The sequence below is a fragment of the Polyangiaceae bacterium genome, assembly GCA_020633235.1.
In the GTDB taxonomy this organism is placed as follows: Bacteria; Myxococcota_A; Polyangia; order Polyangiales; family Polyangiaceae; genus JACKEA01.
In genome coordinates this window covers 55,048-111,778 of sequence record JACKEA010000008.1, presented here as the reverse complement: position 1 = coordinate 111,778, position 56,731 = coordinate 55,048, and the positions used below count along the sequence as shown (strand labels likewise).

General features: G+C 67.9%; 54 protein-coding genes (2 of these 54 running past the window's edge). 31 read left to right on the top strand and 23 right to left on the bottom strand.

Going from position 1 to position 56,731, the window contains the following annotated elements; all coding sequences use genetic code 11:
* From H6717_36590 to H6717_36580, 3 genes are all read left to right on the top strand, one after another.
* Positions 1-100, top strand: partial view of a VWA domain-containing protein gene (locus H6717_36590; protein MCB9582614.1) — the 3' end only. It extends 1,058 nt beyond the left edge of the window; the window shows 100 of its 1,158 coding nt (coding positions 1,059-1,158); its start codon lies off the left edge, out of view; its stop codon occupies positions 98-100.
* A gap of 93 nt (positions 101-193) precedes the next feature.
* The gene (locus H6717_36585; protein ID MCB9582613.1) at positions 194-1,066 is read left to right on the top strand and encodes a patatin-like phospholipase family protein; all 873 of its coding nucleotides are present in this window, start codon (positions 194-196) and stop codon (positions 1,064-1,066) included.
* A gap of 354 nt (positions 1,067-1,420) precedes the next feature.
* A complete protein-coding gene (locus H6717_36580) occupies positions 1,421-1,924 on the top strand; it encodes a hypothetical protein (protein ID MCB9582612.1) in 504 nt (167 codons plus the stop codon).
* 3 nt (positions 1,925-1,927) lie between these two features.
* On the opposite strand, the gene H6717_36575 is transcribed toward H6717_36580, so the two are convergent.
* Positions 1,928-3,814, bottom strand: coding sequence for a DUF1565 domain-containing protein (locus H6717_36575; protein MCB9582611.1), 1,887 nt, complete (start codon positions 3,812-3,814; stop codon positions 1,928-1,930).
* 265 nt (positions 3,815-4,079) lie between these two features.
* Between H6717_36575 and H6717_36570 the strand changes: the two genes are divergently transcribed.
* Positions 4,080-4,442 carry a hypothetical protein gene (locus H6717_36570; protein ID MCB9582610.1) on the top strand — a complete coding sequence of 121 codons (363 nt, stop codon included), beginning with the start codon at positions 4,080-4,082 and terminating at the stop codon, positions 4,440-4,442.
* A gap of 4 nt (positions 4,443-4,446) precedes the next feature.
* Here H6717_36570 and H6717_36565 read toward each other — a convergent pair whose 3' ends face one another.
* Together H6717_36565 and H6717_36560 are read right to left on the bottom strand one after the other, a co-directional pair.
* The gene (locus H6717_36565) at positions 4,447-4,836 is read right to left on the bottom strand and encodes a VOC family protein (GenBank protein ID MCB9582609.1); all 390 of its coding nucleotides are present in this window, start codon (positions 4,834-4,836) and stop codon (positions 4,447-4,449) included.
* Positions 4,837-4,879: 43 nt separating this feature from the next.
* Positions 4,880-5,320 (bottom strand): helix-turn-helix domain-containing protein, encoded by a 441-nt coding sequence (locus tag H6717_36560; GenBank protein MCB9582608.1) that lies wholly within the window; start codon positions 5,318-5,320, stop codon positions 4,880-4,882.
* Positions 5,321-5,445: 125 nt separating this feature from the next.
* Between H6717_36560 and H6717_36555 the strand changes: the two genes are divergently transcribed.
* Positions 5,446-5,733, top strand: a complete 288-nt coding sequence (locus tag H6717_36555; protein ID MCB9582607.1) for a chorismate mutase — start codon at positions 5,446-5,448, stop codon at positions 5,731-5,733.
* Here the strand turns inward: H6717_36555 and H6717_36550 are convergent, their stop codons facing one another.
* The gene (locus H6717_36550) at positions 5,734-6,657 is read right to left on the bottom strand and encodes a hypothetical protein (protein MCB9582606.1); all 924 of its coding nucleotides are present in this window, start codon (positions 6,655-6,657) and stop codon (positions 5,734-5,736) included.
* A gap of 73 nt (positions 6,658-6,730) precedes the next feature.
* On the opposite strand from H6717_36550, the gene H6717_36545 reads away from it, so the two are divergent.
* Positions 6,731-8,020, top strand: coding sequence for a hypothetical protein (locus H6717_36545; protein MCB9582605.1), 1,290 nt, complete (start codon positions 6,731-6,733; stop codon positions 8,018-8,020).
* Between the two features lie 2 nt (positions 8,021-8,022).
* On the opposite strand, the gene H6717_36540 is transcribed toward H6717_36545, so the two are convergent.
* A complete protein-coding gene (locus H6717_36540; GenBank protein MCB9582604.1) occupies positions 8,023-8,862 on the bottom strand; it encodes a hypothetical protein in 840 nt (279 codons plus the stop codon).
* 128 nt (positions 8,863-8,990) lie between these two features.
* A complete protein-coding gene (locus H6717_36535) occupies positions 8,991-10,040 on the bottom strand; it encodes a hypothetical protein (protein MCB9582603.1) in 1,050 nt (349 codons plus the stop codon).
* A 24-nt stretch (positions 10,041-10,064) separates the two neighbouring features.
* Here H6717_36535 and H6717_36530 point away from each other — a divergent pair, with 24 nt between their 5' ends.
* Both H6717_36530 and H6717_36525 read left to right on the top strand, forming a co-directional pair.
* Positions 10,065-10,658 carry a hypothetical protein gene (locus tag H6717_36530; protein ID MCB9582602.1) on the top strand — a complete coding sequence of 198 codons (594 nt, stop codon included), beginning with the start codon at positions 10,065-10,067 and terminating at the stop codon, positions 10,656-10,658.
* A gap of 217 nt (positions 10,659-10,875) precedes the next feature.
* Positions 10,876-11,955 carry a hypothetical protein gene (locus H6717_36525; protein MCB9582601.1) on the top strand — a complete coding sequence of 360 codons (1,080 nt, stop codon included), beginning with the start codon at positions 10,876-10,878 and terminating at the stop codon, positions 11,953-11,955.
* On the opposite strand, the gene H6717_36520 is transcribed toward H6717_36525, so the two are convergent.
* Positions 11,897-12,955 carry a YdcF family protein gene (locus H6717_36520; protein MCB9582600.1) on the bottom strand — a complete coding sequence of 353 codons (1,059 nt, stop codon included), beginning with the start codon at positions 12,953-12,955 and terminating at the stop codon, positions 11,897-11,899. The two genes, H6717_36525 and H6717_36520, sit on opposite strands and share 59 nt — an antisense overlap.
* 92 nt (positions 12,956-13,047) lie before the next feature.
* Positions 13,048-13,500, bottom strand: coding sequence for a hypothetical protein (locus tag H6717_36515; GenBank protein MCB9582599.1), 453 nt, complete (start codon positions 13,498-13,500; stop codon positions 13,048-13,050).
* Between the two features lie 87 nt (positions 13,501-13,587).
* Between H6717_36515 and H6717_36510 the strand changes: the two genes are divergently transcribed.
* Genes H6717_36510 through H6717_36500 form a run of 3 tightly spaced genes read left to right on the top strand, consistent with a single transcriptional unit; the run spans position 13,588 to position 16,225 of the window.
* Positions 13,588-14,715, top strand: coding sequence for a methylated-DNA--[protein]-cysteine S-methyltransferase (locus tag H6717_36510; GenBank protein ID MCB9582598.1), 1,128 nt, complete (start codon positions 13,588-13,590; stop codon positions 14,713-14,715).
* A gap of 56 nt (positions 14,716-14,771) precedes the next feature.
* The gene (locus H6717_36505; GenBank protein MCB9582597.1) at positions 14,772-15,749 is read left to right on the top strand and encodes an LLM class flavin-dependent oxidoreductase; all 978 of its coding nucleotides are present in this window, start codon (positions 14,772-14,774) and stop codon (positions 15,747-15,749) included.
* Complete coding sequence (locus H6717_36500) at positions 15,746-16,225, top strand: GNAT family N-acetyltransferase (protein MCB9582596.1); 480 nt, start codon at positions 15,746-15,748, stop codon at positions 16,223-16,225. The genes H6717_36505 and H6717_36500 overlap by 4 nt, the downstream gene beginning before the upstream one ends.
* 27 nt (positions 16,226-16,252) lie before the next feature.
* Here the strand turns inward: H6717_36500 and H6717_36495 are convergent, their stop codons facing one another.
* The 9 genes from H6717_36495 to H6717_36455 all read right to left on the bottom strand — a co-directional run bounded on the left by H6717_36495 (position 16,253) and on the right by H6717_36455 (position 26,889).
* Positions 16,253-17,266 carry a hypothetical protein gene (locus H6717_36495; protein MCB9582595.1) on the bottom strand — a complete coding sequence of 338 codons (1,014 nt, stop codon included), beginning with the start codon at positions 17,264-17,266 and terminating at the stop codon, positions 16,253-16,255.
* A gap of 125 nt (positions 17,267-17,391) precedes the next feature.
* A complete protein-coding gene (locus tag H6717_36490) occupies positions 17,392-18,321 on the bottom strand; it encodes a hypothetical protein (protein MCB9582594.1) in 930 nt (309 codons plus the stop codon).
* A 113-nt stretch (positions 18,322-18,434) separates the two neighbouring features.
* On the bottom strand, positions 18,435-19,682 hold the full coding sequence (locus tag H6717_36485; protein MCB9582593.1) for a hypothetical protein: 1,248 nt from the start codon (positions 19,680-19,682) through the stop codon (positions 18,435-18,437).
* A gap of 86 nt (positions 19,683-19,768) precedes the next feature.
* Complete coding sequence (locus tag H6717_36480) at positions 19,769-20,452, bottom strand: hypothetical protein (GenBank protein ID MCB9582592.1); 684 nt, start codon at positions 20,450-20,452, stop codon at positions 19,769-19,771.
* Positions 20,449-21,504 carry an NAD-dependent epimerase/dehydratase family protein gene (locus H6717_36475; protein MCB9582591.1) on the bottom strand — a complete coding sequence of 352 codons (1,056 nt, stop codon included), beginning with the start codon at positions 21,502-21,504 and terminating at the stop codon, positions 20,449-20,451. Before H6717_36475 ends, H6717_36480 begins: the two co-directional genes overlap by 4 nt.
* Positions 21,505-21,625: 121 nt before the next feature.
* Entirely contained in the window at positions 21,626-24,025 is a 2,400-nt protein-coding gene (locus tag H6717_36470; protein ID MCB9582590.1) for a HEAT repeat domain-containing protein, read from the bottom strand.
* 34 nt (positions 24,026-24,059) lie between these two features.
* On the bottom strand, positions 24,060-24,962 hold the full coding sequence (locus H6717_36465) for a hypothetical protein (GenBank protein MCB9582589.1): 903 nt from the start codon (positions 24,960-24,962) through the stop codon (positions 24,060-24,062).
* A 174-nt stretch (positions 24,963-25,136) separates the two neighbouring features.
* A complete protein-coding gene (locus tag H6717_36460; protein ID MCB9582588.1) occupies positions 25,137-26,042 on the bottom strand; it encodes a hypothetical protein in 906 nt (301 codons plus the stop codon).
* Between the two features lie 31 nt (positions 26,043-26,073).
* Positions 26,074-26,889 (bottom strand): hypothetical protein, encoded by an 816-nt coding sequence (locus H6717_36455; protein ID MCB9582587.1) that lies wholly within the window; start codon positions 26,887-26,889, stop codon positions 26,074-26,076.
* Positions 26,890-26,996: 107 nt separating this feature from the next.
* Here H6717_36455 and H6717_36450 point away from each other — a divergent pair, with 107 nt between their 5' ends.
* Complete coding sequence (locus tag H6717_36450) at positions 26,997-28,217, top strand: DNA polymerase IV (GenBank protein ID MCB9582586.1); 1,221 nt, start codon at positions 26,997-26,999, stop codon at positions 28,215-28,217.
* A 140-nt stretch (positions 28,218-28,357) separates the two neighbouring features.
* Positions 28,358-29,389 carry a hypothetical protein gene (locus H6717_36445; GenBank protein MCB9582585.1) on the top strand — a complete coding sequence of 344 codons (1,032 nt, stop codon included), beginning with the start codon at positions 28,358-28,360 and terminating at the stop codon, positions 29,387-29,389.
* 113 nt (positions 29,390-29,502) lie between these two features.
* On the opposite strand, the gene H6717_36440 is transcribed toward H6717_36445, so the two are convergent.
* Positions 29,503-29,793: a hypothetical protein gene (locus tag H6717_36440; GenBank protein ID MCB9582584.1), complete on the bottom strand. Its 291-nt coding sequence runs from the start codon at positions 29,791-29,793 to the stop codon at positions 29,503-29,505.
* A gap of 77 nt (positions 29,794-29,870) precedes the next feature.
* A complete protein-coding gene (locus tag H6717_36435) occupies positions 29,871-30,221 on the bottom strand; it encodes a hypothetical protein (GenBank protein MCB9582583.1) in 351 nt (116 codons plus the stop codon).
* Positions 30,222-30,535: 314 nt separating this feature from the next.
* Between H6717_36435 and H6717_36430 the strand changes: the two genes are divergently transcribed.
* Entirely contained in the window at positions 30,536-34,348 is a 3,813-nt protein-coding gene (locus tag H6717_36430; GenBank protein MCB9582582.1) for a protein kinase, read from the top strand.
* Complete coding sequence (locus tag H6717_36425; GenBank protein ID MCB9582581.1) at positions 34,345-35,178, top strand: hypothetical protein; 834 nt, start codon at positions 34,345-34,347, stop codon at positions 35,176-35,178. The genes H6717_36430 and H6717_36425 overlap by 4 nt, the downstream gene beginning before the upstream one ends.
* A 77-nt stretch (positions 35,179-35,255) precedes the next feature.
* On the opposite strand, the gene H6717_36420 is transcribed toward H6717_36425, so the two are convergent.
* Positions 35,256-36,446: an acetyl-CoA C-acyltransferase gene (locus H6717_36420; protein MCB9582580.1), complete on the bottom strand. Its 1,191-nt coding sequence runs from the start codon at positions 36,444-36,446 to the stop codon at positions 35,256-35,258.
* Positions 36,447-36,592: 146 nt separating this feature from the next.
* Here H6717_36420 and H6717_36415 point away from each other — a divergent pair, with 146 nt between their 5' ends.
* Positions 36,593-37,201, top strand: coding sequence for a DUF2345 domain-containing protein (locus H6717_36415; protein MCB9582579.1), 609 nt, complete (start codon positions 36,593-36,595; stop codon positions 37,199-37,201).
* A 2-nt stretch (positions 37,202-37,203) separates the two neighbouring features.
* Positions 37,204-38,079 carry an SAM-dependent methyltransferase gene (locus H6717_36410; protein ID MCB9582578.1) on the top strand — a complete coding sequence of 292 codons (876 nt, stop codon included), beginning with the start codon at positions 37,204-37,206 and terminating at the stop codon, positions 38,077-38,079.
* On the opposite strand, the gene H6717_36405 is transcribed toward H6717_36410, so the two are convergent.
* The gene (locus tag H6717_36405) at positions 38,076-39,908 is read right to left on the bottom strand and encodes a beta-lactamase family protein (GenBank protein ID MCB9582577.1); all 1,833 of its coding nucleotides are present in this window, start codon (positions 39,906-39,908) and stop codon (positions 38,076-38,078) included. The two genes, H6717_36410 and H6717_36405, sit on opposite strands and share 4 nt — an antisense overlap.
* A gap of 306 nt (positions 39,909-40,214) precedes the next feature.
* Here H6717_36405 and H6717_36400 point away from each other — a divergent pair, with 306 nt between their 5' ends.
* From H6717_36400 to H6717_36375, 6 genes are all read left to right on the top strand, one after another.
* Positions 40,215-41,438 (top strand): VWA domain-containing protein, encoded by a 1,224-nt coding sequence (locus H6717_36400; GenBank protein ID MCB9582576.1) that lies wholly within the window; start codon positions 40,215-40,217, stop codon positions 41,436-41,438.
* Complete coding sequence (locus H6717_36395; GenBank protein ID MCB9582575.1) at positions 41,435-42,118, top strand: hypothetical protein; 684 nt, start codon at positions 41,435-41,437, stop codon at positions 42,116-42,118. The genes H6717_36400 and H6717_36395 overlap by 4 nt, the downstream gene beginning before the upstream one ends.
* Before the next feature lie 43 nt (positions 42,119-42,161).
* Entirely contained in the window at positions 42,162-43,049 is an 888-nt protein-coding gene (locus H6717_36390; protein ID MCB9582574.1) for a hypothetical protein, read from the top strand.
* A 124-nt stretch (positions 43,050-43,173) separates the two neighbouring features.
* Positions 43,174-44,442: a TolC family protein gene (locus H6717_36385; protein MCB9582573.1), complete on the top strand. Its 1,269-nt coding sequence runs from the start codon at positions 43,174-43,176 to the stop codon at positions 44,440-44,442.
* Positions 44,443-44,452: 10 nt separating this feature from the next.
* Entirely contained in the window at positions 44,453-45,622 is a 1,170-nt protein-coding gene (locus H6717_36380) for an efflux RND transporter periplasmic adaptor subunit (GenBank protein ID MCB9582572.1), read from the top strand.
* A gap of 4 nt (positions 45,623-45,626) precedes the next feature.
* The gene (locus H6717_36375; protein MCB9582571.1) at positions 45,627-48,749 is read left to right on the top strand and encodes an efflux RND transporter permease subunit; all 3,123 of its coding nucleotides are present in this window, start codon (positions 45,627-45,629) and stop codon (positions 48,747-48,749) included.
* Here H6717_36375 and H6717_36370 read toward each other — a convergent pair.
* The gene (locus H6717_36370; protein MCB9582570.1) at positions 48,746-49,714 is read right to left on the bottom strand and encodes a phosphoribosylaminoimidazolesuccinocarboxamide synthase; all 969 of its coding nucleotides are present in this window, start codon (positions 49,712-49,714) and stop codon (positions 48,746-48,748) included. The two genes, H6717_36375 and H6717_36370, sit on opposite strands and share 4 nt — an antisense overlap.
* A 357-nt stretch (positions 49,715-50,071) precedes the next feature.
* Here H6717_36370 and H6717_36365 point away from each other — a divergent pair, with 357 nt between their 5' ends.
* From H6717_36365 to H6717_36330, 8 genes are all read left to right on the top strand, one after another.
* Positions 50,072-51,106 carry a PAS domain-containing protein gene (locus tag H6717_36365; protein ID MCB9582569.1) on the top strand — a complete coding sequence of 345 codons (1,035 nt, stop codon included), beginning with the start codon at positions 50,072-50,074 and terminating at the stop codon, positions 51,104-51,106.
* 23 nt (positions 51,107-51,129) lie between these two features.
* Complete coding sequence (locus H6717_36360) at positions 51,130-51,495, top strand: roadblock/LC7 domain-containing protein (GenBank protein ID MCB9582568.1); 366 nt, start codon at positions 51,130-51,132, stop codon at positions 51,493-51,495.
* Between the two features lie 19 nt (positions 51,496-51,514).
* Positions 51,515-52,273 carry an FprA family A-type flavoprotein gene (locus tag H6717_36355; protein ID MCB9582567.1) on the top strand — a complete coding sequence of 253 codons (759 nt, stop codon included), beginning with the start codon at positions 51,515-51,517 and terminating at the stop codon, positions 52,271-52,273.
* Between the two features lie 5 nt (positions 52,274-52,278).
* Complete coding sequence (locus H6717_36350) at positions 52,279-53,286, top strand: response regulator (GenBank protein MCB9582566.1); 1,008 nt, start codon at positions 52,279-52,281, stop codon at positions 53,284-53,286.
* Between the two features lie 13 nt (positions 53,287-53,299).
* Entirely contained in the window at positions 53,300-54,115 is an 816-nt protein-coding gene (locus H6717_36345) for an AAA family ATPase (protein ID MCB9582565.1), read from the top strand.
* Positions 54,084-54,659 (top strand): hypothetical protein, encoded by a 576-nt coding sequence (locus H6717_36340; GenBank protein MCB9582564.1) that lies wholly within the window; start codon positions 54,084-54,086, stop codon positions 54,657-54,659. Before H6717_36345 ends, H6717_36340 begins: the two co-directional genes overlap by 32 nt.
* Before the next feature lie 59 nt (positions 54,660-54,718).
* On the top strand, positions 54,719-55,954 hold the full coding sequence (locus tag H6717_36335) for a hypothetical protein (GenBank protein MCB9582563.1): 1,236 nt from the start codon (positions 54,719-54,721) through the stop codon (positions 55,952-55,954).
* Positions 55,955-56,093: 139 nt separating this feature from the next.
* Positions 56,094-56,705 (top strand): hypothetical protein, encoded by a 612-nt coding sequence (locus tag H6717_36330; GenBank protein MCB9582562.1) that lies wholly within the window; start codon positions 56,094-56,096, stop codon positions 56,703-56,705.
* Positions 56,706-56,707: 2 nt separating this feature from the next.
* On the opposite strand, the gene H6717_36325 is transcribed toward H6717_36330, so the two are convergent.
* A protein-coding gene (locus H6717_36325; protein ID MCB9582561.1) for a hypothetical protein crosses the window boundary here: on the bottom strand, positions 56,708-56,731 show its final stretch. The gene runs 894 nt beyond the window's last position; 24 of the gene's 918 nt are visible here — the last part of the coding sequence; its start codon lies off the right edge, out of view; its stop codon occupies positions 56,708-56,710.

Here is a 56,731-nt window from a genome sequence, read left to right as displayed (position 1 = left end):
CACCACCATCGACATCGTCGGCCCCGCGTGTGACGAACTGAAGAGCGGCGACGTGGTTCAAGTGCAGGTCGCCGCCGGCTGCCCCACGGAGATCCGCTGAGGGGCGTTTCCGCGGCGAGGCAACACCCAAATCCAGAGGTTCCAGGGTTTGTTGGTCCGCCGCGGAAACACCGCGCCATGCTATGGAGGCGCGGTGAGCCGTGATCTCGGCATCGTCTTCGCGGGGGGCGGCAATCGCGCGTTCTACCAACTCGGGCTCATGAACCGCTGGGCGGAGCGGCTGCTGCCACGCACGGCGGTGATCGCGGCGTGCAGCGCGGGCGCGTGCGTCGCCGTCATCTTGCTGAGTGAGCGACAAGAAACGACGCATCGGTTCTGGCTCGCGCGGCGGCGCCACGTGACCAAGAACTTCGAGTGGCGGCGGTTGCTCCGGGGCGAGCGGCCCACCCCCCACGCACCGATCTATCGCGACACGGTGATCCACAGCATGCGGGAGGGCGGTCTGGAACGTCTGCGCGCGCAGCCGTTCCCGGTGCTCGTGATCACGAGTCGCTTTCCGCGTCTGTTGCCCGCCACCGGCGCCGTAGCCCTCGGCCTCGGTGCCTATTCTCTCGGCAAGCGGCTGTGGCCCGGCGAGATCCATCCACGGTTGCCGCGGCGTCTCGGCTTTTCACCGGCCATCTTCGACGCGCGCAAGTGCCAGACGCCCGAAGAGGTCGCCGATCTGATCATCGCGTCCAGCGCGACGCCGCCCTTCACGCCCATCGGCCGCTTCGCTTCCGAGGCGCTGCTCGACGGCGGCCTGGTGGACAGCGCGCCGGCGTTCGTCGCCGAATCCGAGCCCACCGTCCGGCGCAGCGTGGTGCTGCTCACCCGGCCGTACCCAGCGGAGGCGACGGGCGCGCAGGGCAAGCGCCTGTACGTCGCGCCCACCGAGCCCGTCCCCGTGGAGCGTTGGGACTACACCCGCCCGGAGCTCGTCCGAGCTACGATCGAAATGGGCGAGCGCGAGAGCGTGACGCACGAAGCGATGCTCGAGCAGTGGCTGTTGCACGACCGCGGTTGAGGTGGTAGACGCCGCGGCATCGTGATGATGAATCCAGCGCACCGTTTCCTGACGCTCGCTCACCGGCCAGCGTCCAGTTCCAGCTAACGGCGTGGCCTCACGGCCGCTTCGTGCGGCCATCACGTACTCCTGCGCGCTCGCAATCGCGGAGCTGGCGCAGGCCTCCGGCTGCGAGAGCGCAGCCCTGAGCTCTTTCTTGCCTCGCTCGGACGGGAACGTCGCCGCGAGGCTGCCCTCGCTGGATTCGAGGTCCTCATGCACACCTTCGGACGGCGTGCGAGGCCACGCGTTCGCCATGGACGCGTGCAACCGCAGAACAGAATCAGAGAAACCCCGAGCTACTGGAACACCCGCTTGCCGGACATCGTCATCGACGTGCTGCGTCCCGGGCGCGGACACCGGCACGTAGTGCGGAAACGGGACGTGGAAGCCTTCATCGAGCTGATCCCCGACTGGGCGGAGCTGTCCCGAGGACTCTCCGCCGTGATCCTGGACGAAGGCGGGGATTGCGATGGCTACTACGCGGCCGGGCGGGTCATCGCCATCTGCGCGTTCGAGCGGGATCTGGTGGTGGACCGCGACGCGGAGTACGTGCGTGCGCACGCCGGCATTTTCGAACGTCTCGGCGTGGAGACCGAGCCCCATGCAGAGGGCGCCCTCGTGCACTTCACGAGGGGCACGGCCCGCGCGTTCCTACTGCTGCACGTGTTCTTGCACGAGCTCGGTCACCACGTAGACCGCATGACGACCAGGTCCCGCCACGACTGCGCGCGCGGCGAGCCGTTCGCCGAAGCCTTCGCCTTTGAACTGGAAGAACGCGTGCGCGCCGCCTACTTCCGGAAGATCGGCTTGGACTGACGACTACGGCACTTCTACGGCGCCCATCTGGGGCGGGTCCAGCCGCCGGGCGCCGTTGAAGTCGTACTCGATCCCATCGATGTGCACACCTGGCAGCGCGACACCGGGCACGTAGAAACCGCTGAACGACGGGTCTTGGCTGAGGGCGTTGGATCCCTGTGCCGCCGAACCGTTGAACGCGTTGTGGTCGAAGCTCCAGCCGTTCGGGGTTTCCATGGACGACACGCCGTTGAAGATGCCGTTCACGAACTGGTTCCCGCTGATGGAAGTCCAGACCACGCTCTCGGAATAGTAGAAGCTGTCGACGTTATCGAAGGTGCAGTTCTCGATGCGATTGTCCGAGAGCGTCGGGGTGTTTTCCGTTCCACTCGAGCCGTAGCGGAAGGCCCAGGCGCTGTCGGAAATGATGCTATTTCGAACCACGTTGCCGACGATGTCGGCACCCGTGAAGACCTCGTAGCGGTTGTTGTCGTAGAAGATCGCCGCTTTTACGTCGTGAACGTAGATCCGCTCGGCCACGTTGTATTTGGTGTCGGTCTGGAACGTGATGCCGTTGCCGTTCACGCCGTAGCTCGTGCCCGCGGCGGTACCGAGCCCGCCGATCTCGCAGTCCTTGAACACGTTGTGATCGGCGTTGGTGTTTCGCGTGTAGAGCCCCTCGTTGCAGCCGATGACGTAGTCGTGCTCGAACAGATTGTGGAAGCTCTCGGTGAAGGTCGTTGCCTCGCCCGACTTCACGCCGATACCGTGCCCCGATGCAGCGGCGGCCACGCCGTCGCGCCGCTCGGCCTTGCTGTTGCGCACGATGTTGTCGGAGCCGCGAAGGGTGATGTAGTAGTCGGACACACCGGTCGCGTCGTAGGCGTCCGTCGTGTTGTCGCAGTAGGTGTGGCAGCTCTCCACCAGGTTGTGGTTGCCATACAGCACGATGTTGCCCATGCCGGCGTTGAGGGCGTAGCTGTTCTCGACCCTGTAGAACGAGTCGTCGTACACGGAGCCTTCGTCGCCAATGTCCAGCTCGATGGCGGAGCCATCGCCGGTTCCGTCACCGAACTCCTTGAAGTTGCAGTTGTCGATGACGACACCCTTCGAGCGATACGCGCGGATACCCGAGCCCGCGTTGGCGAACTGCAGGTTTCGATAGATCACGTAGTCGTCGCCCTGGCCGCCGAAGAAGATCGCGAACGTACCGCCGCCGCCGTCGAACAAGGGCATCTTGCTGCTGTCCAGCGCAGGTGCGGCGCTGCCGTAGGAGTAGCTGTAGTAGTTGGTGCTGATGTCTCCCGGCGTGTTCTGGTAGCCGACGATCTTCACGGGCGCAGAGGGCGTGCCGACACTGGGCAGCGAGATCGACCCCGTCACTGGGTACAGGCCCGCCTGCACGTAGATCGTCGTGCCGGCCGTCGCCACGCTCAGCGCCTTCGCCACGGTGCCGAAGGGTGCGCTCGTCGAGGTGCCACCGTTGCTGTCCTTGCCCGACGTCGAGACGTAGTACGTGTGAGCGCTCGCGGCCGGCTCCGGGATGGCGTTGGAGACGTACTCCAGCGTGAACGGGTACAGCGCCTGGCTCTCTTCGTCCGTCAGGTCGCTGCCGCCCTCGTAGCGGATGGTCGCGTTGTCCCAGTAGCTGAAGGGAGACGCGACGGTGAAGTAATGCCCCGTCTTGCTGCCCGTGTTGATCGTGACGGCGGAGATCGTCTTCCCACTGACCGTGAAGCCCGTCGTAGTGGTCGCTGCGATGGGCTTGCTGCTGTCGAACGACACCCGCGTGGGGTTCGACTCCTCGATCCTGAAGTGGAGCAGGCGAGGCGGACCCGGATCCACGGGTCCACCGTCGGGAGAGATCGAGCCGTCCTTGGAGCCACCGTCGCCGCCGCCGTCGGCGGGCACGCCTCCATCGCTTCCGGCACTCCCTTCGTGGCCGCCGTCCTTGCTTGGCGTCGCCCCCCCTGAGCTCGAGGAGCAGGCTGAGACAGACCACAAAAAGGCAGTTCCCAGGAGCATCGCAGTCAGTTTGAGCATCGAACGGATCCCCGCAGCATGGTGTGTGCCGCACACTGTTCGCGCAGTCGAGGCGGGCGTCCAGCTGAGGAATGGAGCGCCGCCCGATTCCGCGGAGGCCAAGGACTGGCTTTCACGGGTGTCGAAAGCTGTCATGAGGCTCGGTGCAGCGATGCTCTTGTGCGGGATGAGTGCGCTCGGCTCGGGGTGCAGCCCGGGCAACGCCGCAGAGCCCCGGGCGGCTCCGGCCGTCGCGGCGGCAGATGCACCCGAAGACGCCCAACGCATGAGCTGCCCTGTGGGGCGCGGCGACTGCGATCTGGATCCAGCGAATGGCTGCGAGACGGATCTGACGGACGCTGACAACTGCCGCTTCTGTGGCCACGCCTGCAAAGGGGAGGGCGTGGCCAGCGCGGGCTGCTTCGACGGCGCGTGTCGCATCATCGCCTGCGCTCCCGGTCGCTGCGACCAGGACGGCCAGTCGGAGACCGGCTGCGAGTCGGACTCCTGCGGGTGAAGGCTCAGCCCGTGGGTTGGTACAGCTGAATCAAGTTGCCGCAGCCATCAGCGAAGATGGTGATGGTCACCGGACCGGCAGCGAATGGCTCCTTGGTGAACACGACGCCATGCTCCTTGAGGCGGGCCACGTCCGCTTCGATGTCCAAAGACTCGAACGCCGCGACGGGAATGCCTTGGTCCATCATCGCCTGCTGGAACGCCTTGCCAGCCGGGTTCGCGTTCGGCTCCAGAGACAGCTGCACGTCGGGGTGGCCGTCCGGTGCCACCACCGTGAGCCAGCGGTACTCCCCCATGGGAAACTCGGTGTGCTTCTTGAAGCCGAGCACGTCCGTGTAGAAGCGCTCCGCCTTGTCCTGGTCGTCCACCATGATGCTCATCAGAAGGATCTTCACTCGCTGCTCCCTTCGGGCCGCACTCTAGCCACCACGGTGGCGCTCACGCTTCTTCGAAATTGCGGAAGGCTGCGGCGGGCAGCCACGCCATGAGCTCGAGGCAGCCCGGGTGCACCACGCGACGAACGTCGCCCATCACCGGCACCTGCGTCCGCACCCGGCGCCGCCACTCCGTGGGCGCCACGCCGAAGTGCCGCTTGAACAGCGACGAGAACGCGCCCAGGCTCTGGTAGCCGACGGCAAGGCACACCTCCGTCACCGGCTGCGCGTCCAGCGCCAAGAGCCGCTGCGCGTGGGCCAGGCGGAAGGCCGTGCGGAGCTGGTGGGGCGTCTGCCCGAACAGTGCCTCGCACTGTCGGATGGCGTGAAAGGGGGACAGCCCCACGCTGTCCGCGAGCTGCCGGTAGCTCCGCGCTTCGCTCGGCTCCGCGAGCAAGTCTCGCAGCCTGCACAAGCGCCGGTGTGTCGCAGGGCCCAGGACCATGGCATGGACTCTACTCCGTGCCGCGCTCGGTTCCGCGGCGAACCAACATCAAATGAACAGGTCCGAGGGTTTTGTTGGATCGCCGCGGGGACATCGCGCACGCGCTGATCTACGATGGCGCCACGATGTCCGACGAACGCCTGGAAGCTCTGCGTCGCGAGATCGACGCCATCGACGATCGCCTGCTGGAGCTGCTCGCGGACCGGGTGCGCAAGGTGCTGGCCGTCGGCGACTTGAAGCGCGAGCAGCGCATCGCGGTGTACGATCCCGAGCGCGAACGGCAGGTCATCGACCGACTGATTCGCGTGGCGCCGGAGCCGCTGCGGGCGCCGATGGTGCGGCGGGTGTTCGAGCGCGTGATCGACGAATCGCGGCGCGCGGAACAGCACCACGTGCGCGGCGAAGACGAGTAGCTACGGATAGGGGATCGGGGCGCCGGTGTCGTCCCACACGTTGCCCGTCACGGTGGGGTTCGGGTCGTCGATGGTCCAGGGGCCGTAGGCCGAGTCGTCCTTGAAGCGGTTGTCGATGATCTTGGTGTTCTTGGGCACCGTGGCGCCGGTGCCGCGGATGTTCAAGGTGTAGCCGCCACCCGAAAGCCAGCTGCACTCGATGGTGAGGTCTTCCGTGGCGGCGCCTTCGTCGCCGGTTTGCACGGCGGCGTTGCTGGCGCCCTCCAAGGTGCTGTGGCGAATGGTGACACCCTTGCCGCCGGTGGACTGCACGCAGTCGTTGTGCTCGCCGGGGCCGTTGCTGAGGTCGTGGATCCAGCTGTCCTCGATGAGCACGTTGGCGTCCGCCTTGAGACCGTCGGCGCCGCCGTGGACGTTCACCCGGCGCGCGGTGTAGTTGGCGAAGGCTATGCCGGAGGTGACGTCACCATTCGTGCCGATGATCTCCGTGTCTTCGACGAGCAGACCGACGTTGTCGTTGTCGAAGTAGCGGATCGGGTAGTAGTCGCCGCTGGTGATCCGACAGTTGCGGATGGTGACGTCGTCCGCCAGCACCGTCACCTCCCCCGTGATGTCGAGCCCTTCGATCACGGCGCCGTCTTGTTCCACCTTGATGGAGCCGCTGGGCGTGAGCGTGACGCCCTTTGGTACGCCGGTGTTGTCCGGCCCGGGCTTGGGGCCAGCGCACGTCGACGTGCTGCCACCGGTCCCGCCGCCTGCAACACCGCCGGTGCCCGACCCGGCGCTGCCACCGCTGCTGCTTCCCCCACTACCGCCAGCGGAGCCGCCGCTGCCACCCGTGTTGGCGTTGGAGACGTCATCGCCGCCACATGCGGGCAGGAGCAGCAGGAGAGCGATGACAACCGCGGGAGAGCTACGCACCATTGTCCGAGAGTACGCCACTCCGCAGTGCTCGACATCACTTGCCCCGCTTCCATGCCGCCGCTACCACCGAGTCATGCGCGAGCTCGCTTGTCTTTTCGCAGTGTTGTTGGCGACGGGATGTGGCTCGCGCTCACGCTTGCTGGAGTTGGGGGGCACGGCGGGAATGTCCGGCAGCGGCGGCCTCGGGGGTACTGCCGGGACCAGTGGATCCGGCGGCGTGGGCGGTGGCTTCGGGGGCAACCCGAGCTCTTGTGACGAGCTCTTGGTGCAGACTCCCTTCGCCAGTGTGGAGCATGCGCCCGGCAGTGAGGACACGGAACCCGCGCTGGTGGCGACGGGAGATGGTAGCGACGTGACGGTCGTGTTCGAGCGCGCGGAAGCGATCGGGCAGCACAGCATCCGTCACGCCACGTTCTCGCCCTGGCAGCCATGGACGGGCAACGCAATTGCCCCCGTGCGGTTGGCCTTGTCGGATCCGGCCCTCTACAAGTACCCCGTGGCGAAGAGCGACAACGGTCGCTTCGCCATGGCACCCAGGCTCGGCGGCGGCCTCGTGCTCTTTGCTCCGGAAGTGGATCCCAATGCAGACGGGCTGGGGGAGGTCCTGCCGCTCGGCAACGACGGCGTTCCGCTGTTCGCGGCCGAAGGTCCGCCAGGCTTCCATCTCGTAGGCGTCAGCAGCGGCATGATGCTGTCGGCGCACATCGTCAACGGCATGAGCGCCAGCCAGCAGGTCCTCGCCTGCGGCCTGGGCGTGAACGTAGCGGACGCGGCGCCCTATCAAGACGGCTGGCTCGTTGCCTTCGCCAACGAGCCTACGGCGCCGCCGGTGGGCTGCTCGGCGGCGGCCAACGGCGCGACCCGACTGGACGTGGTGCGGGTGGGCGCGGACGGCGCCATCACGCCGCTGACCAGCGTCGAAGGTGACACGCCCATCGCCGAAGTTTCCGTCGCGCCTCACCCGAAGGGCGCGTGGGTCACGTGGCGCACGGCGAGCGGTGGCGTGGTGGAGCCCATCCAATACCTGCGCGCCGATCTCGAGGCCGGCAAGATCGAGGGGCCGTGGAGTCTCAGCGCCCCGACCGATGTGCCGATGGACGGCCTCGACACCGCGGCGCTGGGAGATCGCCTGGTGGTGGCCTGGGGTAACGATCCGGCAAACAACCCTCCGGACCTCACCGTCAGCGTGATCGAGAACGACGCACTGAAGACTCAGGCCGTCATCGAGCCGGGCTTCTTCGGTCACCTTTCCGTGATCGGTTCGCCCGACGAGCGGAGCGTACTGGTGGCTTGGCGCGACGGCGAGCCCATCAGCCAGTCTCACATCGGCTTGGCCCGGTTCGACTGTCTGACGGGCCTCTGACGTCAGTGGTAGAGGACGCTCAAGGCGAGCTGGAAACCGACGCCGGTGTCGTCCAGGGTGTCGCTGCCGAGGTCACGGCTTTGCTTGGCGAACACCACCCGCGCCTCCGGACCCAGGGACCACTGCTTGCCGACCCAGAAGTCGTAACCCGCCATGAGGGCGCCGCCGATCCCGGGATTCGAATCGCCATTGTCGCCGTTGAGGCCGATGATCCCGAGGCCCAGCATGGCGCCAACGTGGGCGCCGCCGGTCTCGTCGGGGAACCAGTCCACGAACATGCCGAGGGTGCCAAGACCCAGAGTACCGTCTTGTTGCACCTTGGACGTCGACACGCCTTGTCCCACGGTGACGCTGGTGTCCGGGTTCTTGATGTCTTGACCCAGTAGACCGCCGCCGAGCACCACACCGCTGCCGACGGTGCCGCCGATCAAGAGCTCGTAGGCGGGACCCCAGCCGGTGTAGCTGACCTCCGCGTCGGTCCCGAGCAGTTGCCCCTTGGACTTCACCGCACCGTAGGCGGCACCGAGGCCGAAGCGTAGATAGAAGCCGTCGTGGCGATACGCGCTGGTGTCTTGCGCTGGCGCGACGGGAGGCGGCGGTCCGTAGACGGGCGGCGGGTAGCCGTAGGCGGGCGCTGGATACGCGGGTGGCGGGGGCTGTTGCTGCATTGGCGGCGCAGGCTGTTGCTGCGCCGGCGCGGGAGTGGCAGCAGGAGGCGGTGGCGGTGGGGGCGGTGGCTCGGCGGGCGCAGGAGGCTCCGCCGGTTCGGGTTCTGCGGGTTGGGCCAAAGCCACGGGTGCGAGGGTCAGAACGAGCACGAAAGCCAAGCAGGAACGCAACATCGACATCTCCTTCGAGCGCACGGTGAACTCCGGTTCGTCCCCCGACCGTAGCCCACGGTACGCACTACGAGCCATATCAGCGGATCCACCGCCGGACTCCGACGTCTCAAGCAAGCACCGTACCCGATTCACGGACAGCTCGCGTCTCCCACTATCGTGGTCGCGGACAGCCGGTGCCCTTGGTTTTGATCCACGAAGGTCAGCAGCGTGGCTCCGGAGGGCAGTCGGTGGGCATGAGGCTTGGCGAGGTTGCCCCAGGTCGTCTCCACCACTTGCTCCTCGGGTCCCAGGGAGCCATCCGGCTTCACACAGCGTCGCCAGAGGGAGAAGCCAATCGGATCGATGGGATAGATGTAATAGAGGTCGATGCGCCCGTCGGCCCGACGGTAGGGATTGGTATCGTGAACGTTGGGGCTGCTCTCGGTGACGAGCGCCGGCTCCGTCCACTGCTTCTGATGGCCGGACAGGCGATAGTACGAGAGCATGGGTGCGACTTCCTTCTGGTAGCTGAAGACCAGCGTGTCGTCCGCCATCTGGGCCACCTTGGCCATTGCACCCGGAGGCCCAAGCTCGACGGGTGAGCCGAAGGCGAGACCGTCCGCGCTGAACGCCAGCTTGACCACGCTCTGCATGTCTCGATACGCCACGACGAAAGTGCCGTCGTTCAACTCACGCACCTGAGGCCAGGAAATCAGCGCGAAGGGCTCCGGCATCTGGACGGTCTCGGGAGCGGCAGACGTCCGCCGAAATAGCTTCCCAGCGGAGGTGAGCCAGGCCGCCTCGACGTAGTACAGATGAGCACCGACAGCGGACGGACCGCCGTAGAGGTTCGCGCTGCCGAGCAGCATCGGCTTGGGGGCGCTGAAGCCGTTCGCTTCGACCACCACGCTCATCAGCGTTCCCGAAGACAGGTTCTCGTCGGCGTAGTGCTCGAACACCAACGTGGAGTCCCCCAACAGCGCGCTGTCGATGTCGATTCCGCCCGCGGACTGCACGGCCACGATGCTGGATGCGGGGATCGGCAGCGACGTCCGCGAGCCCGGGCTCGCGTCGGGAGTCACCCACTGGTCGACCGCGCTCGCGTCCTCTACCGCGCCGCCGTCGGTATCCTCGATGTCAGTGCCTGCGCTGGAGCAAGCCAGGCACAGAGCCAGAGTCGCGATCGATGCCTTTGTCATGTGCTGATATCCTGCTGACCATCGATGGACGCCAAGCCACCGTTCTGCATCAAGGGGGTCGTCTACCGCGGCCTGAGAGAGTGCTACGACGCGACGGTCCCCGGAGGTACCGAGGCGGTGTTGGCCGAGCTCCGCGACGATGACGTCCACGCGTTCTTCAGCCAGAGCTTCCTGGCCGGAGGCTGGTACGACATCTTTCCGTTGCTGGAGCTGGACGCGGCCGCGGCCCGGGCCGCCCGCGTCAGCTTCGAGCAGCAAGTCACTCGAGCCTCCGAGTGGCAAGCCAAGCACGAGCTCGGCGGCGTGTACCGGGTGTTCTTGCGCCTGCTGCGCCCTGGCACCATCGGCGCGGGCATCGCTCGCATGGCCGGCACTTACTACGACTTCGCTCGGATGGAGACCACGCGCGTGTCCCCCACCGAGCTTGTCGTCGTGATGCACGGCGTCCCGGAGGAGATGGCCGCCTGGCTCACCTTGGTGACCAGCACCTACGTGCGAGTGGCCTTGGAGCTGGCCAAGGTCCCGGGCGTGAGCGTGTTTCGATCGCCCTACAAGCGGACGGGAACGAGCGAGGGCCACGCGGTCGGCGAAGTGAGCGCGCGCCTCGTGTGGCGGTGAGCTCACGGTGAGGACAGCTGCCCTGCGTCGAAGGCGAGCTCGAAGCCGCCAGCCACCCCGACATCCGTGACGAAGAAGGGGTCCGTGAGCACGAACAAGCTCGAGAGTAGACCCACCGCTCGCAAGTTCATGTTCTCACCCCATCGTGATCGATCCGTCGTCGCTTCGATCGCATCTCGCCTTGCCCGACATGTCCTGTGTGCGCTACGAGCACGAAGTGAAGCTCACCGACGCATTACACGGTATTATTTGGCTGTTTGTCGCGGGCTGTTCGTCTTCCCAAGGGACGAACGCCGGAGCCTCGGACGCAGGCGGAGATTCGACGAAAGCAGCGGCGTCGCTCCCCGCGTGTCCCATCGCGCTACCCGACGGTAGCTGTCGCGAGGTGGTGGAGGCCGACGTGATCCCGCTGGTGGAAGACCACGGCGTGTGCATGCCGGCGTTCGCGTTTCAAGACGGCGAAGATCTGGTCGCCTTCAGCGCCGCGTTCGACGAGTCCCAGGTGTTGCGCACGCGCGTCGTTCATCTTGCCGACGCCAGCGCCCCGGAAAACATGCCTTGGGACAAGACCTCGAACGCGACGGGCGTGGTCACCTCGAAGGGCGCTTGGCTGTACTTCACCGGCAGCGTGGGTACGGGAACGGGGATGTACCGCGCTCGGGTGGACTCGCCGAACCCCTCGCCCGAGTGGGTGACTCTGCCTGGTGTGGACAAGGTGCCGTTCTGGCCTCAAGCCGCGGCATTGCCGGACGACAGCGTGCTGATGGCGTGGGTCGTGCCGCAGACCGCCGCGTACGTGTCCCACGGAACCGGCGAGAGCTTCACGCCTTCCGACGCACCCACCGCGCCGCCGCCCGTGCCGGGCGTGCTCGCTCACCCCGGCACCACCCACGCAGGCACTTGGGTGCTCGCTCACCAGACGGGATCCACCACGACCCCGTTTCACTCCTTCGTCAATCTGCACCAAGGCGGCGCTTGGACGCAGGCGATCCCGGTGGCTCCGGAAGCCACCACGGTGCACGACGCGTTTCCCATCGCGCGCTTGGACGAGGGCGCGGACGTCTACTACCTCGCGCCGGGGGCTACGGGGGACCTCACGGTGTATCGTCGATATCTGTCCGAGGCGGGCACGTTCGGCCCCGCGCAGCGCGTGACCGCGGACGCCCTGGGGCACGTGGAAAAGCCACAGCCGCGGCGGCTTTCGGATGGTCGCATCGCGCTGATGTTCGCGCGCCGAGTCACGACGAGCCGCTACGACGTGGCCCTCGCGATTCTGGCGGGGGACGCACCTCGGTGACGCGAGGCAACGTCGTCCTCAACGTGTACGCCCAGAAGGCAATCACCTCGCGCGCCATGTACAGCGGCAAGCGCACCAGGGTGCGCGTTTCCTTGGCGGGCACCGTGTACGCGGTGAGGCCTGCGCCCTCCAGGGCGAGCTTCACCCGCGGCAGATGGTAGCCGTGGCTCACGGCCAGCACCGTGGGGCGTGCATCCGACGCCGGCAGCCGCTGGTGCAAGATGCGCGCGGTGTCGTCCGCGGTGTGATCCGTGTCTATCCCGTCGCGGTCCACGACGATGGCCGATGCTGGCACGCCCATCTCGATGGCCAGCGTGCGCATCGCGTCCGTCTCGTGGGCACCGCCGTCTCCGGGTCCGCCCGAGACGATGAGCAGCGGCGCGCGCTTCTCGAGCATCAAGCGACTGGCCGTGCGAACGCGATCCGCGAGGGCCAGGGACGGCGTTCCGTCGGCATACACGCGAGCACCGAGCACCACCACGGCGTCCGCATCCCGACGGTAGTCCGTGGCGCCGAAGCACACCATCTGACCGACCGCCAACACGATGGCCGTCCCCGCGAAGCCGCTCACATACGCTACGCGCGCAGTGCGGCCTTCCAGCGCCGCCGGGACGCCGCGGTGCACACTGCGGAACAAGAGCAACAGGCCGACCGCGACGAACACCGATAGAGGGACGGGCCACGACGACCGCACCGTGCCGCTGGCCAGCACGCGATAGAACGACACGCCGTCCCACACCGCCACCGCGGCACCGACGGCCAGCACCGAGAGCGTGGCCCGCCGTCGCCACTCCGGCGCGGTGGGCCAGAGCGAGAACGCGGTGAGCAGTGCCGCCGCCGCCAGCGTCCATGCCGCCGCCGCCCAGGGCGCCCCGTAGAACGACAGCCACCACTCCGCCGGCCGTCCGCGCCCCGCGAACGCCCGCGCGACGTCGAGCCACAGGGCGAGCCCAGCGAAGCCCGCGGCGCCTCGCGCCACCCAGCCGCCCACGCGCGTCATTGCCGGAGGTTAACGCCGCGCTCCTTCCACCGCATTCCCAGAATGATGTCGGTCCGCCGCGGTCCCGGCGTTTCCGCGCCGGCCCGACAAAGTCAGCGGCGGAGTCGGAGCTGATCGATGGCGTAGCTCTCCGCCTCCGCGATGCTCCCGAGGATGCGATACGGGTAGGGCAGCGGGCTCAGCCAGAACACCGCGGTGACCAGACCGCGGGCAAAGGCCGTGGCCGCGACGATGCCACCACCGGCGCAGTAGCGAGCGTCGTGCGCCTGCATGCGCGTGACGTGGTCCGCGATGTGCTTGCGTTGCGCGGCGTTGGTGTGGAGTAGCCCGTCCACCGCGATGATCCAGGCGTAGGGCTCGAAGCGGCTTCCGATCATGTGCTCCACCGCCGCCACGAAGGTGAGCAGCTCTTCGTCGTGCACGGTGGTGGGGTAGGTCTGCGCGTAGAGACCGTCCTCCAGGATGGAGATCCAGGGGTGCGGGCCCCTCTTCCAGTGCGGAGGCCGACCGCCCTCAGTGGACTGGGCGATGGAGCGCTGGAGCATCACAGCACGCGGATCGGCCGGATCCGCCGGAGCTTGAGAGCAATTTCTCCCAAGTTCTGGGCCGGACCGGCTGTTAGAGTTGCGCGCGTGAGGGGATACGCCCTGTTCGACACCGCGATTGGCCGCTGTGGCATTGCCTGGAGCGCGAGCGGAATCACAGGCTTGCAGCTCCCGGAAGCCAGCGATGCACAGACCCGCCGGCGCCTGGCACGGCGCCATGTGGGTGCTCGCGAGGGCGAGCCGCCGCCCGGAGTGCGGAAGGTGGCGGAGGACATCGTCGCCCTGCTGCATGGGCAGGACGTGGATCTGTCACGGGTAACGCTCGACTCTGAAGGCGTGCCGCCGTTTCACCGACGGGTCTACGAGGCGGCGCGCCAAGTTCCTCCGGGCCAGACCGTCACCTACGGGGAGCTCGCCCAACGTGTCGGCTCTCCCGGCTCGGCTCGAGCGGTGGGGCAAGCGATGGGCAAGAACCCGTTTCCGATCGTGGTGCCCTGTCATCGGGTGGTGGCCGCGGGCGGCAGGATCGGAGGCTTCTCTGCCGAGGGCGGGGTGTCCACCAAGCGGCGGATGCTCGGCATCGAGCGAGGCGGCGCTTACGCCTTCGATCCCGAGCTTGCGCTCGAGCACCTCACGGCAGCGGATCGGAAGTTGGCGCGGGTGATCGGCGAGGTGGGTGCGTTCCGCATGGAGATCGAAGCCTCGGCAAGTCTGTTCGACGCCCTGTCCAAGGCCATCATTTACCAACAGCTCTCGGGCAAGGCGGCAGCCACGATCCATGCTCGAGTCAAAGGGCTCTTTCGCGCACCGATGACCGCGGAGCGTTTGCTCCGGACCTCCACGGAGCGCCTTCGGAGCGCCGGACTTTCGGGCTCCAAGGTTCTTTCGCTTCAAGACCTGGCCCGCCGAGCGAAGGACGGAAGCCTGCCCACACTGAAGGCCGTCCACCGCATGGGAGACGACGCCGTCGTGGAGGCGCTCACCGAGGTCCGCGGCATCGGCCGTTGGAGCGCGGAGATGCTCCTGATGTTCAACCTGGGGCGCGCCAACGTGCTGCCGCTCGGCGACTACGGGATCCAGAAGGGTTTCCAGCGCGTGTTCGCCAAGAAGGAGCTGCCATCAGCGGCGGAGATCGAAGCGCGAGGCAAGCGCTGGGCGCCCTATCGCACGGCGGCCAGCTGGTACTTGTGGCGCGCGTTGGAGCTCGACGCGTGACACGGAGGCGGTGAGCGCCCCTTGGCGCCAGCACATCGTGGCTCCATGCTGCGCGCATGGTCACGCTGTCCGCGCTGGATCTCGCGCCCATCGTCGAGGGCTCGAACGTCGCAACCGCGCTCCAGAACACGGCCACCCTCGCACGCCATGTCGAGCAACTCGGATTCCGTCGCTATTGGCTGGCGGAGCATCACAACATGTCCGGCATCGCCAGCGCGGCGACGTCCGTGGTCATCGGCCACGTGGGCGCGGCGACGTCCAGCCTGCGCATCGGTGCCGGCGGCATCATGCTGCCCAACCACGCTCCGCTGCTGATCGCCGAGCAATTCGGTACGCTGGAAGCGCTTTTTCCCGGCAGGATCGACCTCGGCTTGGGTCGCGCGCCGGGCACGGATCCGGTGACGATGCGGGCGCTTCGGCGCACCCTCGCGGGCAGCGTGGACTCCTTCCCCGACGACGTGCTCGAGCTCATGGCTTACTTCGAAGGCGAAGCCGCACCCGTGCGCGCGGTTCCCGGTATGGGGGCAAACGTCGAGGTCTGGATGCTCGGCTCCAGCACCTACGGCGCAAGCCTCGCCGCCGCCCTTGGCCTTCCCTACGCCTTCGCGTCCCACTTCGCCCCCGCGCAATTGGACGCCGCCATCGAGGCGTACAAGGGCCGCTTCCGCCCTTCCCAGCGCTTGGCCGAACCGCACTTGATGTTGGGCGTGAACGCCATCGTCGCCGACTCCGAGAGCGAAGCGCGGTGGATGGCGACTTCGTTGGCGCAAACTTTTTTGCGCCTGCGTCGCGGCAATCCGGGCCCCCTGCCCCCGCCGTTGGCCGGCTTCCTCGAGTCCCTCGCGGGGCCGGATCTGGCACTGCTCGAGAGCGTGCTCTCCTGCTCGTTCGTGGGCACTCCGCAACGCGTGGCCCAGGATCTGGCTGCCTTCGCCGAGCGCACCGGGGCGGACGAGCTCATGGTGGTGTGCAACGTGTTCGACTTCGACAAGCGCCTGCGCTCCTACGAGCTGCTCGCCAAGGCCATGGCGTGATCCGCGACGCCACCGCGGCGGACGAGCCGTTCCTGTTCACGATGCTGGCGCTGGCCGCCTCCATGGACGAATCCCCCGAGAGCCTGGACCGTGCTCGCACCGACCCGTTGTTGCTCGATTATGCCGCCGGTTTCGGCGCGCCGGGCGATCTCGGCGTGATCGCCGATCCCGGGATGGGCGCCGCCTGGCTTCGCCTGCGCCAAGGCGAGCCCCATCCCATGAAGCTATGGACGGACGACGTTCCGGAGCTCGCCATCGCCGTGCGCCCCGCCTTCCGCGGTCAAGGCGTCGGCGCCGAGCTCCTCGGTGGCCTCGTCGAGCGCGCGCGCGGCACCCATCCCGCCATCGTGCTCTCCGTGCGCCGCGAGAACCCCGCGCTGCACCTCTACCAGCGCTTCGGCTTTTTCATCGAACGAGAGCTCGACAACCGCGTGGGTGGCGTTTCCTACGCCATGCGCCTGGATCTCTGCGATTGATTGTCGGGGCAGCGCGGAACCTCGCGCTCACTCTGCGAGCCGTTGCTTCAGCTCTTGCACGCGCGATCGCACGCCGGCGATCTCCCCCTGGGTGAGCCCCACCTGCAGCCGTTTTCCGAACCAACGCATGCCCGCGTCCCGCTGCACCGTGGGGTCCGTGATCGCGTGCGGGGTGAGCATGCCGTCGCGATCCTCGTATTCCTCGACGGTAGCCAGCGCCTGGAGCGCACGCTCGTCAATGGCGGCGATCCGCGCGCGAGTCTTCGTGTCCACCAGGGGCACCCGAAGCGTGGCCCAGTCCTCCCGGAACAACACCATCGGATTGGTGATGGACTGAAACGCCATGCTGTTGTCCACGGTGTAGACCCGCACGCTGCCGGAATCCTTCACCAGCAGGAACTGCGCGTCGTGGGCATCCGCGTGGTGCACCAAGAACGCCGTGACGTTCAGGTTCACCAAAGAGCGCCGGTACACCGTGTCGGTCCGGAACAGCTCTTCGTCGTACAAGCTGTCGCCGCCTAATATGCCTTGGTCCTCGGCGTCGTCCACGTCGTGGGCGTTGGGCAGCCAGTACGACAGAAATCCGAACACGCAGCGGGTGCCGAAAGACGGCGTGGCCGTCGCGTCGACACGTGCGCGGTATTCCGCCAGTGGGAAGCAGTGTCCCGCCGTCGGCGGGATCACGTAGTCCTCCGGAGAGAGATACAGCTGCTGAACCGCGTAGGCGCCCAGCTCCTTACGCGGCTCGTTCACCAAGTTTCCGCTGTCGAAGCTCCGCCACTTGGCGCGCAGCACCACGCCGTCGCGCCGCAGCGTGAGTACCTTCGCGCCTTGACGCCCGGCGGGCGTGGAGACCGCCTCCAAGATGTGGAGATCCGGATCGTGAAGCAGCCGCTCCACGCTCGACACGGAACGACAGTCGCTCTGCGTGTTGGACGTACACAGACGCCGGGGCTCCGAGAGGGGTACCGATGGCGGCGCAAAGGGACGCTCCGCGACGGAACAGCCGGCGAGAAGGACGGTCAGTGCGAGGGCTTTCACGACGCGGGGAAGTGCGCGACCCGTGCCAACACAGACGCGGGATTTCGCCGCGCCGGACCGCGACGGCGTGCCCCGAGTGCGGCGTTTTGCGACGCCTCGCGACGGGCATCGCGCCGCACCGACAATCAAAAAATGAGCTGACCCAAATCCGAGGTGCGGCTGCGGCCGGCAAGGGAGTGCAGGGTCAGCACTTTCACGTCGCCCCAATCCGCGTGACCGCGCACCAATGCGGCGGCGCTCGGACCGGGATTGTGCGGCACACCGGAAGCGAGGTTGGGGAAGTCCGCCGTGAGCACGCTGCCCTGCTGGCTCGCGAGGTCCACCGCGTTGGCGCCGAAGGCCGACGGCAGCCGCAGCGTGGTGCCGGAAGATGCGCCCTGATCGGCCTGTTCGCGATCCCCCGGCACCTGCAAGATGATGGTGGAGTCGGCGTCGATGAAGCCGCCGGGCAGCGGCGTGGCCTCGATGTCGTTCTCGGACGCCTGGGAGTGCACGTTGCCGCGCAGGCCCCACGCTTCCACGGAGCCGACCACGTACAAGTCGATGGCGCCCCACGGCGAGGTCCTCAGGTTGGCCAAGAACGCGTCCCCCAAGCCCGTGGTCACGTGGACGTCATGCGTGGCGCCGTCCGGCGCGGGCACCATCACGCGCAGGTTGCACTGCGTGCTCGCGGCCTGAGCGGAGCCGATGTCGTCGTCGATGGCCTTGCAGCCCACTTTCAGGAAGCCGTCCTCCACGCGGGCGAAGGCGGTGGAGAGGATCGCGTCGTTCATCGCCTTGGCGTCGCCCGTGTCGCCGTAGGAGGCCCAGGTCATCGCTCGCGAGGTGACGCGCACGCTGGTGGCGCCAGGATCACCCACCACCTCCACGTTGCCGCGCTCCACGTGCACGTCGATGGGCTCGCCCTGCCAAATCAGGGGCTCGCCCACGTCTCGCACGGAGGATTGGTACGGAACGCGAGGGCGAATGTCGATGCCGTCTTCGGAGATGTCGAGACAGCCCGTGAGGAAGGTGCCGGAGAGCAGAAGAGGAAGAAGCAAAGAGCGACCAAGCATGCCCAAATTACGGGCTGGCTTTCGCAAAGCTCCCCGCTGGTTTCGGCCGAATGTTGGTCCGGCGCGATGCCCGGCGAGGACGTCGGTTCACGTGCCGTGGAGTCACACCCCCGTCAGTGCAACGTATGCCAGCGTCCTTCGTGCTCGATCTTCGGCACTTCGCCCTCGGGCAGCGGGGGCGGCAGGTCATCCGGAGCGTCGTTCTGAGCCCGCGCGAACACGATCCGCACGCGGCCGTTTTCTTCGGCTTCCCTCAGGCGACGACGGAGCTCGTCCTCCATCGCTTCTTCCTTGGTCCAGCGCGCGAGGGTGGCCTTGTCGCGCTTGCGGCGGCGGCGCCAGCCCCAAACGAAGAGGCCGATGGCGCCGACCCACACGATGGAACCACCGAACAGCACCGGCCAAAAGGTGTAGCGCTTGGCGACGTCTTCCCGCCATTCGTACTCCAGGCTGGCGAGATCCAGGCCGTAGGCGTCCTGCATCGAGCTGTTGAAGCTCTGGCCCTCCCGCACGCGTCCGATCATCGAGACGAAACGCTGTTGATCCTGCTTTCGCACCAAGAAGCGCACCACGTCCGCGGCTTCGGCGTAGGCCACGGAAGCGGTGACGGCGTCCGCCGGGAACGAACGCTCGAGGCGCGACAGGGGCAACAGCTGGTTCGAGGTGGTGGCGCTCCACAAGGTTTGCAGGCGCGGGAAGGAGCTCTCACCCGACGCGAACACCGCGAAGCCTTCGTTGAACCAACGCGGCACCGCTCGGCCCTTGACGGCGTCGTGCAAGGCGACGTGCGCCAGCTCGTGGCGGAACACCTCCGCCAAGTCGTGCTGCGCGTTCGGGTTCACCGGATGGATCGTGAGCAGGATCAGCCCGATGTCCGAGTAGGCGACGCCCGCCGCGTACTTCGGAAACGGCGCGCCCTCGGGCGCCAGGGTCGCCATCTCTCCCGGCGTGCGGGCGATGTACACCGTGACGTCGTTCAACACCGGACGGCCAAGGCGTGCGCTCAGATCCGCACGCACGGAGTCAGCCTCCATGATCAACGGCTGCACGCGCTCCCTGACCGCCGGCAAGTAGGCGAAGCGGATCCAGCCCGCGTCGTGCGTGTTGAAGCTTGCCGGCGGTTTCGGGATCGTGAGCTCGTGCGCGGCGCCCAGCCGCGGGGCGTCACCGGGAGCTTGGTGCCGCGCGTCTGCGGTGACGGGGGGCGGCTTTTCCGCCAGTTGCTCCGGCTCTTCCACTTCGGTGACGCCGGTGCGCACTTCGGGGGCGGCCCATGCGCTTGCTCCGAAGAGCATCGCCATCAGCACCACGACCAACGAGAGGAGTCGTCGGACGTGGGCGTTCCCATGCGCTCGCGACATCCATGGAAAAGTTAAGGGCGCACCCTGGGGTCGTCAACGCGACCACGGCTCTTGGCTTCCTGCGCGGGGCTCTCGAGCGGGTCAAGTCAGCGGATGAACGGGGAGAAGGGCGCGATGACCACCGGGGCACGCTCCGCCGCGGTGCTGGCCGCGGAAGGCATTGCGAAACACAGCGCCACGCCCAATACCACCACCACTGCCCACACCGGCACACCGGCGCGCCGGGTCCACCCAGGAGGCGTGATGAGCGCGGCGGCGAGGCCGGCCGCCAAGAGCAGCACGCCGTCCAAGAAGCTGGCGCCCAGCGCTGGTAGGGCGAAGCGCAGACCCGCAACGGCGCCCAGAGCGCCAACGGCGATCGGGATCCAGCGACGGAACGTGAGCAGCCGCGCGCCCACGGCCAGAGCGCCGCCCAGCACCACCAACGCGAGGATGGCGAAGGTGACGCCACCGAGCGGGCGATGGTGCGTGGTGGCTTTGAGCACCCGCGCGAGGATGGCCAGGGGTGCAGACGAAAGCGCGACGGCGAACAGCACCGTGCCCACCGCCCGCGAGCGCACGCCCACGACTTTGAGGGACGCGGCGAAGAGCCCGACGGACAGCGCCGCCGCACCGAGCCCGACGAGCCCGACATTCACCCCGCCGCGCAGCGTCGCAGGGATCACCGCGATTGCGGACAGCACCGTGGCCAGCGCCAACGCGCCGGGTACGCCCGCGGAGGACGCTTCACTCTCGGGGGCCGAGGTCGCGACGCCGGCGGACTCGCTCACGTCGGGCGAAGCTCCAGCCGAACGCGGCGCGCCGCTTTGTCCGGCACGTAGCCGTGCTCGAGGTACCAGCGCACCGCGCGCGCGAGGGTTTCCCGCGCCGGGCGATGACTGTAGCCAAGCTCCTTTTCGGCGCGCTCGCTCGTGACCCAGGCGTAGGACGTGGAGTAGTCCCGAGCCAAGCGGTAGGTGAGCTCCGGATCTCTGCCACCAAAGCGTGCGCGTAGCTCCATCAAGCGTCCGATGAGCTGCACCAAGCCTCCCGACGCCGTGCCACCAGGGGGCGCGAGACCCGTGAGGTCGCTCAAGGTCTCGAACATCTGGCGGAAGGTGAGATCTTCGCCGCCCAAGATGTAGCGCTCGCCGATGCTGCCGCGTTCCATGGCGCGGATGTGGCCATCGACGACGTCGTCCACGTCCACGATGTTCAGGCCGCCGTCCGGCACCGGCATGCGAAACGCCGGCGAGCTCTTCAAGTACGTGACGATCCCCTGCCCCGTGGGCGTCGGCTTCCAATCGCCGGGGCCCGACACCGCGGCCGGTAGCACCACCACCACCGGTAGTCCGTCGTCCGCGGCTTCCAGCGCCACACGCTCGGCTTCGTACTTGCTGAGCACGTAGGTCTCTGGATCGCGAAGGTTGAATTCGTGACCCTCGTCCATGGGCTCTGGAGCCTGGGTGGTCCCCAACGCCCCGACCGAGCTGGTCACCACGATCTTCTCCAGCCCGCGACGCCGCGCAGCCTCCAACGTGGCGCGAGTGCCCTCGATGGCCGGCTCCAGGATGCGCTCGGGTCGCGTGTTCCACATCTGGAAGTTGCTGGCGACGTGGTACATGCGGTCGCACTCGGAGAGCGCGCGGTACACCGTGTGGCTGATGGTGATGTCCCCCACCGCGAGGCGGCAGCGATCGTAGGGTAGGTCTTCCAGCATCTTCAGGCTGGAGCCGGCGCGGACGAAGGCCTTCACCCGTTCCCCGCGCTCCACCAGGGCGCGCACCAACCGTGCGCCGATGAATCCGGAGGCTCCCGTGACCAGTACCCAGGGCTTGGACATGCCTCGGGTCCTACCACCACCCCCGAAAGACGGGCAGGGGGCAATGTATCCCGAGGATGTTGGTGCGGCGCGAGCCCCTCCGCGGACGTCCAAACACGGGCGCGCCCGGGACTGACGGCAATCAGCGTCCGCAGTGGCCGGGCGAGCGCAGCGCGGCCTCGGCGGCGGCACGTGCCGTGACCGGTGCGTGCCGGTCCCGGAGCGGCTTCACGCGCTCCGCGAGATCCGCCGGGTGGATGCGACTCAGCGCACCGAGGGCCATCACGCTCACCGCCCGGGCCTCCGGCGAGAGCATCGGATCGGAGAGCTTTTGCGCACGGTCCGTGAGTGCGTCGAGGGACGCGCGATCGCACAACAGACCGAGGGCGAGAGCGGCCGCGCCTTGCACTTCCGGCACTTCCTCGTCGTCCTCCAAACGCTCACGCACGGTCGCCGCGTGCTTCGTCGCGTGACGATGACCCAGGGCGACCACTGCCGGCGCGCGCACGGCCGGAGAAGAGTCGCTCACGGCCTGGGCCAGCGCCGCGTCCACGCTGGCACTCGGGCCGTGCCCAGCCAACGCCTTGGCCGACGCGGCGCGCACCAGTGGCCAGCGATCGTGCTCGAGTCGACTTACCAAGGCGTTCTGGGCGAAGCTGCCGGAGGGCTTGGCGAGGGCGTTCACCGCGGCCTCTCGCACGCGGACCTCGGGATCCGTGAGGGCGGCGGTGAGCCCAGCGCGGAAGCGCGTGGGATCGTCCATCACCTCCGCAGCGTGGGTGCGCACGTAGGGGCTGTCGTCGGAGCGCAAGGAGCGCACGAGGAACTCCGCCGCGCCGGGGTCGGCCTTGGCGAGCTCGGCGGCGGGAGCGAGCAGCAGGTAGCGCGTGCGAAAGCTCGCCTTGGCTCCGAGCAGGCGCGTGAGGGCAGCGCCCGCTTCCGGGCGGAAGCCGCCGATGCGATCGCCCAAGGCACGCAGTAGATCGATGCGTGCGGTGATGCCGGTCTTTGGATCGGCGAGGGCCGCGCGCACCGCGGCGGCGGCGTGGGGCGAGCGGGTGGCGCGTGCCAGCGCCACCCGCAGGTCGGCGCGGACCTTGCGCCGTGACTTCGCGAACTTGGGCAAGATGGCCGCCACGGCACGGTCCGGCGCGATCAGCGCGAGCTGCTCCGCGAGGGGCCCGAGGCGCAGGGGCGGCGCGACGGCGAGGGCTTTGGCCAGCTCTTCTCCGCCTTCTTTGGGACAGCGGCGCAGGCGATCCTGCGCGTGGATGCGGTGCGCGCGATAGGGGCCCAGCAGGGCCTCCACGTACACCGGTGCGGAGTGGCTGCAGTCGGCGTGGTCGATCACGTCCAGGGCAACCCGGCGGCCCCCCTCGTCCAGACTCGCGAAGCGTTTCTGTACGGCATCGAAGGCCACGTCGCCCAACACCGAGAGGGCGGTGCCCGCTGCCTCCGCGCGCTGACCGCCCCCGGCGAGGGCACCCACCAGGCCGTCGATCTTGCTGGCGTCGAACTCGGTGCGAGCCGAAAGCTCCGCCAGGGTCACCCGCGCGTCCTTGCCGCCGCCATAGGCGCTCTCCACCACCAGGCCGACGCACTCGGTCTCCAGCGGGCGGTCGAGCTTCACCGCGTAGCGCGCACCGGGGTTCTTCCAGCCGTCTTCCGGAAGCGTGACCAAGAAAAGGTCATGGTCCGTCGCCAGCCACAGCTCCTTGGGGGCGACGGCATGCTCCGGATTCGCTTTCGGCGGGCGCACCACGAACTCGAAACCCGTCAGGGGCAACCCCGCCGGCGCGCTCATCACCACCAGCTCGCCGCGCCCCTCGCTGCCGCGGTTCTCCGCCCACGTCGTTTCCGGATCTCCATCCGTGAGGGCATCCGGACGACCGACGGCACTGGACGCTCCCCGCGCCCGCAGCACCGGCACCGTCGACGCCTCCTCCACGCGCACCGCCGACAGCCTCTTCGCGCCCTCCCGCTCTTCCGGCGTCAGGCGCTGCACCTTCGCAGGATGGAGCTTACCGTCGGCTGCCAAGAGCTTCGGCGCCAAGATCGTGGGTCGCCGACACAGGGTGAGGTCTTCGCGCTGCTCCCCCAACAAGATGCTGCGGGTTCCGTCGGTCCGCGCTTCCGACAGCATCACCATGGCGCCATGTCGCTCGCCCCACTCGCCGTCCGTGTAGCCGGTCTGCCCGGCAAACACGATGTGCGGCTCCTTGCCGTTCGCGATGACCACGGCCGAGAACTTCCGCGTCGCATCCGCGCTGGGCAGTTCCACCACCACGGCGCGTCGCGCCGGCGCGTAACGCACGACACTGAGCGTCGCCTGCGCCACGTGGTTCTTCTCTTCCGCGGCGATCGGGATCTCCGTCGCGCCGTCGATGCCACACTTTGCCCCGCCGCACATTCGCGTGCGCAGCACGCCCTGGGCGTCGAAGCCCACCGCCAGGGTGCCGCCCTGCCCCGGCGCCAGAGCCACGACCGGGCGCGCCAGGGCCGGCTGCGCCAGGAGGAACAGGGCGATTCCCAGCTTTTTCACCCCGCCATGGTGTCAGGCGGGCGAGATTCGTCAACTACTGGTCGGCGGGTTGCGCCAGCTTGCGCGACCACAGGAACGCATCCGCACGCTCCCCACCCACCAACATGTGCTGCGCGAGGGCGCCGGTACGCCGGAAGCCGTTCTCCAGGAACACCGCGCCCAGGTCCGTGTCGTCCACTGGGCTCAGGGCAAAGCAGCCCACGATGCCACGCTCGAACAGCTCGTCACACAGCTTGCGCACGGCGGCCGTGGTGAGCGCCGCTTCCTTCTCCGTACGCGGAGCAGTGAGCAGCTCGAGGAATGCGTTGTTGAAACAGGGCTGCGTCTCCACCGAGGCCATCAAGGAGAAGCCGCCGCGGGCGGTGCACGCGAAGTACAGCCGTTCCACGTCGCGGCCGAAGGGCTCGAACCCCGTGAGCGCACGCCCCGCCCGCTGCGCCGCCGTGAGAGATTTCTTCACGTCCGCTTCCCGAGCCAGCTGCACCTTCACCTGCGGGCTCGAGCTGCCCTCGCGGTCCTTCGCGGTCTTGCGGGCGGCTTGGTACAGCTTGTCGGCCTCCGCCCCCACGCTGGTGTCCGAGAGCGCCATCCGAAGCCCGCTCTGCTCCGAGTCGTCATCCGTTCCCGTGGGCACCAGCGCTCCGAGCAGGAATGCATCGCTGCGCTTGTAGAAGCCGGGAATGGTGCCTTCGCGATGGAAGCCCAGGCGAGTCCAGGTGGAGCACTCGTCGCGCTCGACCAGGGTGTAGACCCGATCCACGCCTTCACGCCGCGCCAAGCTCATCACGAACAGGCGCTTGGCGGGATGGGGCCCGGAGCGGAAATCGACGACGCGCAGGGTGCGTTGGCGTCGATTGACCAACAGGCACAAGGAGACGCCGTCGTTCTGGAAAAAGATCTCGTCAGTGCTGGTGGACGAAGTGGCTCGGGTCGCCATCAACCCCCCGGACGGGTGTGGACATTCTGAGGAATGTGCCTATTTTCGATGCTTTACGTTCTGCTTTAGGGCAGCTCGCGTTTCAAAAGTGAAATGCGTCTAGCATGCGCATTTCGTCTGAGCAACCTCGATCCGCCTCCGTCACGCCAGCTTCACCGGCTACTGAACGGCGGCTCAGGCGTCGACGGTTTGGGCCGCGAGGTCGGGCTCCACGCCCAATTTCTCGAGCACTTCGGCGGCCCTCTTTCGGGGCAGCGACACGCGGGTGGGCATGCCTCCGGCGAGACCGAACATGTCGAGGAAGTTCAGCCCGCTGTCGAAGGCAGCGGCGATGGCCACCGTGTCGCGATCCAACACCACGCTCACGCGCTCACGTTCCTGACCCAGCAACAGAAGCAAGGTCTTGTCCACCTTGCCCACGCCGCTGGCGATGTCGACCACCGCGACGCCGGGGGACAGCCGCTGGTAGCGTTCCGCGGCGCGGCGCGTCTCCCGTTCCACCGGGATCAGCTCGGCCGCCGCTTCGTCGATGGGCACCCACAAGCTCGCGTCGGAGAGCCCGGTCGCGAGGTGTCGCACGATCACGCCGAACAAACCGTAGTCCTTGGGCCGCGCCCGGATCGCTCGGTCGATGCGCTCGGCGACGGCGCTGGGCTTGCCGATACGCGTGTCGATGGCGCGGGCGTCGTCGTCGCACCCCGGATACGGCTCCACGCCTTCCCGCAGCCACTTGGCCGCGCTCGCGAGACCGTCGAAGTCCGTGTGGCACACGATGGTGTCCACTGGACCCAATCGCGCCACGAGCTCCTGATCGATCATCTCTGGGCAGGCGCCATGCTCGCTCTTCTTCGCCAGCACGAAGCGCGGGTCCTTCTCGAACGTCGGGTGCTCGTCGTGATCGTGATGATCCACCCAGGCGCGCAGGCGCTCCCCAAGTCCCTCGATGAACGGCCGCGTCACCTTCTCGAAGCCGCTACCGAGGCCGGCGAAGGCCACGTCCAACACCGCCACCCGACCCTCCAGGCTCGTCGCCTTGGGCAGCTTCCGAGGCGTGGCAAACGCGAGTCGCGGGGAGGGCATGAGCCCTCGGAGATAGCACGTTCGGAGCGGCTCAGGGGGTAGGCCATCCGCTGCAAGCGAGGAACGATGCGCCGCAGTGGGTGGCGAAGCACGCCATGCACTCGGCACTCGTGGGATCGAGCCCGCAACTCGCGCAGTTGTCGACCATGCACGTCAGGTTGCTCTCGTAGCAGCCGGCGCAGGCAGCCCCCAGACCATAGTTGGACGACATGCAAGTGGGGATGCATCCCGCCGGTGGCGGGTAGACACCACATTGATTGGCGCAGTCGAACACCGCCTTTGGCAGGTCGTGGCTGCTGCGTGCGCCTTCGTCCTGGGGATTGGTGCAGGCGCCGCTGGTGGCACCGCACACGCTGCCCTGACACCCGACTCCGTTGCAGCACTCGCTGGCCGTGGTGCACGCGGAGCCTGGATCTGCGCACGGAACACACGTCCCCTGCTTGCAGATCCCAGAGCAGCAATCCGTCGCGAGCGTACAGCCGGCGCCATCCAGACTGCAGGCAGCACACGTTCCCGCGTTGCACACGAGGTCCACGCAGCAGTCCGCCGGCCCGACACACGGATCGCCCGCCGCGCTGCAGCCCGTGCACACGCCTTGAGCGCACTTGCCGCTGCAGCACTCACCGAACTCGGCGCAACCCTCGCCCACGGACTTGCACGTGGGCGCGCCCCCGGTGTTGCCCACGTTCCCACTGCCGCCCGCGTTCCCGCTGCCGCCCGCGTTGCCGCTGCCGCCAACGTTCCCGGCGCCCCCGACTCCAGCGTCGAAGCCGCCACCGCCACCGCCGCCACCCGACGAGCAGCCAGTCAACAGAGCGAAAAGCAGCCCGATTGCGGGAGGTCGCATGTGTCGATGTTCTCGCTTCCGGCCCGGCCATCGGAATGGACAACATCGGCAAAAAGCCTGGTCCATTCGCTCCATCCCCGTCGCAATTACTGTATATTAGTTCAGTAGTGGCCCGGATCTGCTGCCTCGATCTCGATACGTTCTTCGTGTCGGTGGAGCGTCTGTTCGACCCCACCCTCGTGGGCAAGCCGGTGCTGGTGGGGGGCAAGCGCGGCAGTCCCGGCGTGGTGACGGCAGCCAGCTACGAAGCTCGGGCCTTCGGCATTCGTTCCGGGATGTCGCTCAAGGAAGCAAGCCGCCTGGCACCGCCGAACGCCGTGTTCCTCCCCACGCGCCACGGCGTGTACAGCGACTACTCCGACAAGGTGCGCGCCATCCTCGACGACTTCACCCCGGAGGTCCGCGCCGCCAGCATCGACGAGTTCTACATGGACTTCCACGGCTGCGAGGAGCTCTACCGATGCAGCGCGGAAGAGACGGGGGACGCCATCGTCGAGCGCACCGTGCGGGAGATGTGCCAGCGCATCGCGAAGGAGACAGGTCTGCCCGCGAGCGCGGGCATCGGTGGCTCGCGCATCATCGCCAAGATCGGCAGCGGATTGGCGAAGCCGGCGGGGGTGTTGTTCGTGCCGCGGGGCAGCGAGCGCGACTTCTTGGTGCCGCTGGCGGTTCGCAAGCTGCCGGGCATCGGGCCCAAGGCAGAGCTACGGTTGCACGCCGACGGGATCCACACGTTGGGAGAACTGTTGGCGCTGCCCACGGGTCCGGCGCGGGCACGGCACGCACGGCTCCTCGCGCTGCTCGAGAGCGAGGTGCGAGGGCGCGAGCGCCCGGCCCCGTTGGCCCGGGAACGCCCGGCCTTCAGTGAGCACGACCCCGAAGGCCTCGCGGTGGGTAGCATCTCCAACGAGCGGACGTTCTTCGCGGCTCTGGGCAACGACGAGCGCGTGCTGTCCCAGTTGCTGCAGCTGGCGGAGCGCGTCTGCCACCGTGCTCGCAAGCGGTGCATCCGCGCCCGCACCATCACCCTGAAGCTGCGCACCACGGACTTTCACACCATCACACGTGGTCGCACCATCCAGCCCACGGCAGAAGACGGCGTCGTGTTTCGCACCCTCAGCGAGCTGTATCGTGGTGCGAGACCGCGCCGGCTGGGCGTTCGGCTCTTGGGGGTTCAGCTTTCGAACCTGGTCGGGATCGATGACCCGGAGCAGCTTCCGCTGCCCTTCACGCCGCCGTGGCCGGTGGGCCGTGCCCTCGATCGGGTGCGCGAGAAATATGGCTACGATTCCCTTCACTTCGCGGCCAGCCTGCGCCGCGGGAAATAGCGAAAGATCGCGACAAATTGCCGCGTTAGCATGGCATCGTCGCGTACATCGTCCAACGATTGGTTTTCATCGAATCGTGACACGTTGGCTGAGGCCCCACCGTTCCATGATTCGGGGAATCGCTGTAGCTGGAGGAGAGCATGATCACAGCACCGCGCGCCGCCGCCATCGCCATCGTCACCGCCGCCGCCGCCGCACAGCTCGGCCACGCCCCTCCAGCGCGCGCAGATCAGAGCGCCACGAAGGTGAGCTGCACGTTGCGTGGCATGGCGCAGATGCCCGTCAACCTGGCCATCTACGACAAGCCCAGCGGCGGCTCGCCGATCGCACGCTTCTCGGGGGGCGAGACGGCCCTGGCCGCGTCGGACTTCTTCGCCGACGGCGGCAAGCGCGTGGAGATCCAAACAGGCACCGGCACCGGGTCGTTTCGCATCGCCGGCTACATCGACGCGAGCAAGGTGCCCGTGTTCACCAAGCACCGCGTGTCCGTAATCAGTGGCAACGTTTGGATCGCCCCCAACCGCTCCGTCAGCGTGCTCGGAGGCAGGGGAGGCAAGCTCAAGATCCAGAAGAAGATCGACACGCCGCTGAACCAAACCTTCTCCACATGGGCTTCGTGCAGCTCCCTGACGCTCGACGACAACACGCCGCCGGGCTGGACGGTGCCGGGCCACGCGCGGGGCTACGTGCTCAAGAAGGACTCGGCGGAGCTGTTCGACGGCGTCGGCTCGGACCGGAGCAGCGTGACCACGCTGTACCGCGCGGCGGGCGGCACTGGAGTGCTGTTCTGGAGCCAGGAGCGGAAGGGCGCCTTCGTGAACATCGAGTACCACGGGGACGTGGAGATCCGCGGTTGGGTCCGCTCGCGGGATCTCAAGGCGCTGCCCCGCGGCGAGACCATGGACGTGCAGCACGGTCCGGTCAGCAAGCGGAAGCCGCCCCAGCTCGCCCTCGCGCAGAAGCCGGATCTGGTGAAGACCGAAAAGGAGATCCCCATTCGCATCGGCGCCGGAGAGGACAAGCCGGTCATCGGCCGCATCGAAGCGGACACGGAAACCTACGTGCTCGATACCGTCGCGGGTTGGGCCAGCGTCCTGCCCAAGAGCCTGAACGTCGCCCCCTACGGCGACAATCAGTTCTGGGTGAAGGCCAGCGACCTACCCAAGCCCTGAGCGAGCCCGATCCGCCGCGGACTCATCCACGTTGGTCCGCTTCGATCATGGCGAGAACGCGTTGTCGGGCGTCCTTCCCCAGCGAGGTGTGCGCTAGGCGCGAACGCAGAGTGTCAACGTCCACCAGCCCGTGCGACAAGGCACTCCGCGCGAAGCGGCGGTCCTTCTCCCGCGCCGCGACGTACTTGCTCACGTTCCGCCAGAAACTTCGCCACGTCTTCGGCGGAGCCCTGCAGAATCTCCTGCCACTCGAGGAGCAAGGGAGCGCTGCGACCGCCTTCTCGGAGCCACTCCTCCGTCTTCACACGCGCGCGATCGAGAACAGACGCATCCAGCAACAGCCGCTCGGCCACGGCTCGGTGCAGCGCGAGGCTGCGACGGACTTCGTACCGCTGATGGTCCAAGGCTCAGCTGAGCGTACCGCCCCACCGCGGCAGTCAATCGAGGGGCCGGCGCGCGGCGGTGCGCCGCGATGTGTGAGCTACTTCGCCGGGTCGCAGCTCCAGCTCACGTCGTCGATGCGCCAGGCTTGCTTGCAGCTCTCGGCGGACGTGAACACGCTCTGATCGCCGCTCGGGTCCACGGAGAACTTCGTGCTCGCGCTCTTCTTGCCGGTGACCTTGCCTTCGTTGCTCTCGCAGGTGACGGTCCAGCGCATCTTGCACGCGAGCTTCATGTCGCAGGCGTTCCGCACCGCGAAGGAGAGCCCCTTGTCCTCTTCGCTCTTGGTGAACCCGACGCAGCTCTCCGCGTTGTCCTCGCTCTGTGCCGCGGCGGCGACGGGAATGCCGGGCGTGGTGGAGGACGCAGCGAGCACACCGAGAGAAAGCACGACAGCGGACAAAGCTTTGGCGACACGAAGCACGGCACGACCTCCCATGCGGGCCCCGGCAGGCGGCGCGGGTCCCTGAATTGTTCTGCGCTCACCCACGGGCATCGTGAGCGGCGTGGGGTCAGACAGCGGCCCCTGCCGCGGGTTCCGATTTTTTTGTTGGTCCGCCGCGAACCCCGCCGCGAGCCGGCTTTTCGCGCTGTTTCCGCGGGGCGAGGGGTGGGCGCGACGGGGCTCGCGCCGCAGCGACAACCCCAAGAAAGAGAGCTGGATGTCCTTGGTGAGGGGCGCCCGAGACGCCAAGATGGCCCGGGATGCAAGCGGCGCGGGTACTCGCTGGGCGTTTCGAGCTGCGCGAGCTCGCCGGGCGCGGAGGAATGGGCAACGTCTGGCGCGCGCTGGACCGCGTGCGCGGGAACACGGTGGCGGTGAAGGTACTGCGGGGGGAAGCGGGACCGCAGGCGGGGGTGCGGTTTCGTCGGGAAGCGCAGCTGCTGGCACTGCTCGATCACCCGTACATCGCGCATTACGTCGGCCACGGCGTGACGGACGAGGGAGACGCTTGGCTCGCGATGGAGTGGCTCGAGGGTGAAGACCTTGCCGAGCGTCTGACCCGGAGCGTGCTTTCGGAAGCGGAAGCCTCGGTGCTGCTGCAGCGCATCGCGATGGCGCTGTCGCAGGCGCACGACAAGGGCCTGGTGCATCGCGACATCAAGCCGCGGAACATCTTCCTGGTCGGGCGCCGGAGTGACGACGTTCGGCTACTGGACTTTGGTATCGCGCACGCCGGACCGAACGCAACGCAGATGACTCTGGAAGGCGCGTTCCTCGGGACGCCGGGATACATGGCGCCGGAGCAGGTGCGCGGGGAGCACATCGACAGCCGCGCCGACGTGTTCGCCCTCGGCTGCGTGCTGTTCGAATGCCTCTCCGGGCGCCCGGTGTTCGTGGCGGAGCAACCGCTGGCGCTGCTGTTCAAGGTGGTAGTCGAGGACGTAGCGCCCCCTCCGGGAGTGTCGCCGGCGCTGTCGGGGCTCTTGGCCCGCATGCTCTCCAAGGATCGCGAGGCAAGGCCGACGGACGGGCACGAGGTGCTGGCGTTGCTGCAAGGGGCAAGCGCCAGCATCGCGCCGCGACCGGAAGGCGAGGCGCGGCTCACGAGCAACGAGCGTCGCATCGTGTGCGCCATCATCGCGACGCCGCCGGGCGAAGTGAGTGAAGAGGGCGAGACGCGGGTTGCGGCGGACCTGCGAGCGAGCTGGGGAGATCTCGATGGCTTTGCACGAGAGGCCGGAGCGCGGCTCGCCCTGCTGCATGACGGGACGGCGCTACTGCTGGTGGAAGCGGCGGGCTCCGCCACGGACTGCGCGGTGCGCGGGGCTCGAACCGCGCTGCGGCTGCTGGCGCACGGCCCGGCCCGTGTCGCTCTCGCCACCGGGCTCGCGGAGGTCGACGCTCCCGTGCCCCTGGGAGACGTCATCGATCGCGCGGCGGGGCTGATCCCCAGCGCGCTGCCCGGCAGCGTGCGCGTGTGCGGCGTGACTCGCGGCCTGCTCGACGCGCGCTTCGGCGTGATGGAACGCGATGGAGCGGCAGATCTGCTCTTGGAGCGGAGCAGCGCGGAAGCGGAGCGCACGGTGCTGGGCCAGAGCACTCCCTTCGTCGGCCGCGCGCTGGAGCTCGGAACGCTGGAAGCGGTGGCGGGGGCCAGCTTCGAAGAGCACACCGCTCGCGCTGCCGTGGTCGTCGCGGCGCCCGGCATGGGCAAGAGCCGACTGCGGCGCGAGCTCCTGGAACGGCTGCGGAAGCGGCATCCCGATCTCGTAGTGCTGCGCGGTCACGCGGAGCAGGCCGCCGCCGGCTCACCGCTGTTGCCCTTGTCGCTGGCGGTGCGCAGCATCGCGGGCTTCGGCAGCGGCGAGCCGGTGGAGGCTCGGCGCGACAAGCTCCGCGGTGTGGTCGCCGCCCACGTGACCAAGAGCGAGCGTGAGCGCGTGAGCGCGTTTCTGGGCGAGCTCACCGGCACTCCCTTCGAGAGTGCGGCGCTGAGCGCTGCGCGCAAGGATCCCATCTTGATGGGCGATCAGATCTTCCGCGCGCTCAGCGACTTCGTCACGGCGCTCGCGAGCAAGACGCCGGTGCTGATGGTGCTGGAAGACCTGCACTGGGCGGACGCCTCCACCGTGGCGCTTCTGGATCGTCTGCTGACGAGCCTCGAGGAGCGTCCCTTGATGTTGCTGGCCCTGGCGCGTCCCGAGCTCGAAGAGCGCTTCGGAGCGCCGTGGCAATCTCACGAGCCCACGCGCGTGGAGCTCAAGAAGCTCGATCGCCGGGCCGCTGGGCGCATCGTCAAGGCGGTGCTCGGGGACGACGTCGCCGACGACAGGATCGGCGATCTGATCGAGCGCGCAGACGGCAATCCGTTCTTCCTGGAGGAGCTGCTTCGAAGCGCGACGGACGGGCGTTGGGACGAGCTACCGCAGACGGTGCTGGCGGTGGTGACCACACGGCTGCAAGCCCTCCCGCCGGAGAGTCGCAAGCTGCTACGGGCCGCCAGCGTGTTCGGCGAGGTGTTCTGGTCCACCGGCGTGGAAGCGCTGGTCGGTGGCGGGGCGGAGCTCCTGTGGGCCGAGCTGTCGCGCAAGGAGCTTGTCGCGCTGCACGAGCCCAGTCGCTTCCCCGGGCAGCCGGAGTACCAGTTTCGCCATGCGCTGATTCGAGAAGCCGCCTACGCCATGCTCACGGACGACGACCGCGTCGTGGGCCACCGTCTGGCGGCGGAGTGGCTCGAGCGGCAGCCCAATCCCGACGCCATCGTGCTGGCCGATCACTTCGAGAAGGGAGGCGACGTCGCCAAGGCGGCGGCCTGGTATCTCCGCGCCACGGAGAGCGCGTTCGCTCGGAATGATCTGAACGGTGCGTTGGCGCAGGCCACGCGCGGGCTGGCGCACGCCACCGAGCCCGCCGTGGTGGGTCAGCTCCGCTCACTGCAGGCGGACGCCAGCTTCTGGCTCGGGCGCATGGCCGACTCGCTGCACTACGCGATGGCAGCGGTGTCGAGCGCGGAGCGCGGAACGCGCGCTTGGTGCCGCGCCATGAAGCGACTGCTGGGCGGCAGCGCGGACCTCGGCTGCGACGATTGGTTCTTGGAAGCCGCCAAGTGGCACCTGGCCACGGAGCCCAGCCCGGACGCGCTGGCGGAGTGGGTGGGTGCCGCGGCGATGGGCGCTTTCGTGCTGTTGAACCGCGGCGGGCACGTGCTCGCCGACGGGCTCATCGAGCGGGCGCGAGAAATCGCCGCGCGATTCGTGGAGCCGGAGCCCGTGAGCATGGCGCACTTGTACCAGGTGTACGGAACGCAAGCGCTGTTCCGCGGGGACAACCAGAGCTTCGCGGAGCTCAACATGCGTGCCGCCGAGCAGTGCGTGGCCGCCGGTGACCTGCGACGCGAAGCGAGCGTGCGGGCCAGCGTGGGCTACGCGCTCACGGAGCTCGGGCAACACGAGGCGAGCGAAAGGGAGCTCCGCGCCGTGCTCGCCAACGCCGCGGCCATCGGCGTGGTGAGTCTCACGGCCCTGGCCGCCAATAACCTCGGTCTCACGCTGGCGCGCCTGCGTCGCTTGGACGAGGCCCGCGAGTTTCAAGAGCTGGCGATCCGGATCAAGACGGAGCACGGGGATCGCCGCACCGAAGGTTGCTCCCGCGCATACCTCGCTCTCGTGCTGGTGGAGCTCGGCGAGCTGAGCGCAGCCCTGGAGCAAGCCGAGCTCGCCGTCGAACGGCTCCAGAGCGCCCGCGCCCTGCTGGCGCTGGCCCACGCGGCCTGCGCTCGCGTCCACCTCGCCCAGGGCGACACCCGCGCCGCGCTGACACACACGGAAACGGCCATGGAGAGCCTCTTGGCTTACGGCGCCGAGGACGGCGCCGCGCTGGTCCGCCTGGTGCGCGCCGAAGCACTGGCCACCGTGGGCCGCGAGGGCGAAGCCCGCGAAACCATCCAGCGCGCTCGCGCCGAGCTCGTGGAGCGCGCCGGGCGCATCCAGAACCCCGAGTGGCGCAAGAGCTTCCTCGAGCGGGTGCCCGAAAACGCGCGCACCATCGCGCTGGCCACGGAGTGGGAAGGATGACCAAGTCGCTGCTCTTGCTGCTGCTCGCTGCAGGCTGCGCGAGCCCTGCGCCCGAGCCGCAGGCGCCCGCTTCAACGCCGATGACCGCCGCGAAGCCTCCGCCGGACGCAGAACCCGCACCAGACAGCGTGTGCTCGGGACCCGCCCTCGATCTGCTCGCGGCCATCGCGAGCCCAGAGTGTCGCATCGACGAAGCCGAGGCCGATCGCTTGCGCCAAGCGCTGGGCGGTCCCGAAACCGTACCGCTCACGCTGGGCGCCACGCACGTTGGCGGCGCGCGCGTGCGCGTTCGCATCGTCAACGCGTCGATGTCTACAGTGACGTTGCCGCTCTTCGTGCACTCCGAGGTGGACGCGTTTCCGACCCGCGCGGGCCCCCGCCCGCTCGCGCCTCCGCTCCCCGATTGGCCTTCCGGCTTCAGCTACGAGACCGGGCGCATGCTCGCCAAGGTGACGCTGCCGTCCACCGGCTACGCGGACGCCACCATCGTGATTGACGCTCGCACGGCCTGGACGGCACCGGGAGACTGCCCGCCCAACGCCAAGTGCCCCGCGCAGGTGCGCGGGGGAGCTCCGCTCGCCCCCGGGGAGTACGAGCTCAGCATCGGAACGCCGGTGTATTCCTCACGCGGGGATCTCACCGCGCGCGTCCCATGGCGTGTCCCCGGCCCCAAGCCGAAGCCGCACTGTGACACGCGCAAATGCAAACCGGGGGAGAGGTCCGTGCCGGGATGTCAGGGCGGCATGTACCGAGGCCCCGACGCGTGTCCGCCGCTCAATCGCTGCGTCCCCGCCGGCAAGCCCGTTCCAATGTGTCCCCGCGTGCCGTGACGGGGCTCGCGCCGGACCAACAACAAAATTGAAAACGCGTCGATGCTCGGCGTGAGCATCGACGCGTTCTTCGGGTCTCACATGTTTTCGATCACCACGGCCACGGCTTCACCACCGCCGATGCACAGCGTGGCCAGGCCCTGCTTGGCCTTGTGATCCTTCATGGCGAAGAGCAGCGTGGTGAGGATGCGCGCGCCGGAAGCACCGATGGGATGGCCCATGGCGACGGCGCCACCGCGCACGTTCACCTTGGCCGGATCCAGCCCGCTGATCTGCGAGCAGGCCATGGTGACGCAAGAGAACGCTTCGTTGATCTCCCACAGATCGATGGCGTCCTTCTTCAGGTTCAGCTTGTTCAAGGTCACGTCGATGGCCTTGGAGGGCGCGGTGGTGAACCACTCCGGCGCCTGCGCTGCGCCGCCGTAGCCCACGATGCGCGCGAGCGGCGTGAGGTTCTGCTCCTTCACGGCCTTTTCCGTGGCCAGCACCAGGGCGGAGGCGCCGTCGTTGATGCTGGAGGCGTTCGCTGCGGTGATGGTGCCGTCCTTCTTGAAGGCGGGGCGCAGCTTGTCGAACTTGCTCGGATCACCGCGGCTGGGCTCTTCGTCCTCGCTCACCACGATGGGGTCGCCCTTGCGCTGCGGGACCTCCACGTTGACGATCTCGTTCTTGAACAGGCCCTCCTTGGTGGCGGCCAGCGCACGGCGATAGCTCTCGCGAGCGAACTCGTCCTGGGCCTCGCGGGTGAGCTTGTACTCGGTGGAGCAGGTCTCGCCGGCGATGCCCATGTGGAAGTCGCCGTACGGGTCCCACAGGCCGTCGTAGATCATTCCATCCACGACCTTGCCGTCCCCCATGCGATAGCCGGTGCGCGCCTGCGTGAGGTAGTAGGGCACGTTGCTCATGCTCTCCATGCCGCCGGCGATGGCCACGTCCACGTCGCCGAGCATCAGCGCGCGGGTGGCGAGCACTACGGACTGCAGACCCGAGCCGCACACCTTGCTCACGGTGGTGGCGGGCACGCTGTCCGGAATGCCGGCGAAGATGGCCGCCTGCCGCGCGGGCGCTTGACCGATGCCGGCAGAGAGCACGTTGCCCATGAACACCTCTTGGATGTGTCCGGGCTCGAGCTTGGCGCGCTCCACCGCGGCCTTGATCGCCGTGGCGCCCAAGCGCGGCGCCGGGAGCGACGACAGGGCGCCGAGGTAGCTGCCGATGGGCGTGCGAGTGGCGCTGACGATGTAAACGGGATTGACGTGGTGGCTCATGCTGCACCTCCGAAAAGCTGCGCTGGCATGTAACGCGCTTTTCTGCTGCCGGCCACCCCCCGCCCCCGGCTGCCTGATGGGCCGCAGGATGTTGGTGCGGCGCGATACCCGACGCGTCGCGGCAGGCGGCGTGCTACCTCACGGAAATGAAACGTTCAGCCCTGGTCGTCGCTGCGGCGTCCTTCGCCCTCGGCGCTCTGTTCTACTCCAACGTCGGACAATCGAAGCCGATCCCGGCGCCGAGCAATGCGGCCTTGTTGGCTCGCATCGAGGCCCTCGAAGCGCGGTCCTTCAAGCAGGTGGGCTCGGGCTACGAGCTCACCTTGAACGGCGCGCGCATCACCGTTTCTGCCCAGGGAGACGTGGGCATCGTGGCGCCCCGTAACGCGAGTATCAGCACCGGCAGCAACCTGGTGATCACCACGGGCCAGGGTCTGACGGCGACATCGGGACAGGACGCCCAGCTTCAAGTGGGACGGAACCTGGCGCTCACGACCGGTCAAGGTCTCGCGCTCCAGTCCGGAAAGGCCGCGAGCATCCACGCGGGGCAGGGCTTGGACTTGCGCGCAGGGCAGGACGCGCTGCTCCAGAGCGGCAAGGACACGTTGATCCAGACCGGTGACAAGCTCACGGCGAAGGCCGCAAAGGGCATGTCGCTGGAGACGACGCAGGACATGACCCTGCGCGCCAAGCACATGACCCTGAAGGCGAGCGGGGACGTGATCGTGAAGGGCAAGAAGATCAACCAGAACTGATCATGAGCCGCATTCAAGGAGGGTCTCGGAGCCTCACCAGCGACTGGGTCGCGGCGCTGCGCGCGCTGTACAGCGAGGCGCCGCACGACCTCGCGATCATCGACGATCCGGCGGCGGTGCGCTTGCTCTCGCCGGCGCTGCGGTGGACGGTGCGCGGCGCCGCAGCGGTGCCCTTCGGCGTGCGCGCGCTGCACCGCGTGCTGGGCACCGCGAGCTTCGGTCTGAGCTACGGCGTGCCACTGCGCACGGCGGCGATCGACGAAGCCGTGCGTCGCAGTGTGGACGCCGGCACCCGACAAGTGATGGTACTGGGCGCCGGCCTCGACGCTCGGGCGTGGCGCATGCCGGAGCTCGCCGAGTGCGTCGTGTTCGAGCTCGATCACCCGTCCACGCAGGCGTACAAGCGCGAGCGCGTGGCCGAGCTCGATCCGCTGTGTCGCGAGGTGCGCCACTGTGCCATCGACTTCGAGCACCAGACGCTGGGCGGCGTGCTCGGCGATGCGGGCTTCGACGCGTCCCGACCCAGCATGTGGATCTGGGAGGGCGTCACGATGTACCTGACGCCGGAAGCGGTGGACGCCACGCTCACCGCCATCGCGGAGCTCAGCGCGCCGGGCAGCCGTTTGGCGGTGACGTACCTGCCCCACGACTACGCCGTGCCCTGGCTGCAGCGCGCCGGCGAGATCGGCGCGCGGGTGATCGGCGAGCACCTGCGCGCGCGCCACGAGCCCGCCAAGCTCCGCGGGCGGCTGGAAGATCACGGCTTCGAGCTGGAGAGCGACACCTGGGCCGGCGAGTGGGCCACCGGCCGCTGGTCAGAGCAGGAGCGCGCGCGGCTGCGAGTGTGGGAACGGTTGGCGGTCGCGCGCCGGCTCTAACGCGCCTCGCAGCGAGCGTCCGTGTCCTTCGGCCGCAGCAAGAGCCCCGTGATGCGATCCTTCTCCAGCTTGATGGACAGCACGTCGTTGCCATGCTGACAGCTCACCGCGAAGCGCTGCCAGCCGTTGCCATCGCGCTCGATGGCATCCCCCAAGCTGCAAACGCCGTGGCGGGCGTCGTACTTCGCCGCGAAGTCGCGGGTCTCCTTCTCGCTCAGGAACGAGGGCGCGAAGAGCGAGGAGAACCCCTGGGCGCTCCAGCGGTGAAACAGCGCGAGCGCCTTCTTCGCCGCGGCGCGACTGCCTGGCGTCTCCGCCACGCCTTTCGAGACACCGGAGAAGCCGGCAATCAGCCCGCTCTGCGCCTCGAGCCGTAGCCACATCTCGAGCTGCCCGCGCTGGCATTGCAGTGCATAGCGCGCTTCCGTAGGCCCGACGAATTGCGTGATGGCCCCTCGCGTGCAGTCCCCGTGCAAGGCGAGGTAGCCGGCCAGCTCGGCGCGCTCGTCTTCGGCTTTGACATTTTGTTGGTGCGGCGCGCTGAGCATCGCGGCGTACCGCTGGGCGTCCCAACGGTGCATGACGGCGAGCAAACGGTCCATCGCCGCGTCGAGCTGCGGCGCCCGGGTGGCCACGCGCACGCGCTGAGTCAGCGCGCCGCTCTTCTGCATGCGTTGCACCAGCTCGTTGCCGATGCCACCCAGATCCGCGCTGCCGCCATTGGTGAACAGGAACACGCCGACGCCGTAGTCCGGGTACAGCGCCACGCTGCTGGCATAGTGATCGACCAAGCCGTCGTGGTGCACCACGTGCTCGAAGTCGCAGGTCGACAGCGTGTGCCACGCCAGGCCCACCCCGAAGGCGCGCGTCTTCGAAACCCACGGATCGCCGCTATCTGGCGCGCTGACACGCAGCAGCGTGAGGCGCTCGGGTACGTGCATCTCGCGCACGGAAGCACGCCGCAGGGGACCCGAGTCCAGGTCGTCCCGCGGCGGATACGCCGCCAGCTCCCAGGCCACGAACTTGGCGAAGTCTCGACCTGAAACGTAGAGGCCGCCGTCGGCCTCCGAGGCCCCCAGGCGTTCGTAGTGCTCGTCGAGCAACCACGTGCCGTCCTTCTTTCCATAGGAGCGCGCCAAGTGGCTCTGCTCGAGCTGATCTGGATCGAAGCCTGCCGACGTCATGCCCAACGGCGTGAACAGCAGCGCGCGCATCGCTTGGCGGTAGGGCAGCTTGGCGACCCGGGCGATCACCAGGCCCAGCAAGCTGAAGCCGGAGTTGGAGTACCGGTAGGAAGTGCCGGGTGAGTACTCGAGCGGCAGATCGTCGAGGGACGCCAGCACTTCCGCCTCCGTCACGTCGCGGTCCGTGCGGGAGGAGTCGTAGCTCCCGTTCCGCGGCAGGCCGGCGCTGTGGCTCAGAAGCTGGCGCAGCGTGATGCGCGGGGAGTCGTGGGTCGGATAGCGAACGTGGGAGAGCTCCGGCAGGTAGCGCTCGGCGGGCACGTCCAGCTCGAGCTTGCCCTGATCCCGAAGCTTCATCAGCACGGTGGCAGTGAACGGTTTCGTGATCGAGCCGATACGAAACAGCGTGTCGTCGTCCACCGGCGCCTGAGCGGCCACGTCCCGAAAGCCGAAGCTCGCGCTCTTGGCGAGCGCGCCGTCGATCACCACGCCAGCGTAGAGCCCCGGCAGGCCGAGGCGCTGGCCAGCTTCTTTGACGACGGCGTCCATGTCCGAGAGCGCATCCACCAGCTTCTGCGTCCGCTTGGGATCGGCGAAACGCTCCTCCATCGCTGCGTCGGAGAAGCGCTGCTCGGGCGGCGCCATGGCCCGCGGTGTTGGGCGTGGCGGCGTGGGCGAATGAGCTCGGGGTGCGGAAACCGTGGGAGCTGCGCACGCAACGCACAGCGGGAGCAGTAGCCAAGACGACTTCACGTGCCTTGGAGGCTACGGGGTGCGCCCGCCTTGGCGCAATGCGTCGCTTCGCTGCTCGACGGAAGTTTGCGCTGCCAGCGTTGCGTGCCGAAAAACCGACACGATTTCCGACATACCGCTGCGTGTGTGGGGACAGGCCTCGTGGTATGGCGCAGGGACGTGTGCGTGAAGGGCGACGCACTCGAAGCGAGGTGTGAGATGCGGCGGAGCTTGGCGATTGTCTTGGGGTTTGCAGCAGTGTCCATGGTGGCCGGCGCGTGCAGCGGCACCAGTGGCTCGAACAACAACGGCGGCAACGGCGGAGCTGGCAACGCGGCTGCGGCCGGCGGGACGGCCGGAACCGGAGGCGGCATCAACACCGACTCGGGTACGGGTGGCGGCGGCGGCTTCGGCGCGGCGTGCGCCGCGGACATCCACGACGGTGAGCTCGTCCCTGTCGACATGTTCGTGATGCTCGATCGATCGGGCTCGATGGATGACGCGGGCAAATGGTCGGCGGTGTCGGGCGCATTCACCAACTTCGTTCAGCTCCCGAACCTCGCGAAGCTCGGCATGGGACTCGCGTTCTTCCCCACCAAGCCAGCACAGCCGCCGCCGAGCCAACCGTGCGTGGACGACACGGAATGCGGCGCCTACGGTCCGTGCATTCCGTTCCCGTTCCCTCCGCCCATCGGGTGTGGCGGCAACAACTGCTGTAGCAGCCAAGCCGCGCCGGACGATTCGTGCGTGGCGCCGGACTACGCGAAGCCCGTCGTGCCCATCGCGGACCTTCCCGGGGTCGGCAGTCAAATCACCGCGGCGATTGGCAAGGAATCACCGGGTGGAGCCTCGACGCCCATGTCGCCCGCCCTCGAAGGCGCCATCGACTACGCCCAAGGTTGGGCGCAACAACACACGGATCACGTGACGGTCGTGGTGCTGGCCACGGACGGTGAGCCCAACAACTGCAACCCGAATCGCATCGAAACCGTCGCGGCCCGTGCGGAGGAGGGCCTGGCCCAGAATCCGAGCATCAAGACCTTCGTGATCGGCGTGGGCTCGGAGCTCACGACGCTGAACCTCATCGCTCAGAAGGGCGGCACCGACAAGGCCATCATCGTCACCACGGGCAACGCCGCGCAGGAGTTCCTGGATGCGCTCGACACGATCCGGGGCTCGCTCACCTGTCAGTACCAGGTACCGGTGCCCAAGACCGGCGAACCCGATCCCAACAAGGTGAACGTCGGCTACACCCCCGCGGGCGGTCAGCAAGAGGTGTTCCCGCAGGTCAATGGCGCCAGCGCCTGCGTGGGTCAGAAGGGCTGGTACTACAACACCGACAAGACGCAGATCATCCTGTGTCCCGCCTCGTGCGACCTGGTGGAGAACCAGGGCGGAGGCGCCGTCGAGGTTGCGCTGGGCTGTCAGACCGTCGTGAAGTGAAGCTCTCCGCCGTCGCGCTCACCGTCGTGGCGGTGCTCGCCGTCACGGCGAGCGCCGCCGCGGATCAACAGATCGCGACCGGGCCCGTCGAGCCGGCGCCAGAGCCACCACCACCGGCTCTGGACATCGACGCCCGGGGACCCGTGCGCGTGGGCCTTGGGACTTCACGGCTGTTCGACTCCCGGGTGCTGTCCCTGAGCTTCGAGGACGAGATCGACATCTGGCGGCTGAGCCGCGGCGCGATGCTGGGCGTGGTCTTCGGTCTCGACGCCCAGCGCGCGATGGAGTCGAAGATCGTGGATCGTGGCTTCCTGTCCACGGGGTTCGGTCCAGAGCTCGCCCTGCGCATGCCCCGGCAAGGACCGCTCTTCGTGCTGAGCGGCACCGCGGCTCCGCTGTGGCAAAGCGACGCCAGCGCCACGAGCCTCGCCGGCCTGGGCGTGAGCTTCCGCGCCGAGGCGTTCCCGTTCTACCAGTCGCTCACCGAAGCCGTCGATTGCGAGCGTGGGACTTTGCAGACCTACGTGCTCAGCGGCCTCAGCGGCTGGGCGCTCACCCGCTATGACTGGCTCGGTTCGCAAGGCCAGTCCGTCGCCGTCGGCTTCAGCCTCGACCTCGGGCGCGAATTCATCTTGCCCGTCCTCGGCGCGGTGCTCCGATCGAGCTGCTCGGGGCCGTAGCCTCAAGACTTCTCGTGTTTGTCCGTTCCAGGCAGTTATCACCATGCAGCGCCTGGCTCCTCTCGTGCCCCTCGTTCTTGCCCTGGGATGCTCCGGGCCCGCCTTCGATGAGGCCGCCGTGCCGGCCTCCGGCGGTGGTCCCGTGACGACCTCTTCCGACGCGGGCCCGGGCGGGGGTGGCGGCAGTGGTGGCGCGGCCGGAGGCGGGGGCGGCACGACGGCGAGTGGCGGCAGCGCGGGAAGCGGCGGCGCCTCGACACCAGACGCCGCGCAGCCCGTGCTCGGCAGCTGCGAGGAGCTGCTCGCGGCGGCGCCGGCCACGCCGAGTGGCGCCTACACGGTGAGCGTGGGGGGCAGCGAGATGACTGCCCAGTGCGACATGACCACGGACGGCGGCGGCTGGACGCTGGTGCTCAACTACGTTCACAAGGGCGGGACGAACCCCGAGCTCGCCACCCTCGAAGCCCAGCTTCCGCTCATCGGCAGCAGCACTCTGGGGGACGACGAGAGCGGCGATCCGAACCACTGGGGTCACGTGGACCCCAAGCTCCTGTCCCAGCTGAGCTTCAGCGAGACCCTGTGGCAGGCCAGCACGTCCGCTCACTCTCGCGTGATCGAGTTCGTCAACGCGTCTCCGCACTTGATCGGCTACATGAAGAGCGGCGCGGGGGGCCTGTGCTCCTACACCGGAGAGCTGTTCTCCGCGACCATGTCCACGCCGCTGGCGGAGCACACCGCGCACTTGCCGCTGAACACCACCAGCATGCAGCTGGCCTCGTGTGACAAGGGAACCCGCGCCATGACGGAGTTCCCCTTCTTCAGCCAAGGCGAAGCACACTGGGGCATTCGCGGGCAGGGCACGCGCTGGGAGGCAGACGACAGCCTGGCCGGCTTCGCCCACGACACCATCCACCGAGTCTGGGTGCGATAGCCGTATCATTTCGGCCCAACGCGTATCCAAAGGCGCCGCGTCGAAGCGCGGCGGGCATCGCGCCGGACCAACAAAAACCGTAGAGCAGGGGCTGGCACGCCGAGTGCTACCGCCCGCCGCTCGCATGTCCCGAGCGTGGCTGTCGTTCCTGCAAGCCTGCGCCACGTGTCTCGTCACCGTCGCTGCACACGGCAGCTCGAGACCCAGAGCCGCGCATGCTGTAACGCTGCTTAGAGATCCCAGAGCGCTGCACGACTGGCTCACGGAGCGATCCGTGGACGTGGCAGCGGCGCACGCCCGCGTGCGGCAGGCCCAGGCGGAGTCCGCGGGCAGCCGGCTGTTGCCGAATCCCGTGGTGGATGTGTCGGTCGGAAACGCCGCCGTCGGTGACACGAACCCGAAGGGGCTCGGGCTCGACCAGACGTTGATCTTCGGCGCCGGGGTGAGCGAGACCTTCGAGCTCGGCAAACGCGGGCCACGCGCACGGGCGGCAGACCTGCGCCTGCTGGCCGCGCGGCGCCAGAGCCAGAGCTCCCTCGCGAACGCCGTGGCCGACGCCCGCTTGGCGCTCGGTCGCGCCGTGTACGCGCGAGAGCGACAGCGCGCCCTCGCTGCCTCTCTTTCGGCCGCGCGCGCTGCGACCGCCATCGCCCGCGGTCGCCTCGAGCACCAGGCGCTGAGCGGCGTGGACTACGACCGCATGGTGCTCGACCTGAGCACGCTGGAGGCCGACGCAGCGCGTGGCAAAGCCGAAGCGCAGGCCGCCCTGGCGGAGTGTGGAGCGGAGCTCTTCGCCCGCTGTGACTTGGCCGGCACCACCACGGCGGATCTCGACGCCGGCGCCCCCAACGCGCGCACGTTGGAGCGTCGCCCGGACATCGCCGCCATGCGGCTCGAGCAGCGGGCCGCGGAGAGCGATGCGCGCCTGGCGTCGCGTCGGAGCATTCCGGATCTGACGCTGCGCCTCGGCTACACCCACGATCGCTTCACGATATCCGGCGACAACGAGAACACGCTGTCGCTGTCCTTGGCGGCGCCCATTCCCGTCTTCGATCACGGACAGCACGATCGCGCTCGCGCCCTCGCTGCCGCCGGCGAGCTGTCCCTGCTCACGCGCGGGACGCTGCTCCGAGCGCGAGGCGACCTCGCCGCCTTGTCCGCGAAGAAGCGCATGCTGTCCGCCACCCTGCAGAAGCTCGAAGCCGACCTGGTGCCGCGCGCCGATGCCGTGCTCGCGGCGCAAGAGAAGGGGCTCGCCGAGGGCCAGCTCGACACCACTGATCTGCTCATGGCGCGACGCCAGGCGATCGCCCTGCGCCTTCAAGCGCTGGAGCTCAGATACGAGCTTTTCACGACCAAGAATGAGATCCGACGCGTCTACGGCGCGGACTGAGGGTGCCAGCATGACTTGGAACGTTCGTGTGTTTGGTCGCAACGTGGCGGTGCCCAAGAGCGTCGCCGTGGCCGTCGCCTTCAGCGCGCTCTCGGTGCTGGGCGCCAAGAGCTTCGCGCGCAAGCCCCCGCCGGTAGCGGCGCCCCCCGCAGGCATGAAGGTGAACGGCGACGGCGTGACGCTCGCATCCAACGCGCCGCAGTGGCACGCGCTGAAGCTGGGCAAAGCTCGGGCCGCGGGTCCGCAGTGGACGGATCCTGTCACCGCCGAGGTGCGCATCGACGACACCGAGGCGGCGCGCGTGGGCTCGCCCCTCGCCGGCCGGGTGAACGAGGTGTACGTCGTGCTCGGTCAGAGCGTGAAGAAGGGCGACCCGCTGTTCTCCGTGACCAGCACGGACCTCGCGTCCCTGCGCAGCGACGCGGCCAAGGCGTCCGTCGACTTGGATCTGGCCAAGGCGCAGTACCAGCGCGTCCACGACATGGTGCAGTCACGCCTCTTGCCCGGAAAGGACGAGCTCGCCGCCACCGCCGATCGCCGTCAGGCGGAGCTCGCGCTCCACGGAGCCGAGGCGAAGCTCCGCGCCCTGCGGGTAAAGGCCAAGCGCGACAACGAGTTCACCGTCACGGCGCCACGAGACGGCGTGGTGGTGCAGAGCTCGCTGTTGCCGTCCCAGGAGGTGGGCACGGACGGCGCGCTGCTACAGATCGCCGATACGTCTCGCGTGTGGGTGGTGGCCGACGTGTTCGAGGACGACGTGGCCGGCCTCCGCGCCGGTAGCGACGCGCGCATCGAGCTGCCCGCACACCCGGGCAAGATCATCGATGCCAAGATCGACTCCGTCTCCGCCGTGGTCGACCCCGATCGTCGCAGCGTTCCCGTGCGCGTGCGACTGGACAACGCGGGCCACGAGCTGCGCCCCAACGAGCTGGCGGAGATGCGCTTCCGCGTGGCGCTGCCCCCAGGCTCCGTCACCATCCCCGCTTCGTCCTTGGTGTCCGATGGCGCGAAGCAGTCGGTGTTCGTGGAGGACGCGCCCGGCAAGCTGGTGCGCCGCACCGTGCTCGCCGGGCCCGTGCGAGATGGCGAGGTCGCCATCTCGCGCGGCTTGAAGGTGGGCGAGACGGTCGTGGAACAGGGCGGCATTCTGCTCGACAACCAGATCGAGCTCTCCCACTGAGCCCATGAACAAGCTGCTCGAGCTATCGGTCCGCACGCGGCTGTTTGCCTTCGTCGTGGCAGCCGTCCTCGCGGTGTGGGGCGCCTACGCCTACCAGCACCTGACCATCGAAGCGTTCCCGGATCCCACGGACACGCAGGTGCAGGTGATCACCCAGTACTCCGGCCAGCCCACGGAAGAGGTCGAGCGCCGGGTGTCTACCCCCATCGAGCGCGAGCTCAACGGCACTCCGGGCCTGGTGCGCTCGCGCAGCATCTCCCTCTTTGGGCTGTCCCTGGTCACGCTCACCTTTGGCGACGGCGTGGATCCGCTCATCGCGCGCCAACAGGTGACGGAGCGCCTCGCGGGCGTCGACTTACCCGAAGGCGTGCACCCCGAGCTGGGCCCTCTCGCGACGCCCATCGGTGAGGTCTATCGCTACACTCTGGAGGGTCCGAACACCGACCCGATGACCCTGCGCACGCTGCAAGACTGGACGGTCCGCCCTCAGTTCTTGCAGGTCCAGGGTGTGGCCGACGTGGTGTCCTACGGCGGCCTGGTGCGTGAGATCCACGTCACTCCCGAGCCGGCCAAGCTCGCGGCGCTGGGCGTGGGCCTCGACAACGTCTTTTCCGCTCTGTCCAAAGCCAGCGCCAACGCCACCGGCGGCTACGTGCAGCAGGGCTCGGAAGCCTTCGTGATCCGCAGCTTGGGCATCCTCGGCTCCGCCGACGACATCCGCCGCGTGCGCGTCGGCAGCCACGGCGGCGTGCCCATCACCATCCGCGACGTCGCCAAGGTGAGCGAAGGCTGGGCGCCGCGGCAGGGCGTCGTCACCCGCGGCAACGACGAAGACGCCGTGGAAGGCATCGTGCTGATGCGCCGGGGCGAGAACCCTTCCGTCGTGCTCGACGCCTTGCGCGAGCGGATTGCCCTGGTCAACCAGCGGATGCTGCCGCCCGGCGTGAAAATCAATGCCTTCTACGACCGTACGGATCTGGTCGACACCACGCTCCACACCGTTTTCAAGAACCTCACCGAGGGCGCGCTCTTGGTGTGCTTGGTGCTGTTCGCGTTCATGTTGTCGGTGCGCGCGTCCCTGATCGTGGCGGCTGCGATTCCACTCTCCTTGGCAGCGAGCTTCATCTACCTCTCCGCTCGGGGCATGAGCGCAAACCTGTTGTCCATGGGCGCCGTGGACTTCGGCATCATCGTGGACGGCGCAGTGATTTTGGTGGAGCACCTGTTCCACCAGCTGGCCCCTCACGAGGCCGGTCATGCGCCTCTGGACCGCGCCGCGCTGGCCGAAAAGGTGATTGCTGCGAGCAAGGAAGTAGCGCGCCCCACGCTGTTCTCCTTGCTGATCATCATCGCGGCGTACTTGCCGATCTTCTCCCTGCAGCGGGTGGAAGGCCGGATCTTCGCGCCCTTGGCGCACACCGTGGTGAGCGCCCTCTTGGGGGCTCTGTTGGTGAGCTTCACCCTGGTGCCCACCCTCGCCTACTTCGCCCTGCGCAAGGCCCGCGTGCAGAAGGTGTCGCCCTTGCTCACGTGGGCGCAGAGGGTCTTCGACCCCGTGCTCCGCTGGGCCCTCCGGAACACGGCCACGGTGCTGATCGCGTCCTTCGGCCTGCTGATCGCGGCGCTCACGCTGGTCCCGCGCATGGGCTCGGAGTTCTTGCCGGCGCTGAACGAGGGCGCGCTGTACGTGACCTTCACCCTTCCGGACAACACCTCGCTCGATCAGGGCCGCGCGCTCACGCCGCTCCTGAAACGAAAGCTCGAGAAGACCCCCGAGGTGACGGAGCTGCTCACGCAGCTGGGGCGCCCGGAAGACGGCACTGACCCCACGCTGCCCAACAATCTGGAGATGTTCGTCAAGCTCAGGCCCATGAACCAGTGGCGGTCGAGCATGAAGACCATCGACGACCTCACGCTGGAGATGGCCAAGAACCTCAGCGACGTTCCCGGCATCGACTACAACTTCTCGCAACCCATTCGAGACAACGTCGCCGAGAACATCTCCGGTCAGTTCGGCCAGATCGCCGTGAAGATCTACGGCGACGATCTGACTCAGCTCCAGCACCTCGCCGACCAGACCCGCGCCGCCATCAGCGACGTTCCCGGCGCCGCGGACGTGGGCGTGGTCAAGGCCAGCGAGTCGCCCCAGATCGTGGTCAAGCTCGATCGCCGTGCCCTCGCCCGCTACGACTTGGACATGGGGGACGTGCAAGACTACGTGGAGACCAGCCTCGGCGGCCACGTGGCCTCCGAGCTGTGGGAGGGACAGCGTCGGTTCGACGTGACGGTGCGCTTGCCCCCCGCAAACCGCTCGGACCTCGAGGCCATTCGCGCCATCAAGCTGCCGCTGAAAGACGGCTCCGTGGTGCCGCTTTCTGCCGTCGCCCAGGTGAGCCTCGGAACCGGCCGCGCGGCGATCACGCGAGAGAACGGCCAGCGCTACGTGGGTGTGCGCATGAACGTCCGCGGGCGCGACTTGGGCAGCTTCGTGGCCGCCGCGCAGCAGCGGGTGGCCGGCGCCGTGAGCTTGCCGTCGGGCTACCAGATGACCTGGGGCGGCGAGTTCGAGAATCAGCAGCGCGCCATGGCGCGGCTGCGCCTGGTGATCCCCATCGGCATCGCGATCACGTTCTTGCTGTTGTTCTCTGCCTTCGGCAGCGTGTTCGACTCCACCGTGATCTTGCTGGTGGTGCCCCTGGCCTTGCTCGGCGGCGTGCTCGGCCTCGCGGCCGTCGGCATGCCGCTCTCCGTGTCCGCCGCCGTGGGCTTCATCGCCCTGCTCGGCCAGGCCGTGCTCAACGGCGTGCTCATCGTGTCCGCCATTCGCGCCCGCATCGAAGCCGGAGAGCCGCTGCTCGCCGCCGTGGAGAACGGCACCCGAGAGCGACTGCGCGCCGTGCTCATGACTGCGCTCCTCGCCTCCCTCGGTCTGCTGCCCGCGGCGATGTCCCACGCCATCGGCAGCGAGACGCAGCGACCCATCGCCGTGGTGGTGGTGGCGGGCACCGTCACCGCCGCCCTCGTCACGCTGGTGGTGCTGCCCGTCGTCTACGCCGCGGCGTGCAAGCTCCGCGCAGCCTTCTTCGCCTGGCGCGACGCCAAGGATCGCGCCGAGGCTACCGCCTAAAGCTTGAGGTTCTTCCGGATGCGCGCCGTCGGCTCCCCGAGTGTGGGCTCGAAGGGCGCGCCGGTGATCGTCTCCACCGCTCGAGCGTAGCGCCGCGTGGCTTCCATGCGCACCTCGTCCGGGATGGGTGGAATGGGTCCGTCCCCCATGAAGCCCTGCGCCGCGAGGAAGCGCCGCACGTACTCCTTGTCGAAGCTCTCGGGATCTTGCCCAGCCCCAAAGCGCTCCGCGTAGCTCGACGAGAACCAGAAGCGCGACGAGTCCGGCGTGTGGATCTCGTCGATCAGCACGATGGTGCCGTCTTTCTTCTTGCCCAGCTCGTACTTGGTATCCACCAAGATCAGCCCACGCTCCGCGCACAGCTTCTGCCCCGCGGAAAACAGCGCCATGGCCATCTCCGCCGCTGCGTCGAAGTCCTTCGCGTCCATGCCGCTCAGGCGCAGGATCTCCTCCCGGCTGGCGGAAATGTCGTGGCCACCCTTGGCCGCCTTGGTGCTGGGCGTGAGGATGGGCTTCGGCAGCTTCTCGTGCTTGCGAAGCCCGTCCGGCAACGCGTGACCGCAGAACTCGCGCTCTCCGCGTTCGTAGTGCACCCAGATGCTGGTGGACGTGGTGCCCGTCAGATAGGCCCGCACCACCATCTCCACCGGCAACGGCGTGCACTCTTCCACCACCATCACGTTCGGGTCCGGGACCTCGAGCACGTGGTTCGGTGCCACGCTCTTGGTGTGCTCGAACCACCAGGACGCCACACGATTCAAGAGCTGCCCCTTGAGGGGCAAGGTGCCGAGCACCCGATCGAAGGCGCTGATGCGGTCCGTCACGACGATGAAGCGGCGGCCGTCCGGAGCGCTGTAGTTGTCCCGGACCTTGCCCTCGTACTTCTTGCCCAGCTCCGGAAAGTCCGTCCCCTCGAGCGGATGCGCCAATGCCTCTTGAAGCACGTCGTCGGATAGCCGGGTCACGCCGAGACCGTACCCGGCTTTGCCCGCGGCGTCCCCTTCGGCTCTCCGCGCCTGCAAACCGCACCACGCGTCCCATCGCTTCGCAAAAGCTGCGGGCAGGGAGGGGCGAGGGAGGTGCAGGAACGTCCGTTCACGTGGTTCCGCGGCGGACCAACATCATCATACGTTTCATGTGTTTGTAGGTTCGGCGCGGACCACGTCGGGGACGCGGGGCGTCACGCGAACGGCTTGCGGGGCGTCTTTCGACCGAACGCATTTTTCGCGCAATCTCACACGACGCTGCGTTAGTTTTGATGGACCTGAGTTGGCGCGCTTCTTGGAAGGGAGCGTCTGCCCACAAAAGGAAGTTGGGGGAGGATGGAGTCCCAGAGAACGCGTTCGACGACGCGGCGGCGTGGCGCCGTGCGCATCCTCGAGGCACTACCGACGGCAGTCGTGGTGCTGGGGAAGAGCGAACGCGTGCGCTTTGCCAACGACCGCGCCGCGAACATCTTCGGCACCACCCGCAAGGAGCTGGAGGGGCGCACCATCCCACCCGCGCTGCAAGCCGCGGTGAAGGCCGCCTCGCTGACGGACGGCTCCGGACGCAGCGAATGCGTGGTGCGACTGGGCAACGGTCGCACCAAGACCCTCGGTTTCTCGCTCTCCACCTCGGACGACGACACGATCATCGTTCTTCAGGACATTTCCCGGGTCATGCAGCTGCGTGAGGAACGCGACAAGTTGATGAGCCTGGCCGCCATCGGCGAGGCGCTGCCCTCCCTGCTCCACGAGCTCAAGAACCCGCTGGCCGCCATCACCGCCGCGGTGGAGGTCCTGCTCGAGGAGGTCGACCCGGGCTACGTCATGGACCAGCTCCACGCGGTGCTCAGCGAGGTGCGTCGCATGAAGCTGGGCTTCGAGGGCATTGGGGCGGTGCACGGCAAGCTCCGCTCCGAGCGATTCAGCCCCATCGACTACGCCTTGCGCGAAGCATGTCGCGTACTTTCGCCGCGCATCGAAAACGCTCAGATCACCTTCCGATGCGATATCAAGGATCTGCCTTTGTTGCCGTTAGACCCCGCGATGGCGCGGGCGATCGTGTTCAATTTCGTCACGAATGCCCTGCACGCATGTGAAGCGGGCGACACCATCACTCTGCACGCCCAGCTCGAGGATGATGATCGCGCGTTCACCATCGTGGTGGTGGACACCGGCACCGGCATGAGCCCCGAGGTGCTGGACCGTGCCACGGATTTGTTCTTCACGACCAAGCCCAGTGGCAGCGGCATCGGCCTCGCGCTCTGCTCGCGGGCCGTGAAGGACGCCGGGGGAGAGATGACCCTACGCTCGGTTCCGGGTTTTGGAACCAGCGTCTCGGTGAAGATACCCGTGAACCAGGAGGCGCGCTGAACAGGCGCGTGAGGAGACGAGATATGGGACGAGTCGACGCAGTGAACCAGGTGCTCCGCTCACTTCAGTCGGGCACACCAGACATCGAGGCCAGCGCGCTGATCTCCGACGACGGATTGATGATCGCGAGCGCCCTGCCGCAGCACATCGAGGAGATGCGCGTCGCCGGCATGAGCTCCACGCTGTTGAGCCTCGGCACCCGTGCTGCCATCGAGCTCGGCCGCGGAGACCTACAACAGGTGCTCATCCGCGGCGACAATGGCTACGGCGTGATGGTCCGTGCCGGTGAAGGGACCATGCTTTTGGTGCTCGCCTCCAAGGAAGCCAAGCTCGGCTTGATCTTCCTCGACATGTCGCGCGCCGTTCAGGAAATCAAGAAGGTGCTGTGAGCGCCGCGGAGGGACGAAAATGAGCACTTTGGCACTCTTCGACAACGGCAATCACAAGAACCTCTTGCTGGAGGACTTCAGCGGCGGGCTCGCGGTGCAAGCGAACCAACACCTGATCGTCCACGGCGAGTCCGGCATGCTGCTCGATCCCGGTGGGCACAAGGTCTACAACCGCGTCTTTGCGGAGACTCGCGCGTGCCTGGGCAAGGCGCAGCTGAAGTACGTGTTCCTGTCGCATCAAGATCCCGACATCGTCGCCGCCGCCAATGGCTGGCTGATGACCACGGATGCGGAAGCCTACGCCTCCAAGCTCTGGCTCAGGTTCATCCCGCACTTCGGCCTCGACCACTTGGTGGAGCACCGGCTGAAGGGCATCGACGACGGCGGACTGGTACTGGACCTGGGCGGCTCCGATCTCTTGATCCTGCCGGCCCACTACCTGCACTCCGCGGGTAACTTCCAGGTGTACGACCCGACGTCGCGCATCCTCTACTCCGGTGATCTGGGAGCGTCCGTGGGCATCGAGTACCGCGAGGTCTCGGATTTCGACGCGCATCTGCCCAGCATGGAGGGCTTCCACAAGCGCTACATGTCCGGCGGCGCAGCCATGCGGGCCTGGGCCAACATGGTACGCCAGCTCGACATCGAGACCATTGCGCCGCAGCACGGTGCCTTCTTCAAAGGCAAGGAGATGTGCGACCGGTTCATCGACTGGTGCGCGAATCTCCAATGCGGCGTGGATCTCCTGCCCGAGTCCTTCCAGCTTCCCACGCGGTGATGGACATGGCCCGAGTGCTCATCGTCGAAGACGAAACGGTACTTCGGGCCTCGCTCGCGCACGGCCTGTCCAAGACGAGTGGCATGGAAGTGCGCGATGCGGGTAGCGTCGACCAAGCGCTTTCGCTGATCGACAAGGGCGCCCCGGACATCATCATATCGGACATCGACTTGCCCGGCCGCACTGGGATCGAGCTCCTGGGCGAGCTGGGCAAGCGCGGTCTGTCCATTCCCATCGTCTACGTGTCGGCCTACCTCAAGGCCTACGGCGCGCAGATCCCCCAGCACGCGAACATCGAAGTCTTGGAGAAACCCATCGCGCTCGAAGAGCTGCGCAGGGTCATCAACGACAAGCTCGCGGCCCGGGACGAGGACGAAGAAGAAGAGCCGTTCTCCGTACCGGACTTCCTCCAGCTCGCGGGCATGGGGCGTCGCACCCTGGTGATTGAAGCTCAGTGGGGCGACGGCGAGAAGGGCAGCGTGGTGGTGCACGGCGGCGAGGTGTGGAGCGCGGAGCTCGGGGCCCTCACCGGCATCGAGGCCTTCGCCCAGCTGGCCTGGCGCACGGGGGCGCACGTCCGCTGCCGAAATCTGACCGGCGAGTTGGGCCCGCGCACGCTACAAGGCACGGCGGAAGGTCTGTTGATGGACACCGCGCGGATGATGGACGAACAGAACCGTGACGCCGGTGGCAGCTCCCACGTCGAGCGCGCGACGAACCTCTCCAGCCGGCCTCCCCGCATGGAGCTCTTGAGCGAGGAAGACGAGTTCAACTTCGCCGAAACGTTTCCGCCCACCAGTGCCGCTCAACCCGCTCCTCCCAGCGAGGCGTCGAGCATCGTGGACGACGCTTTCGGTCGCCAGTTGGACCGCGGTGTGAGCGCACTGCTCAAGAAGGATTACGAAACGGCCCTCGCCGCCTTCGAAGCGGCACTTGCCATTCAACCGGAGCACCCCCTCGTGAAGGCCAACCTCGAGCGGCTACACGAGATGGGCTACGGCAACCAGGAGTGAAGGAGATGAATCTATGACCAGGCGGATCGCCATCTCGAGCCAGAAGGGCGGTACAGGCAAGACGACCATCAGCCTGAACCTTGCTCTGTCCATGGCAGAACGAGGTACTCGCACTTTGCTCGTGGACCTCGATCCCCAGGGAGGCATCGGCCACTCCTTGAGCCGGGGCGACACGGATCTCGTGGGGCTCGCGGACGTGCTGATGGGCGCCTGCTCGCCCGGCGAGGCGGTGCTGGAAACCAAGCTCGCCATGCTGTCCCTGTTGCCGCGTGGGCGGCTGGACGCCGTGGATGCCTGTGAGTTCGAGCAAGCGCTGCTGCGCCCCGGCGTGCTGGCAGAAGCCCTCGAAGCCGTGGAGAAGCCTTTCGATGTGGTGATCCTGGACACGCCCTCCGGCGTGGGTATGCCCACTCGCGCGGCTCTCGCCGTGAGTCACTTTGCACTGGTTCCCGTGCAGGGCGAGCCGCTCTCGCTTCGGTCCATCGGCCAGATGCTCCGGGTGATCGAGCACGTGAAGGGAAAGGAGAACCCCAACCTCCAGCTGCTCGGCATCCTGCCCACCATGGTGGAGCGTCAGAACGAGGCGTCCCTCAACGTGTTGATCACTGCCTGGCGCGAGCTGGGTGGCGTTCTCGAGACCGTGATCCCGCGGGCCGACGTGTTTGCCAAGGCCAGCGAAGCGGGGCTCCCCCTGGCCTACCTGGGCGGGAAGCCATCGCCGGAAGCCAACCGCTTCGGGATGTTGGCCACGGAAGTCCAGAGTCTGATGGCCGACCTCGGCGGAGAGGAGGAGCAGTATGTCGAACGACCCGCGCGGCAGCTCCTATGATTTGGGCGGGGCCGGCGCCATCGCCGGTCGTCTCACCAAACGTGCACCCAAGCCCCGAGCAGCCAGCAACGAGCCCAGCGGCTTCGTGCGCTTTTCGCTGGATCGACTGCGCATGGGAGCGCCCGTAGCGGCGGCTTCGGAGCCCGCGGAGGCCACCGAACCAGTGCCCTGGTCGCCCGAGATGATGGGCTCCCCAGGCTGGGCCAAGCTCCTCGACTGGTGCATCGACGCCTACGACGCAGACGCTGCCTTCGTGGTGGACGCGCGAGGCCTGATCGTCGGCAGCCGGGGGCTCCTGCCCCAAGAAGAGATCGACGAGATCGGCGCGCGCCTCTTGATCGCCTTCGAGCAAGCGGATCACATGAGCCCGGGCGGCTCGCAGTCCATGAGCATCGAACGGGACAAGACCTGGCTGCTCGGTTTGCGTGTCGCCCTGAACGAAACCGAACGACTCACGGTCGGTGTGGTGACGCCACGTCCAATTTCCGCAGCCGCGCGCAAGCAGGTGGAAGAAGCGTTCACGCGCAAGGCTCGCGACTTCTGAGCCACCCACACTGTGGGTGCGACGCCGGGCCGTCCCCGAGTTTGGGCTATACTCGCGGGATGGCCTGGCTCGCTCGGATCTCCGCGGCGGCATGCGCCTTGGCGTTGTTTGGTGCCTGTTCGCTCACCTCCTTGGATGACCTCAAGGAGAACGCGAACGTGGACGCCGGCAGCGCGGGTCAGGCTGGGAGTGACGGCGGCAACGGCTGCAGCGCGAGCTGCATCGGCCTGGCCGCGGAATGCGGGGACATCGCAGACCCCTGTGGTGGCGTGCTCTCCTGCGGCAGCTGCACTGGGGATGACTTCTGCGGCGGCGGCGGCCCCTACAAGTGCGGCACGACGCAGTGCACGCCCGTGACCTGCGCGGCCGTGGGAGCCAACTGCGGCACCATCAGCGATGGTTGCAGTGGTGTCTTGGACTGCGGGAGCTGCAGCGGCTCCAACAGCTGCGGCGGGGGTGGCGTGGCGAACGTCTGCGGCTGTACGCCCAAGACCTGCACGGAGCTCGGCGCCACCTGCGGCACGATCGACGACGGCTGCGGCAACACGCTCTCCTGCGGTGTGTGCGCAGCGGGAGAGAAGTGCAGCGACAACTCCTGCGGCTGCACACCGGCCACATGCGCCACGATCGGAGCCGAGTGCGGCTCGGTGCCCGATGGCTGCGGCAGCGTCTTGGAATGCGGCACCTGCAGCGGCACGCAGATCTGCGGCGGCGCGGGGCCCAACAAGTGCGGCGGCTCTTCTTGCGTACCGAAGGTGTGCGGCGACCCGGGCGCTGGCTGCGGCGACGTGAGCGACGGTTGCGGCAAGACCATCAACTGCGGCACTTGCACGGCGCCCGAGACCTGCGGCGGCGGCGGCGTGGCGAGCGAGTGCGGCTGCACGCCCAACACCTGCGCAGACCTCGGGAAGAACTGCGGCAACGTGGGCAACGGTTGCGGTGGGACCATCAACTGCGGCACCTGCAGTGGCTCGAACACCTGCGGGGGCGGCGGCACCAGCAACGTGTGTGGCTGCTCTGCGGGCAATCCCTGCTCGGGCAAGAACTGCGGCACGGTGACCAACGGCTGCGGCCAGAGCATGAGCTGCGGCACCTGCACGGCGCCCGAGACCTGCGGCGGCGGCGGCACCAGCAACGTATGCGGCTGCACGCCGAAGCCGTACTGCACGAGCAACGAATGCGGCAGCGAGCCGGACGGCTGCGGTGGCAGCATCAGCTGTGGCATCTGCGAGCCGGGCTACAAGTGCTTGGGCGGGTTCTGCGAGTGCATCAAGAACCCGTGTCTGCCGGTGTGAGCGGCCGGTAGCACCCCGCCAGTGGCCGGCTTGGGCCCGCCACCATTCCCACGAATTCTCGGGGGATCTTCATGGAATGCGAGTTGCCAAGGAGCACGTGAGCGCGGAGCGGTTCCGTGCTCACAGCCGGAGATCCGCCATGCATTCCAACCTGCTTGCTTCCCTCGCCATCGCGAGCCTGTCCCTCGCCACCATCCCGAGCTTCGCTCAGTCCGCGTCCATCGAACCGCTCCCGGAGGCGCCCGCCAAGAAGGACACGCCATCCACCCAAGACAGCGATGCGTCCACCGCCGCTGGAGACGGCTGGTCCGCTGCCGCGCTGCTCGGCAACGGCTTCGAGGACGGCGTGAAGCTGGGCGCCGGAGCGCGCGCGGGCGTTTCGCTGTCGCGGCTGTATCTGGGCGGCACCTTCGTCTACCACTTCGGCGAGAGTCGCTCCGCCGGCGCCCTCGGAGGCTCCGACGTCTCCGTGAACATCTGGTACTTCGGCGGCGAGGCAGGCTACGACTTTGCCGCAGGCCCCGTGCTGCTCCGCCCCTACGGCGGCTTTGGCGTGGGTACCGCTCGCGGTTGCGTCGGCAGCACCTGCGATACGGACAGTCGCATGTACGTCGCCCCTGGCGTCGCTCTCATCGCGCCGCTGTCGGACAGCTTCTTCGCCGGCGGCGACGCGCGTTTCGTGGTGCCTCTCGACGACAACTCCGACTTCGATCACTTCGCGCTCTTCGGCTTCGCCGGCATGCGCCTGTGAGCTCAGTCTTCACACACCTCTAGATC

Excerpts from the sequence above, each read along its gene's own strand:
- H6717_36540 (MCB9582604.1), bottom strand. The coding sequence starts at position 8,862 with ATGTTGCGTTCCTGCTTGGCTTTCGTGCTCGTTCTGACCCTCGCACCC.
- H6717_36445 (MCB9582585.1), top strand. The coding sequence starts at position 28,358 with ATGATCACAGCACCGCGCGCCGCCGCCATCGCCATCGTCACCGCCGCC.
- H6717_36530 (MCB9582602.1), top strand. The coding sequence starts at position 10,065 with ATGGACGCCAAGCCACCGTTCTGCATCAAGGGGGTCGTCTACCGCGGC.
- H6717_36430 (MCB9582582.1), top strand. The coding sequence starts at position 30,536 with ATGCAAGCGGCGCGGGTACTCGCTGGGCGTTTCGAGCTGCGCGAGCTC.
- H6717_36515 (MCB9582599.1), bottom strand. The coding sequence starts at position 13,500 with ATGCTCCAGCGCTCCATCGCCCAGTCCACTGAGGGCGGTCGGCCTCCG.
- H6717_36405 (MCB9582577.1), bottom strand. The coding sequence starts at position 39,908 with ATGGCGCCGCCCGAGCAGCGCTTCTCCGACGCAGCGATGGAGGAGCGT.
- H6717_36555 (MCB9582607.1), top strand. The coding sequence starts at position 5,446 with ATGTCCGACGAACGCCTGGAAGCTCTGCGTCGCGAGATCGACGCCATC.
- H6717_36505 (MCB9582597.1), top strand. The coding sequence starts at position 14,772 with ATGGTCACGCTGTCCGCGCTGGATCTCGCGCCCATCGTCGAGGGCTCG.
- H6717_36340 (MCB9582564.1), top strand. The coding sequence starts at position 54,084 with ATGTCGAACGACCCGCGCGGCAGCTCCTATGATTTGGGCGGGGCCGGC.
- H6717_36385 (MCB9582573.1), top strand. The coding sequence starts at position 43,174 with ATGTCCCGAGCGTGGCTGTCGTTCCTGCAAGCCTGCGCCACGTGTCTC.
- H6717_36350 (MCB9582566.1), top strand. The coding sequence starts at position 52,279 with ATGGCCCGAGTGCTCATCGTCGAAGACGAAACGGTACTTCGGGCCTCG.
- H6717_36330 (MCB9582562.1), top strand. The coding sequence starts at position 56,094 with ATGCATTCCAACCTGCTTGCTTCCCTCGCCATCGCGAGCCTGTCCCTC.
- H6717_36420 (MCB9582580.1), bottom strand. The coding sequence starts at position 36,446 with ATGAGCCACCACGTCAATCCCGTTTACATCGTCAGCGCCACTCGCACG.
- H6717_36570 (MCB9582610.1), top strand. The coding sequence starts at position 4,080 with ATGAGGCTCGGTGCAGCGATGCTCTTGTGCGGGATGAGTGCGCTCGGC.
- H6717_36465 (MCB9582589.1), bottom strand. The coding sequence starts at position 24,962 with ATGGCGACCCGAGCCACTTCGTCCACCAGCACTGACGAGATCTTTTTC.
- H6717_36335 (MCB9582563.1), top strand. The coding sequence starts at position 54,719 with ATGGCCTGGCTCGCTCGGATCTCCGCGGCGGCATGCGCCTTGGCGTTG.
- H6717_36360 (MCB9582568.1), top strand. The coding sequence starts at position 51,130 with ATGGGACGAGTCGACGCAGTGAACCAGGTGCTCCGCTCACTTCAGTCG.
- H6717_36485 (MCB9582593.1), bottom strand. The coding sequence starts at position 19,682 with ATGTCGCGAGCGCATGGGAACGCCCACGTCCGACGACTCCTCTCGTTG.
- H6717_36365 (MCB9582569.1), top strand. The coding sequence starts at position 50,072 with ATGGAGTCCCAGAGAACGCGTTCGACGACGCGGCGGCGTGGCGCCGTG.
- H6717_36345 (MCB9582565.1), top strand. The coding sequence starts at position 53,300 with ATGACCAGGCGGATCGCCATCTCGAGCCAGAAGGGCGGTACAGGCAAG.
- H6717_36355 (MCB9582567.1), top strand. The coding sequence starts at position 51,515 with ATGAGCACTTTGGCACTCTTCGACAACGGCAATCACAAGAACCTCTTG.
- H6717_36390 (MCB9582574.1), top strand. The coding sequence starts at position 42,162 with ATGCAGCGCCTGGCTCCTCTCGTGCCCCTCGTTCTTGCCCTGGGATGC.
- H6717_36375 (MCB9582571.1), top strand. The coding sequence starts at position 45,627 with ATGAACAAGCTGCTCGAGCTATCGGTCCGCACGCGGCTGTTTGCCTTC.
- H6717_36460 (MCB9582588.1), bottom strand. The coding sequence starts at position 26,042 with ATGCCCTCCCCGCGACTCGCGTTTGCCACGCCTCGGAAGCTGCCCAAG.
- H6717_36490 (MCB9582594.1), bottom strand. The coding sequence starts at position 18,321 with ATGCTTGGTCGCTCTTTGCTTCTTCCTCTTCTGCTCTCCGGCACCTTC.
- H6717_36535 (MCB9582603.1), bottom strand. The coding sequence starts at position 10,040 with ATGACAAAGGCATCGATCGCGACTCTGGCTCTGTGCCTGGCTTGCTCC.
- H6717_36400 (MCB9582576.1), top strand. The coding sequence starts at position 40,215 with ATGCGGCGGAGCTTGGCGATTGTCTTGGGGTTTGCAGCAGTGTCCATG.
- H6717_36455 (MCB9582587.1), bottom strand. The coding sequence starts at position 26,889 with ATGCGACCTCCCGCAATCGGGCTGCTTTTCGCTCTGTTGACTGGCTGC.
- H6717_36475 (MCB9582591.1), bottom strand. The coding sequence starts at position 21,504 with ATGTCCAAGCCCTGGGTACTGGTCACGGGAGCCTCCGGATTCATCGGC.
- H6717_36520 (MCB9582600.1), bottom strand. The coding sequence starts at position 12,955 with ATGACGCGCGTGGGCGGCTGGGTGGCGCGAGGCGCCGCGGGCTTCGCT.
- H6717_36425 (MCB9582581.1), top strand. The coding sequence starts at position 34,345 with ATGACCAAGTCGCTGCTCTTGCTGCTGCTCGCTGCAGGCTGCGCGAGC.
- H6717_36380 (MCB9582572.1), top strand. The coding sequence starts at position 44,453 with ATGACTTGGAACGTTCGTGTGTTTGGTCGCAACGTGGCGGTGCCCAAG.
- H6717_36545 (MCB9582605.1), top strand. The coding sequence starts at position 6,731 with ATGCGCGAGCTCGCTTGTCTTTTCGCAGTGTTGTTGGCGACGGGATGT.
- H6717_36415 (MCB9582579.1), top strand. The coding sequence starts at position 36,593 with ATGAAACGTTCAGCCCTGGTCGTCGCTGCGGCGTCCTTCGCCCTCGGC.
- H6717_36550 (MCB9582606.1), bottom strand. The coding sequence starts at position 6,657 with ATGGTGCGTAGCTCTCCCGCGGTTGTCATCGCTCTCCTGCTGCTCCTG.
- H6717_36410 (MCB9582578.1), top strand. The coding sequence starts at position 37,204 with ATGAGCCGCATTCAAGGAGGGTCTCGGAGCCTCACCAGCGACTGGGTC.
- H6717_36560 (MCB9582608.1), bottom strand. The coding sequence starts at position 5,320 with ATGGTCCTGGGCCCTGCGACACACCGGCGCTTGTGCAGGCTGCGAGAC.